The organism is Achromobacter sp. (assembly GCF_049647645.1).
Taxonomy (GTDB): domain Bacteria; phylum Pseudomonadota; class Gammaproteobacteria; order Burkholderiales; family Burkholderiaceae_B; genus Achromobacter.
Window position 1 is genome coordinate 1 of the sequence record NZ_JBARYB010000083.1, and the last position, 57,671, is coordinate 57,671.

The 57,671-nt window shown below is 64.7% G+C and carries 44 protein-coding genes and 1 pseudogene (1 of these 45 running past the window's edge); 20 read left to right on the forward strand and 25 right to left on the reverse strand.

All coding sequences use genetic code 11. From position 1 onward, the window contains the following. The 5 genes and pseudogenes from WBB14_RS09560 to WBB14_RS09580 all read right to left on the reverse strand — a co-directional run. Nucleotides 1-145: pseudogene (locus tag WBB14_RS09560) on the reverse strand (electron transfer flavoprotein subunit beta/FixA family protein); the annotation flags it as partial. A 25-nt stretch (nt 146-170) separates the two neighbouring features. Next, entirely contained in the window at nt 171-620 is a 450-nt protein-coding gene (locus tag WBB14_RS09565) for a MarR family winged helix-turn-helix transcriptional regulator (RefSeq protein ID WP_088143109.1), read from the reverse strand. A 67-nt stretch (nt 621-687) separates the two neighbouring features. Continuing rightward, complete coding sequence (locus WBB14_RS09570; protein ID WP_088143110.1) at nt 688-1,497, reverse strand: enoyl-CoA hydratase/isomerase family protein; 810 nt, start codon at nt 1,495-1,497, stop codon at nt 688-690. 96 nt (nt 1,498-1,593) lie between these two features. After that, the gene (locus WBB14_RS09575) at nt 1,594-3,612 is read right to left on the reverse strand and encodes an FAD-dependent oxidoreductase (protein ID WP_424239611.1); all 2,019 of its coding nucleotides are present in this window, start codon (nt 3,610-3,612) and stop codon (nt 1,594-1,596) included. Between the two features lie 48 nt (nt 3,613-3,660). Beyond that, the gene (locus tag WBB14_RS09580) at nt 3,661-4,431 is read right to left on the reverse strand and encodes an enoyl-CoA hydratase/isomerase family protein (RefSeq protein ID WP_424239612.1); all 771 of its coding nucleotides are present in this window, start codon (nt 4,429-4,431) and stop codon (nt 3,661-3,663) included. A gap of 194 nt (nt 4,432-4,625) precedes the next feature. Here WBB14_RS09580 and WBB14_RS09585 point away from each other — a divergent pair, with 194 nt between their 5' ends. The 6 genes from WBB14_RS09585 (at nt 4,626) to WBB14_RS09610 (ending at nt 10,577) form a co-directional block, all read left to right on the forward strand. Then, nucleotides 4,626-5,600 carry a Bug family tripartite tricarboxylate transporter substrate binding protein gene (locus WBB14_RS09585; RefSeq protein WP_424239613.1) on the forward strand — a complete coding sequence of 325 codons (975 nt, stop codon included), beginning with the start codon at nt 4,626-4,628 and terminating at the stop codon, nt 5,598-5,600. Between the two features lie 201 nt (nt 5,601-5,801). Beyond that, nucleotides 5,802-7,064 (forward strand): CaiB/BaiF CoA transferase family protein, encoded by a 1,263-nt coding sequence (locus tag WBB14_RS09590; RefSeq protein ID WP_424239614.1) that lies wholly within the window; start codon nt 5,802-5,804, stop codon nt 7,062-7,064. Further along, nucleotides 7,040-8,194 carry an acyl-CoA dehydrogenase family protein gene (locus tag WBB14_RS09595; protein WP_424239615.1) on the forward strand — a complete coding sequence of 385 codons (1,155 nt, stop codon included), beginning with the start codon at nt 7,040-7,042 and terminating at the stop codon, nt 8,192-8,194. The genes WBB14_RS09590 and WBB14_RS09595 overlap by 25 nt, the downstream gene beginning before the upstream one ends. 24 nt (nt 8,195-8,218) lie before the next feature. Beyond that, entirely contained in the window at nt 8,219-8,698 is a 480-nt protein-coding gene (locus WBB14_RS09600) for a MaoC family dehydratase (protein ID WP_424239616.1), read from the forward strand. 14 nt (nt 8,699-8,712) lie between these two features. Next, the gene (locus tag WBB14_RS09605; RefSeq protein ID WP_424239617.1) at nt 8,713-9,480 is read left to right on the forward strand and encodes a glucose 1-dehydrogenase; all 768 of its coding nucleotides are present in this window, start codon (nt 8,713-8,715) and stop codon (nt 9,478-9,480) included. A gap of 62 nt (nt 9,481-9,542) precedes the next feature. Continuing rightward, nucleotides 9,543-10,577 carry a Bug family tripartite tricarboxylate transporter substrate binding protein gene (locus WBB14_RS09610; protein WP_424239618.1) on the forward strand — a complete coding sequence of 345 codons (1,035 nt, stop codon included), beginning with the start codon at nt 9,543-9,545 and terminating at the stop codon, nt 10,575-10,577. 64 nt (nt 10,578-10,641) lie between these two features. On the opposite strand, the gene WBB14_RS09615 is transcribed toward WBB14_RS09610, so the two are convergent. Further along, a complete protein-coding gene (locus WBB14_RS09615) occupies nt 10,642-11,658 on the reverse strand; it encodes an acryloyl-CoA reductase (RefSeq protein ID WP_424239619.1) in 1,017 nt (338 codons plus the stop codon). Nucleotides 11,659-11,784: 126 nt separating this feature from the next. Between WBB14_RS09615 and WBB14_RS09620 the strand changes: the two genes are divergently transcribed. After that, nucleotides 11,785-12,576, forward strand: a complete 792-nt coding sequence (locus tag WBB14_RS09620) for an IclR family transcriptional regulator (protein ID WP_207467860.1) — start codon at nt 11,785-11,787, stop codon at nt 12,574-12,576. On the opposite strand, the gene WBB14_RS09625 is transcribed toward WBB14_RS09620, so the two are convergent. The 4 genes from WBB14_RS09625 to WBB14_RS09640 form a co-directional block, all read right to left on the reverse strand. Next, on the reverse strand, nt 12,553-13,716 hold the full coding sequence (locus tag WBB14_RS09625; RefSeq protein WP_424239620.1) for a CaiB/BaiF CoA transferase family protein: 1,164 nt from the start codon (nt 13,714-13,716) through the stop codon (nt 12,553-12,555). The genes WBB14_RS09620 and WBB14_RS09625 overlap by 24 nt on opposite strands. Continuing rightward, complete coding sequence (locus WBB14_RS09630) at nt 13,716-14,162, reverse strand: PaaI family thioesterase (protein ID WP_424239621.1); 447 nt, start codon at nt 14,160-14,162, stop codon at nt 13,716-13,718. The genes WBB14_RS09625 and WBB14_RS09630 overlap by 1 nt, the downstream gene beginning before the upstream one ends. Before the next feature lie 184 nt (nt 14,163-14,346). Further along, complete coding sequence (locus WBB14_RS09635) at nt 14,347-17,709, reverse strand: ATP-binding protein (protein WP_424239622.1); 3,363 nt, start codon at nt 17,707-17,709, stop codon at nt 14,347-14,349. Nucleotides 17,710-17,848: 139 nt separating this feature from the next. Continuing rightward, on the reverse strand, nt 17,849-18,526 hold the full coding sequence (locus tag WBB14_RS09640; RefSeq protein WP_424239623.1) for a response regulator: 678 nt from the start codon (nt 18,524-18,526) through the stop codon (nt 17,849-17,851). A 341-nt stretch (nt 18,527-18,867) separates the two neighbouring features. Between WBB14_RS09640 and WBB14_RS09645 the strand changes: the two genes are divergently transcribed. The 4 genes from WBB14_RS09645 (at nt 18,868) to WBB14_RS09660 (ending at nt 30,026) form a co-directional block, all read left to right on the forward strand. Beyond that, a complete protein-coding gene (locus tag WBB14_RS09645) occupies nt 18,868-21,981 on the forward strand; it encodes a filamentous hemagglutinin N-terminal domain-containing protein (protein ID WP_424239624.1) in 3,114 nt (1,037 codons plus the stop codon). Nucleotides 21,982-22,412: 431 nt separating this feature from the next. Then, nucleotides 22,413-23,972 (forward strand): ShlB/FhaC/HecB family hemolysin secretion/activation protein, encoded by a 1,560-nt coding sequence (locus WBB14_RS09650; RefSeq protein ID WP_424239625.1) that lies wholly within the window; start codon nt 22,413-22,415, stop codon nt 23,970-23,972. An 81-nt stretch (nt 23,973-24,053) separates the two neighbouring features. After that, a complete protein-coding gene (locus tag WBB14_RS09655; RefSeq protein WP_424239626.1) occupies nt 24,054-27,230 on the forward strand; it encodes a filamentous hemagglutinin N-terminal domain-containing protein in 3,177 nt (1,058 codons plus the stop codon). Nucleotides 27,231-27,353: 123 nt separating this feature from the next. Continuing rightward, entirely contained in the window at nt 27,354-30,026 is a 2,673-nt protein-coding gene (locus tag WBB14_RS09660; RefSeq protein WP_424239627.1) for a filamentous hemagglutinin N-terminal domain-containing protein, read from the forward strand. A gap of 416 nt (nt 30,027-30,442) precedes the next feature. Here the strand turns inward: WBB14_RS09660 and WBB14_RS09665 are convergent, their stop codons facing one another. The 10 genes from WBB14_RS09665 to WBB14_RS09710 all read right to left on the reverse strand — a co-directional run bounded on the left by WBB14_RS09665 (nt 30,443) and on the right by WBB14_RS09710 (nt 42,464). Next, the gene (locus tag WBB14_RS09665) at nt 30,443-31,222 is read right to left on the reverse strand and encodes a fimbrial biogenesis chaperone (RefSeq protein WP_424239628.1); all 780 of its coding nucleotides are present in this window, start codon (nt 31,220-31,222) and stop codon (nt 30,443-30,445) included. Further along, nucleotides 31,219-33,714 carry a fimbria/pilus outer membrane usher protein gene (locus tag WBB14_RS09670; RefSeq protein WP_424239629.1) on the reverse strand — a complete coding sequence of 832 codons (2,496 nt, stop codon included), beginning with the start codon at nt 33,712-33,714 and terminating at the stop codon, nt 31,219-31,221. Before WBB14_RS09670 ends, WBB14_RS09665 begins: the two co-directional genes overlap by 4 nt. Before the next feature lie 216 nt (nt 33,715-33,930). Further along, nucleotides 33,931-34,659, reverse strand: a complete 729-nt coding sequence (locus WBB14_RS09675; RefSeq protein ID WP_424239630.1) for a fimbrial biogenesis chaperone — start codon at nt 34,657-34,659, stop codon at nt 33,931-33,933. A 13-nt stretch (nt 34,660-34,672) separates the two neighbouring features. Then, entirely contained in the window at nt 34,673-35,230 is a 558-nt protein-coding gene (locus WBB14_RS09680; RefSeq protein WP_424239631.1) for a fimbrial protein, read from the reverse strand. A 338-nt stretch (nt 35,231-35,568) separates the two neighbouring features. Beyond that, complete coding sequence (locus WBB14_RS09685) at nt 35,569-36,588, reverse strand: fimbrial protein (RefSeq protein WP_424239632.1); 1,020 nt, start codon at nt 36,586-36,588, stop codon at nt 35,569-35,571. Between the two features lie 35 nt (nt 36,589-36,623). Further along, nucleotides 36,624-37,424: a winged helix-turn-helix domain-containing protein gene (locus tag WBB14_RS09690; RefSeq protein WP_424239633.1), complete on the reverse strand. Its 801-nt coding sequence runs from the start codon at nt 37,422-37,424 to the stop codon at nt 36,624-36,626. Between the two features lie 35 nt (nt 37,425-37,459). After that, nucleotides 37,460-38,473, reverse strand: coding sequence for a fimbrial protein (locus tag WBB14_RS09695; RefSeq protein ID WP_424239634.1), 1,014 nt, complete (start codon nt 38,471-38,473; stop codon nt 37,460-37,462). 41 nt (nt 38,474-38,514) lie between these two features. Then, nucleotides 38,515-40,995, reverse strand: a complete 2,481-nt coding sequence (locus WBB14_RS09700) for a fimbria/pilus outer membrane usher protein (RefSeq protein WP_424239635.1) — start codon at nt 40,993-40,995, stop codon at nt 38,515-38,517. A 41-nt stretch (nt 40,996-41,036) separates the two neighbouring features. Beyond that, a complete protein-coding gene (locus WBB14_RS09705) occupies nt 41,037-41,819 on the reverse strand; it encodes a fimbrial biogenesis chaperone (protein WP_424239636.1) in 783 nt (260 codons plus the stop codon). Nucleotides 41,820-41,933: 114 nt separating this feature from the next. Continuing rightward, the gene (locus WBB14_RS09710) at nt 41,934-42,464 is read right to left on the reverse strand and encodes a fimbrial protein (RefSeq protein ID WP_424239637.1); all 531 of its coding nucleotides are present in this window, start codon (nt 42,462-42,464) and stop codon (nt 41,934-41,936) included. Between the two features lie 512 nt (nt 42,465-42,976). Between WBB14_RS09710 and WBB14_RS09715 the strand changes: the two genes are divergently transcribed. From WBB14_RS09715 to WBB14_RS09745, 7 genes are all read left to right on the forward strand, one after another. Continuing rightward, nucleotides 42,977-44,833: a hybrid sensor histidine kinase/response regulator gene (locus WBB14_RS09715; protein ID WP_424239638.1), complete on the forward strand. Its 1,857-nt coding sequence runs from the start codon at nt 42,977-42,979 to the stop codon at nt 44,831-44,833. Between the two features lie 38 nt (nt 44,834-44,871). Then, complete coding sequence (locus WBB14_RS09720) at nt 44,872-46,530, forward strand: ATP-binding response regulator (RefSeq protein WP_424239639.1); 1,659 nt, start codon at nt 44,872-44,874, stop codon at nt 46,528-46,530. 11 nt (nt 46,531-46,541) lie between these two features. Further along, nucleotides 46,542-47,171 (forward strand): response regulator, encoded by a 630-nt coding sequence (locus WBB14_RS09725; protein WP_424239640.1) that lies wholly within the window; start codon nt 46,542-46,544, stop codon nt 47,169-47,171. 25 nt (nt 47,172-47,196) lie between these two features. After that, nucleotides 47,197-47,595 (forward strand): Hpt domain-containing protein, encoded by a 399-nt coding sequence (locus tag WBB14_RS09730; protein WP_424239641.1) that lies wholly within the window; start codon nt 47,197-47,199, stop codon nt 47,593-47,595. A 135-nt stretch (nt 47,596-47,730) separates the two neighbouring features. Beyond that, entirely contained in the window at nt 47,731-48,462 is a 732-nt protein-coding gene (locus tag WBB14_RS09735; RefSeq protein ID WP_424239685.1) for an EAL domain-containing protein, read from the forward strand. A 105-nt stretch (nt 48,463-48,567) separates the two neighbouring features. Continuing rightward, nucleotides 48,568-49,278 (forward strand): LuxR C-terminal-related transcriptional regulator, encoded by a 711-nt coding sequence (locus tag WBB14_RS09740; protein WP_424239642.1) that lies wholly within the window; start codon nt 48,568-48,570, stop codon nt 49,276-49,278. Continuing rightward, nucleotides 49,275-51,143, forward strand: a complete 1,869-nt coding sequence (locus WBB14_RS09745; protein ID WP_424239643.1) for a sensor histidine kinase — start codon at nt 49,275-49,277, stop codon at nt 51,141-51,143. Before WBB14_RS09740 ends, WBB14_RS09745 begins: the two co-directional genes overlap by 4 nt. Before the next feature lie 8 nt (nt 51,144-51,151). Here the strand turns inward: WBB14_RS09745 and WBB14_RS09750 are convergent, their stop codons facing one another. Continuing rightward, the gene (locus WBB14_RS09750; protein WP_424239644.1) at nt 51,152-51,541 is read right to left on the reverse strand and encodes a SecDF P1 head subdomain-containing protein; all 390 of its coding nucleotides are present in this window, start codon (nt 51,539-51,541) and stop codon (nt 51,152-51,154) included. 117 nt (nt 51,542-51,658) lie between these two features. On the opposite strand from WBB14_RS09750, the gene WBB14_RS09755 reads away from it, so the two are divergent. Then, nucleotides 51,659-52,105 (forward strand): hypothetical protein, encoded by a 447-nt coding sequence (locus tag WBB14_RS09755; RefSeq protein ID WP_424239645.1) that lies wholly within the window; start codon nt 51,659-51,661, stop codon nt 52,103-52,105. Between the two features lie 312 nt (nt 52,106-52,417). Then, complete coding sequence (locus WBB14_RS09760; RefSeq protein WP_424239646.1) at nt 52,418-54,673, forward strand: TonB-dependent receptor; 2,256 nt, start codon at nt 52,418-52,420, stop codon at nt 54,671-54,673. 52 nt (nt 54,674-54,725) lie between these two features. Here the strand turns inward: WBB14_RS09760 and WBB14_RS09765 are convergent, their stop codons facing one another. The 4 genes in view from WBB14_RS09765 to WBB14_RS09780 are tightly spaced (at most 59 nt apart) and all read right to left on the reverse strand, a layout consistent with a single transcriptional unit that may run on beyond the window. Then, nucleotides 54,726-55,745, reverse strand: coding sequence for a Bug family tripartite tricarboxylate transporter substrate binding protein (locus WBB14_RS09765; protein ID WP_424239647.1), 1,020 nt, complete (start codon nt 55,743-55,745; stop codon nt 54,726-54,728). 59 nt (nt 55,746-55,804) lie between these two features. Next, complete coding sequence (locus tag WBB14_RS09770; protein WP_424239648.1) at nt 55,805-56,578, reverse strand: SDR family NAD(P)-dependent oxidoreductase; 774 nt, start codon at nt 56,576-56,578, stop codon at nt 55,805-55,807. Next, nucleotides 56,575-57,294, reverse strand: coding sequence for an SDR family NAD(P)-dependent oxidoreductase (locus WBB14_RS09775; RefSeq protein ID WP_424239649.1), 720 nt, complete (start codon nt 57,292-57,294; stop codon nt 56,575-56,577). Before WBB14_RS09775 ends, WBB14_RS09770 begins: the two co-directional genes overlap by 4 nt. Before the next feature lie 10 nt (nt 57,295-57,304). Then, nucleotides 57,305-57,671, reverse strand: partial view of an isocitrate lyase/PEP mutase family protein gene (locus WBB14_RS09780; protein ID WP_424239650.1) — the end only. The gene runs 530 nt beyond the window's last position; 367 of the gene's 897 nt are visible here — the last part of the coding sequence; the start codon falls outside the window, past its right edge; its stop codon occupies nt 57,305-57,307.

Genomic DNA, 57,671 nt, shown 5'->3' on the forward strand with positions numbered 1-57,671 from the left:
GGCGGGTCGCTTCCTCGACGGCAATCTCGTCGAAGGGGTTCATGGACATCTTCACATTGGCGATATCCACGCCGGTTTGATCAGACTTGACGCGCACCTTGACGTTGTAGTCAACGACGCGCTTGACGGGTACCAGTATTTTCATGGGTTTCCTATGCGATAGGCAGGCGTCAGAGTTCCACCTCGGCGATGTCGTGCTGCAGCCGATTTAGGAAATGCAGGAAGGTCACGCTATCGTCGAATTGAAAGCTCTTCATTGCTTGCCGGTAAAACTCGTAGATGTTGGGCTGGATCTCGTCCCAGAAGCGCTGGCCGGCTGGCAGCAGAATGACGACGCGCGCGCGCCGGTCATTCTTGTCGGGAACCCGGCGCACATGGCCTTCGCGTTCCAGGCGTTTGAGCACGCCGTCCAGGCTTTGCCGGCTGACCACGAGATAGTCGGCCAGTTCGCCGAAGGTCATGCCGTCTGCCGCCTGGGGCCGAGTCAGCGCGCCCAGCACGGCCCACTGCACGGTGCTGATGCCGAGTTCGTTGCTCGCTTGGCGTTGCAGGGAGTTGCCCAGTTGGAACAGACGGAAGAACAACCGATTGTGGATCTCGGCGCCTGATTTGTTTGCCACGATGTTGTCGCCCTTGCAACAGATGAATGGATGCGAGATTACCTCATGGCCTTGCGGAGCACGCTTGCTAGAAGGGGGTTTCGACCGGGAATCGGGCCGGCCGCTTTTGCAGGAAGGCATCCATGCCCTCCTTGCCTTCCGGGCTGGCCATGCCGATGAACTCCATCGCCAGCGACGCATCGAAGATCGGACCGGCTTGCCGCAGCCAGTTGTTCAGCGCGTGCTTGGTCCAGCGGATGGCGCCAGGCGCGCCATCGGCCAGCCGGGACGCGAGCTCGACGGCTTTGGCTTCGACCTCCGAGTCGTCCAGTGCAAGAGAGATGAGATTCATGCGCTCGGCTTCCTCGCCCGTGAAGCTGTCCGCGGTGAGCAGATAATATTTTGCCTTGGCCATGCCGCACAGCAGCGGCCAGATGATGGTGGCGTGGTCGCCGGCGGCCACGCCGATTTTCATGTGTCCATCGGAGAAGCGGGCGTCCTTGGATGCGATGGAAATGTCGGCGAGGACCACGCATGCGAGGCCTGCGCCGACAGCCCAGCCGCGCGCTGCACTGACGATGGGCTTGGAGCAGTTGATCATGCCGTAGACGATGTCTCGAGCTTCCTTCATCGTTTGCATGCGGGTGTCGTAGTCGTCGGCGCCATGGCGTTCGTGATTGAGGTCGCCGCCGGCCGAGAAGGTCCGGCCTTCCCCGGTCAGCAGAATGGCCGAGACCGTGGGGTCGGCATCCACGTCCCGCCAGATCTGGGAAACCTCGCGATGCATGGCTGCGTCCATTGCGCCCATCTTGAGCGGCGAGGCCAGGGTGATGCGCAGTACGCGGGGGTGCGGCCGGTCGAACTTGAGCCGGGTGTAGGAGGCATAGCGGTCGTTCATGGTCAGCGATTCCTGTGATGAGGAGATAAGAAGCCGCGGCGATATCCGGCGGCGGAGTCGTGGCGGGAGTGGTTCCCGCGAACAGCGAGATCTCGGTCAGAAGGCATGGGCCAGCCGCAGCGCCTCTTCGATGGCGCGCGCGGCATCGAGTTCAGTCGCGAGTCGCGCACCTCCTATGGTTTCCACGCGCATGCCGGAGCCGGCCAGGGCCCGGCTCAGTTCGTCCTGTGCAATCTGGCCCGCGCATACGATGACATCGTCCACCGGAAGCGTTTCCATGGCGCCATGGCAGGAGTAGGTCAGGCCCGTGTCGTCGATGCGGTGATAGGTGGCGCCGGAAATCATTTGAACGCCGGCGCGTTTCAGGCGGGTCTTGAGGATCCAGCCGGTGCTTTTGCCCAGGCGCGCGCCCGGCTTTTCCGGGCTGCGCTGCAGCATGTGGATGACGCGCCGCGGAGCGCGGGGCAAGATGTCTTTCACGCCGCCGGGGTTTTGCAGGGACGCGTCGATACCCCAGTGCTGCCCGAACTGTTCGGGCGACACCGATTCCTCGGTGTCGCCTACGAGGAATTCGGCGGTATCGAAGGCAATCCCTCCGGCGCCGATGAGGGCCACGCGAGCGCCGACGCGGCGGCGTCCCGACAGGACTTCATCGTAGAGCACGACCTTCGGATGGTCGATGCCGTCTATGTCGGGTAGGCGCGGCGTCACGCCCGTGGCTACGACGACGGCGTCGTAGCCTCCCGCCTGCAATTGCGTCGCGGTGACCCGGCGGCCCAGCGCGACGGTGACGCCGAGTTCTGCGAGCCTCACCTGGAAGTACCGCAGCGTTTCGTTGAATTCGCTTTTTCCAGGTACCCGGCGGGCCAAGTTCAGCAAGCCGCCCAGGTCCGGTCCCGCCTCGTACAGCGCAACCTTGTGGCCACGTTCGGCGGCGTAGACGGCGAAGGCCATGCCGGCGGCGCCGCCGCCTGCCACGGCGATGTGGCGCGGCGTCGCGGCTCGGCCCGTCGGGTAGTCCAGTTCGCGCCCGGCGCGGGGATTGACCAGACACGATGCCGCGCGCTCGGTGAAGATATGGTCCAAGCAAGCCTGGTTGCAGGCGATACAGCTATTGATGAGATCGGCGCGGCCCTTGCGCGTCTTGGCGGCGAATTCGGGGTCGGCAAGCAGAGGCCTTGCCATTGACACGAAGTCGGCGGCGCCGCCAGCCAGCAGGCGCTCGCCGACTTCGGGCGTGCTGATGCGGTTGGAGGCGATGACGGGAATGGAAACAGCGCGCTTGATGTTGTGGACGGCGAATTCCCAGGCGGCTCGCGGGACGGACGCCGCAATTGTGGGAATGGCCGATTCGTGCCAACCGACGCCAGTATTTAGCATGTCGACGCCGGCTTGCTGCAGGCGCTGCGCAAGTTGCGCGGTCTCGGCGCCTGTAAGCCCGTCTTGCACCAGATCTATGGCCGAGATCCGGTAGACGAGCAGGAAGCGTGCGCCGACGGCGGCGCGCACGGCCGCTACGGTCTCCATGGGAAAGCGGATGCGGTTCTCGAAGCCGCCGCCATAGGCGTCGCTGCGGAGATTGGTGCATGGGCTCGTGAACTCGTTGAGCAGATAGCCCTCGGAGCCCATGATTTCCACGCCGTCGTAGCCCGCCTCCTGGGCGAGTCGGGCGGTATGGGCTATCGCCTGCACCGTCTGAGCAATGCCTTCCGGCGTCAACGCGCGAGGCGCATGGCGATTGATGGGGGCGCGCAGCTCCGTGGGGCCGACGCACAAAGGGTGCTTGGCATAGCGTCCTGCATGCAGGATCTGCAATACGATTCTGCCGCCTTCCTCGTGCACGGCGCGCGTGACGGCCAGATGTGGCGCCAGCTGTTCCGGGCGCTCCAGAACAGGCGCGTCTTCCTCCATTCGGCCCGCCAGGTTCGGCGCGTATCCCCCGGTGAGGATCAGGCCGACTTCGCCGCGCGCGCGTTCGCGGAAGAACTGCACCTGTCGCGCCAATGGCTGATCCAGGGTCTCGATGCGGGTGTGCATGGCGCCCATGACCATACGGTTGCGCAAGGTGAGAAAGCCGAAGTCATAGGGTTCGAGCAGATTGGGGTAGGTGTGCATGATTTACCCGGATTTGCGTAAGGCTGCGGTGGGGGGAATGGACCTGTTTCAGTTATCAGTGAACGCGGCAGGCCGCTTGGCCAGGAAGGCGGCCATGCCTTCGGCCGCGTCGTGCGACTGCACGCAAAGCGCGAACATGTCGGCTTCCATGGCCAGCCCAGGCGCCAGCGCGCCGTCCAGGCCGCGGCGCATGGCTTCGCGTGCCATGGAGGTCGCGACCTTGCTGTGTCTGATCATGGGCTCCAGGAAGGCGCGTCCCAGGTCCGCCGGGTCGCCGCCGTCCACGATGCGGTTGACCAGGCCGATGAGCAGGGCCTCCTCGGCGTCGATGGCCCGGCCGGAGAGAACCAATTCCGCCGCACGGGCCTCGCCTATCAGACGCGGCAGGCGTTGGGTGCCGCCGTAGCCGGGAATGAGGCCCAGCTTGACCTCGGGCAATGCCATCCTGGCCTTGGCCGTGGCGATGCGGAAGGTGCAGGCGAGCGCCAGTTCCAGGCCGCCGCCGAACGCGAATCCATGTATGACTGCCACGCTGGGCAGGGCTGATTGCTGGATGCGATTGAAGAGGGCCTGAGCCTGGCCGATGTTCGCGCGATGCGTAGCGGGTGCGCGGGCCTGGAGTTGCGCAATGTCCGCGCCAGCGCACAGCGCCTTGTCGCCCGCGCCGGTAAACACCATGGCGCGGCAGCCGGAAGCCTCCGCGTCGTCCATCGCTGTGCGCAGGTCGGCGAGCATCTGCTCGTTCAGCGCATTGAGGGCCTGCGGGCGGTTCAGCTCGATCACGGCCACCTGATCGCGAAATTCCGTCACAACGGTCATGCTCGTCTCCGGTTCTGAATTTATATCAACATCATGATTCAAGTGCGGAACGCTTGTAAAGGAAAAATTTGCCTTTGGCGCAATCGCAAACATATAATTATGAACATCGTTCATATAAATGAACGAAAGAAAAGCCGCATGGCAGCGGACGGGGATACGCCCCGTCCGGGAGCCGGCATGCAGAGGAGACATCCATGAAACTGTTGCGCACACTGGCGGCCGCACTCGCCAGCAGTCTGGTCCTTGGTGCCGGTGCGGCCGGCGCCCAGCCGGCCTTTCCCGCCAAGCCCATCCGGGTAATCGTGCCGTTCGCGCCGGGTGGCGCCACCGACCAGGTTGCACGCCTGCTGGCCGCCCAGGTGTCCAGCGAGCTGGGCGTGCCCGTGGTGGTGGAGAATCGTCCGGGCGCCAATGGCAATATCGGCGCCGAAGCCGTGGCCCAGGCCGCGCCCGACGGCTACACGCTCCTGCACAGCACATCCGCGCTGGGCTTCACGGCGGCATTCGGCCAAAAAGTCTCATACAAGCTGGACAAGAATCTGGCCCCGGTTTCCCTGCTGATCGACCAGCCTTTGCTGATCATGGCAAGCAATCCCCTGGGCGTGGCGAACGTGCAGGAACTGAAGGCCTATGCGCAGAAGCACCCTGGCAAGCTGAACTACGGCTCGTCAGGCACCGGCAACCTGACGCATCTGGCCATGTTCGTGCTGCTGCAGGCGGCCGGAATCGAGGCTACGCACATTCCGTACAAGGGCGGTGCGGGGGCATTCCCCGATTTCATTGCGGGGCGTCTCGACTTGTTTGCGGACCCCATCAATTCGGCCTATCCCTATGTCCGGGACGGACGGGTCAAGGCGCTGGTTGTGACCGGCAAGGACAGGTCGCACCTGCTGCCCGATGTGCCCACGGCCTCGGAGGCGATCCTGCCCGGTTTCCAGATGGGCGCATGGCAAGCCTTGATGGCGCCTGCGGGAACGCCGCCGGAAGTCATAGCCCGCTTGAACCAGGCCTACGTGAGAGCGTTGAGCGACCCGAAGGTGACCGCCCAATTGGCGGCGCAGGGGGCTGTGCCCAAGGCGACCTCGCCGCAGGAGTTCCAGAGCTTCCTGCAAACCGAAATCGAGCGTTGGAAAAACGTGGTGCAAACCTCGGGCATCAAGCTGGACTAATGCTACGCGCCCGTCGGCTGGGCTGAAGGAAATCATTCACAGTTCTTGCCGTTTCAACGCTGCAATACGCCCATATGTATCATGATATTGATGTATATGGGCAAAAAAGAACCAAAATTTCATTGTCCATCAGCATGGTGGAATATAAAATAATAAACGCTATTCATAAATATGAACGATTTCATACCTGAGGCTAGGCATATGGCTGGATCTCTTTCTCACTTGCGCGTGCTGGACTTGACCCGTGTGCTGGCCGGGCCTTGGTGCACGCAGATGCTGGCCGACCTGGGGGCTGACGTCATCAAGGTGGAGCGGCCGGTGCTGGGCGACGACACCCGGCATTGGGGGCCGCCCTGGATCGAGAATGATGACGGCGAGCGCGTGGGCGATTCGGCCTACTTCACGTCCGCCAACCGCAACAAGCGCTCCGTCGCGATCGACATCTCGACCCCGCAGGGGCAGGAACTGGTGCGTGAACTCGCGCGCCAGTGCGACGTGCTGGTGGAAAACTACAAGGTCGGGGACCTGGCCCGGTACGGTCTGTCGTACGCCCACTTGCGCGAAGTGAATCCGCGCTTGGTCTATTGCTCCATTACAGGCTATGGGCAGGACGGGCCGTGCGCGCACCTACCAGGCTACGACTTCATTTTTCAGGGCGAAGGCGGGCTGATGAGTATCACCGGCGAGCGCGACGACAAGCCCGGTGGCGGTCCGATGAAATCGGCCATTGCCGTCGCCGACGTGCTGACCGGTTTGAACGCCACCATAGGCATACTTTCGGCCATCGAGAGCCGGCACGCGACCGACGCAGGTCAACATATCGACGTGGCGTTGCTGGATACGGTCGTCAATTTCGGGGCCAACCAGATCGCCAGCTATTTCGCCAGCGGGGCGATTCCGCGCCGCTGGGGCAACGAGCATCCCAACCTCGCGCCTTACCAAACCTTTCCCACGGCAGACGGGCACATCATCATCGGCTGCGGCAATGACGGCCAGTTTCGCAGATTGTGCGAACTGATCGGCATGCCTGAAATGCTCAGCGATCCGCGCTTCGGGGACATGCCCGGCCGCAACGTCAACCGCGCCGCCTTGGTGGGCGCCTTGGAAGAAGTGTTCAGGACGCGGCCGTCCAGGCATTGGCTGGGCCTGCTCGCCAACTCTGAAGTCCCGAACGGTTCCATCAACAACTATGCACAGGTATTCGAGCATCCGCAGGTAATACATCGCGGCCTGCGCGTGGACATGCCTCACCCGGGGGGCACGACGGTGGGCATGGTCGCCAATCCGATCCGTTTGTCCGGCACGCCAGTGGAGTACCGCTATCCCCCTCCATTGCGCGGACAACACACCGCCGAGGTGCTGGCCTCGCTGCTCAACAAGTCCGACGCCGACATCGAGGCGCTGCAAACAACACGAATCATAGAGATCAGGAACACCCCATGCACAACAGCCAATACGCTTTGAACGACGACCAGCTGCAGATACAGGATCTCATCAGGCGCGTGGCGCGAGAAAAGGTTGCGCCGCGAGCCAACGAGATCGACAGCACGGCCGAGTATCCCCATGACATGTACGCCTTGCTCAAGGAACTGGGCCTTTTTACTCTGCCTTTCCCTGAGCAGTATGGCGGGGCGGGCAGCATGTTGTCGGCATGTCTGGCAATCGAAGAGTTTGGCCGCGTTTGCTACAACACGGCGTACCTGTTGCTGGTCCAATGGGTACCGTTCGGCGCGATCCTGCACGGCGGCACCGAGGAGCAGAAGACGCGGCTGTTGCCCGGCCTGGCCAGCGGCGACTTGCGCGGCGCCTTCTCCACTACCGAGGCCCAGAGCGGCTCGGACGTCAGCGGCATCAAGACCCGCGCCGAGAAAGTCGACGGCGGCTTCCTGCTGAATGGCGCCAAGATCTGGTGCACCAATTCGGATATCGCGGACTTCATCCTGGTGGCGGCAAAGTACCGCGAAGATGGCAAAGACGGAATCAGCCTGTTCATCGTCGAGAAAGATATGCCTGGCCTGCAAGTCGGGCGCAAGGAAGAAAAGATGGGCGCGCGCGGCGTGCCGTCCTGCCCCCTGTTTCTCGACAACGTGTTTGTGCCTGACACGAACATGCTGGGCGGTGGATTCAGGGCGGTAATGGAGGCGTTCAACGCCAGCCGTCCGCTGATCGGGGCGCGCGGCGTCGGCCTGGCCCAGGGCGCACTGGACCATGCAATCGAATTCGTTACCAACCGGACGGCGTTCGGCCAACAAGTCAGTGAATTCCAAGGCGTGCGCTGGATGCTGGCCGATATGGCGATGCAGACCGAAGCCGCGCGCCAATTGGTTTACCGCGCTGCCTCGCTGGTGGATGGCGGCGCGCCGGCGGCGGCCCTGGCCCCGGTGGCGGCGATGGCGAAGTGCTTTGCCAGCGACACGGCCATGAAGGTCGCGACCGATGCCGTGCAGCTGTTCGGTGCGGCGGGAATCTCGTCCGAGTATCCGATCAACCGCTATTTCAGGGATGCCAAGGTGCTGCAGATCATCGAGGGAACCAACCAGATCCAACGCAACATCATTTCGAACAGTCTTTTGGGCCGTCCGGCCCGCAAGTAAAAACACACACACAAGGAGACCGCGATGAACCACGAAGAAATCGAAACCGTAGGCCTGGGCATGTACTTCGAAGACCTGCCGATCGGACGCAAGTTCAAGACGCTGGGGCGCACTATCCAGGACGCGGACGTATGCGCCTTCATCAACTGCATACATATGACCGAGGTGCTGTTCACCGACATGGAATTCGTCAAGAACGAATCCGACATCAAGGGCCGCTTCGCGCCTGGATCGTTCGTGTATGGCATCTCGGAAGGGTTGTTGACTCAATCGACCATGCAGAAGACGGGCTACGCCTTTCTGAACATGGAACTGGATATCAAAGGTCCGGCTTTCGTCGGCGACACCATCCACGTCGAGTGCGAGGTGATAGAAGCGCGTCTGTCAAATAGCCGCCCTGGGCGAGGCCTAGTGCGTACCTTCAACAGAGTGGTCAAGCAGGACGGCACGGTCGTGATGACGTACACCCCTCTGCGCATGATCAAGTGCCGTAACCAAAACTAGCCAGGAGACAAGCCATGAAAGGCCTGAAAGAAAAGGTTGTAATCGTCACGGGCGGTAGCGGCGGCATCGGCGCCGCGCTGTGCGAACGTTTTGCCGAGGAAGGCGCCAAGGTCGTCATATTCGACCTGAACGCCGAAGGGGCGGGGCAGGTCGCCGCGCGCATCCGGGAGCAGGGCGGCCAGGCATCCGCGTATCGCGTGGACATCACCGACTACGCTGGGATCGTCGCCGCAGTCGCTCGAGTCGAGGGCGAGCAGGGCCCGGTCGATGTGCTGGTCAACAATGCGGGCTGGGACCATGCCGCGCGGTTCCTCGATACGGATCCGGAACTGTGGGACAAGATCATCAACATCAATCTGAAAGGTCCCATCAACCTGCATCACGCGGTGCTCAAGGGCATGGTCGCCCGCGGCAAGGGACGCGTCGTCAACATCGCGTCCGATGCAGGCCGCGTCGGTTCTTCCGGAGAATCGGTGTATTCGGCCTGCAAAGGCGGGATCATTGCGTTCACCAAGACCATGGCGCGCGAGGTCGCTCGCAAGCAGATCAACGTCAATGTGGTCTGCCCCGGTCCGACCGACACTCCGCTCTTCCGCGATTTCGCCGGTGAAGGCGAAAGCGGCATCAAGCTGCGCACCGCGCTGGAGAAAGCCATCCCGTTCGGCCGGCTGGGCCAGCCCGGCGATGTGGTTGGCATGGTGTGTTTCATGGCGTCGGACGACGCAGCATTCATCACCGGCCAGGTTGTCTCGGTGTCGGGTGGATTGACCATGGCGGGCTAGATTCCGCCAGCAAAACAGGGCGCGCAGCGCCCGTGGCCGAAAGGCAGGAACAGGAGACAAGCATGATTCACTGCAAGCAATACCGCAGGGCGGCCGCCGGCGGCCGTCGCGGATACGCATGGCTGGCCGGCGTCACGGGCTCGGTCGTTCTGGCGATCGTGGCGGGCGTGGCGGCGCCCGACGCCATTGCCCAGGAAAATTATCCTTCCAAACCCATCAAGGTCGTCCTGGGTTTCTCCGCCGGCGGGGGCACCGACGCGATCGCGCGTGCGTTGGCGAAACACATGGCCGGCACGCTGGGTGCGAACGTGTTGATCGACAATAAGCCCGGCGCCAACGGCAACATTGCGGCCGAGGAAGTCAGCCGGGCGGCGGGCGACGGCTATACCCTGCTGTACAACACCTCATCCATCGCGTCGAGTCCCGCGCTTTACAGTAAACGGCTGTCCTACGACGTGAGCAAGGACCTCGTGCCAGTCGCGCTCACGGCCAGCCTGCCGATCGTGCTGGTGGTGCCGGCAAAGTCGCCATTCAAGACCGTGGAGGAACTGGTGGCCTACGCCAAGGCGAATCCCGGCAAGCTCAACTACGCGTCGGCGGGCAACGGCAACGTGACTCATCTGGCCGCGCTGTCGTTCGAGGATGCCGTTGGCATCAAGGGCATGCATATCCCTTACAAGGGCGAGGCGCCCGCGCTGGTCGACCTGATGGCCGGCATGGTTGATTATTACTTCGCGACGTCGGCGGGCGCCATTCCGGCAGTCAAGTCGGGACGCCTGAAGGCGCTGGCGGTTGCGACGAAGGCGCCGCTGGATACCCTGCCGGGTGTGCCCACGCTGGATGCAACGGTGGCCAAAGGCCTGGAGATGTCGGCATGGTCCGGGGTGATGGCGCCAGCGGCAACGCCGCCGGCTATCGTCGTCAAACTCAATGGCGCAATTGAAAAGGCCTTGGCGGACAAGGAAGTGCAGGCGTATTTCGCCAACCAGAGCGCACAGGCCTCGTCGTCCACGCCTCAGGAGTATGGCGCGTTCCTGAACAAGGAGATTGACGCCTTGGCCAAGGTCATCAAGAAGGCGGGCGTAACGCTGGATTGACGCCAGGCCAATTGCAGCGGGCCGCAACGCATAGTTCGTTGCGGCCCCCGATGTTTACCGGATGTCAGGCCGGAAATTCCACGATGGTCCGACCCCAGGATCGACCATCCAGCATGCGCTGAAGTTGTTGGGCAAGCTCATCGAGCGTTATGGTTTTCACTTGTTCCAGCGTGTGCTGCGGTCGGAGGTCGCCAGCGAGGCGGTCCCAAAGCTCGGCTTCCAGATCCAGGTAGTAGGTCAGGTTGACGCCGATGAGGCGTACGCCGCGCAGGATGAAGGGCAGTACGCTGGTGGACAGTTCATTGCCGGCCACATTGCCGAAACTGGCCACGCATCCCCGCGGCATGGTGGACCTGAGCATCAGGTCCAGCGGCTTGCCTCCCAGCGCATCCAGCCCCGCAGCCCAGCGGGCCGGTTCCAGCGGCCTGCCTTGGTCGGCCAGATCGGTGGTGCCAAGAACGACCTGAGCCCCCAGGGCTTGCAGATAGGCGGCGTGGTCAGGCTTGGAGCTGACCGCCGCGACCCGATACTGCAATCGCGACAGCATTTCGATGGCCATGCCTGAGACTGCGCCGGTCGCTCCGTTGACGAGGATTTCGCCCCTTTCGGGCCGGCAGCGGGCCTCCTGTAGCAGATGGACGGCGAGGGCGGCCGTATAGCCGGCGATCCCGAGCGTGGCGGCGTCGCGCAAAGCGAGCCCGCGGGGCAGCTTGATGACCCAGTCTGCTGGTACGCGCAAGTACTCCGAGAATCCACCGTCGTGGTCCACGCCGAAGCCCCGTCCAAGCACGGCAACTTCATCGCCTTCCCGGAACCTGCGGTCGCCGGATGCCGCGATCCATCCCGAGGCGTCACTGCCTGCGACGCGGGGGAACTTCCGGACGACATTGCCATGCTCTGTCGTCGCCAGCGCATCCTTGTAATTGACACCGGCGTACGCCGTGCGTATGACCACATCCCCCGGCGATAGATCGGCCAGGGTCAGGCGCGCGAGGCCAGAGGTTATTGGGCCGTCGCGCCGGATCTGATACGCGTGGAATGCGTCGTAGCCTGGCGTGCCGTCCTTGGGTGCTGGTTGCATTGAGATCTCCTTGTTCTTGCTGCTTTTCCATCGTTGCGCCGCTTCAAGCGGCGCCTTGTTTACAGGTATCATTCGAGAATATGAACGCAGTGCACATACAGTGCTCCAGGCAGATCCGACCCATTCATGAAAACCCGATCCGAAACGAGTCCCGCTACTTCCGAGCCACGCTCCCTGCTGCGGATTCTCGGCATCTTCGAGGTGCTGGCGCGCGGCGCAGGTGGCGCCACGCTCGCGGAACTGAGCAGCGAACTCGAGGCGCCCAAGAGCAGCCTGCTGTTGCTGTTGCGGCCTTTGGTCGCCCATAAGTACCTGATGCATGCGGCCGGGCGCTACGAGTTGGGGCCATCCATTTTCCAGTTGTCGGCCGAGGTACTGGCCAGCGCGGGTGTCACCAAGATCCTGCGGCCCTATGTTGAGGAACTGGCGGCGCGTTGCGAGGAAAGCGTGTTCTTGGCGCTGATCGACAAGGAAGCGAAGACGGTTACCTATATCGATGGCATCGACAGCAAGCAACCGGTCCGGTACTCGGTGCCGATCGGCACGAAACGGCCGTTGCACGTGTCGGCCGCGGGCAAGCTGCTGTTCGCGTTTCAGGACCAGGCTTGGCAAAAGAAATACCTCAAGACCGCAAAACTCAAGTCCATGACTGGCAAGCCTTTGCCGGACAAGGAGGCTTTCGAGTCGCAGCTGCAGGAAATACGTGCTTCGGGGATTGCGGTGAGCATGGGTGAAGCGGTTGCAGGAGCGTCCGGCATCGCGGCGCCGATCGTCAAGGCTGACGGCACGGCCAGCTACGCCCTGATGATTGCGGCGCCCAGCGACCGTTTCGTGCAGTCGCTGCCCGCGTTGCGGCAGTTGCTGCAGGAAGTGGCCGCGGATGCTTCGGCAACCTTACGGCATATGCCCGGCAACTGAGGCCCCCGCCAGCTGACTGTGCCATTGTGTCTGTTCGGCGGGCGATAACCATCCCGCCAGCGCCGCTTCCATCGTGGTGGCGCTGGCGGCCGCGGGTGGCGTCGGCTTTCCGGGGGGCGTGCGCGAGAAGCGCGGGGCAGGCGCCGGCTGCATGACGCCGTCGACTTCGATCAAGACTTCCCGCTCCCGCATATGAGGGTGCTCGGCGGCTTGCTCCAGCGATAGCACCGGCGCGACGCATACGTCCGTCGTGCCGAGCAGTTCACACCACTGCGCCTGCGTCTTCTTCCTGAAGGCGTCGGCAAAGATGGACCTGGCCAGCGGCCATCCGTCGCGGTCGGCCTGGCGGCCGAGTGATTCACGGTCCAGGCCCATGAGTTCAAGCAGCTTGTCGTGGAACTTGCGTTCCAGCGGCGCAACGGAAATCCACTTGCCATCGGCGCACTCGTACACGTCATAGAAATAAGCGCCAGAATCCAGCATGTTATGGCCACGCTTGTCGTTCCAAAGCCCGGCCGCATGCAGGCCGAACAGGGAGGTCGCGAGCGATGCGGTGCCGTCCACGATGGCGGCATCGACGACCTGGCCCTGTCCTGACCGGACCGCTTCGATGATGGCGGCGAGCACGCCCACGGCAAGGTACAGCGCGCCGCCGCCGAAGTCTCCCACCAGATTCAGGGGCGGGGTCGGCGGCTGGCCTTCGCGGCCCATGGCGTGCAACACGCCGGTCAGACCGATGTAATTGAGGTCATGGCCGGCCACCTGGGCCAGCGGACCGGTCTGGCCCCAACCCGTCATCCGGCCGTAGACCAGACGCGGATTGCGTGTCAGGCAGGAGTCGGGTCCCAGTCCCAGGCGTTCCATCACACCGGGCCGGAAGCCCTCGAGCAAGGCGTCGGCGCTTTCGACGAGACGCAGCACCAGGTCCCGTGCCGAGGCGCTCTTGAGGTCCAGGGCGATGGCTTTGCGGTTGCGCAACAGCAAGTTGAACCTGAGCGGACGCTCGATACCCAGCGATGGGGGTTCCGGCCGGTCTATGCGTAGCACGGTAGCGCCCAGGTCCGCGAGCAGCATTGCGGTCATCGGGCAGGGGCCTATGCCCGCGAACTCGATGATCTTGACTCCCTTGAGCGGACCCATCACGCCTCTCCCTGGCTAGCCGAGGCTGTCTCGCCGCCGGGCGCCGGCACGAGGTAGAGCGCGCGGCCGCTGGCGATGAGATTGCCCTCCGTGTCCAGCACGCGGGCATGCGCGGTCGCGAAACGTCTGCCCAGGTGTATTACCTGGCCTTCGGCGCGCAAGTCGCCGGGCTTGGCCATGCGGTGGAAGTCCACATGCATGTCGATCGTGGGGACGGGAGCGCCCACTTTGAGGGCGACTGCATAGTCGCCGGCGGCATCGATCAGCGTCGCAAGTATGCCGCCATGTGTGGAGCGGATGTCCGGGTTCGAAATGAGTTCCTCGCGCCAGCGGATGCCGAGCGTAATGCCGTCGTCATCGGCTCGCAGTACGGACATGCCCAACCATCGGTTCAAGGGACTGCGATTGACGATGCGGCTTGCCTCGGTGAATGCGGTGGGACTCATAAGGCCTCATGTGGCTGGTCTGCCCAGCGGTCTTCGGCCGCTTGGGTCAGAGTTCGGGTTGTTCATTATTATGAACGTCATTCATAAATATACTGGTGGAGAAAAAGGAGTGTCAAGGCCGGAAATCCCGAGCCTTGCTTGTCGGCGTCCGGCATTGCCTGAGCGCGCCGCGCGCGCGGGGCGGTTACGCCTGTTCTGCGGTCAGCGGGTCGTCGGACTTGCCGACGGCGCTTCTCACGGCCGCGAGCACGTCGTCGCAGATGCCCGATACCGCCTCCGCCGATCCGAGGACCCCCAACTGGTTCAAGTGCGCATCGAGCTGGGCGCATTGCGCGGCCAGCGCAGGCAGGCGGAAGATGGCCAGCATGCCGCGCAAGGCGTGCAGTTCGCCGCGCAGGCTGTCGCTATCCTCGTCCATGGCGGCTCGCTTGATGATGTCCAGGGACTGCACGCAGGATTGCTCGAAAGTGCGCAGCAGCGCGGGCGGAAAGGCGCGCCCGCCCGTCAAGGCTTGAGGGCCGCTGGGGTCCGCCGCGGGCTGCCGCAAGCTGGGCGCGGCTTGTCCGCATACGTCCCGCAAGGCGAGTTCGAGTTCGGCCAGCGGCAAGGGCTTGGTCAGCACCCGTGCGATGCCCGCTTCGGCGCAGCGCTGCCGCTCACGTTCAGTCACGCAGGCGGTGGCGGCAATGACGGGCATGTCCGGCCAAGCGGCGGCGGCGCGGCGCGCCAGCGCATAGCCGTCCATGCCGGGCATTGCCAGATCGCTCACCAGCACGTCATAGCGCTGCGATTCCAGCAGCGCGCAAGCCTGGGCGCCGCTCTCCGCCAGATCGACCTCGCAACCCAGCAGCTTGAACTGCTCCGCGAACAGGCCCCGGTTGGCAGCGTTGTCCTCGGCCACCAGCACGCGCAGCGTGCGCTCCGGGTGTTCCAGCAGCGGCGTCGGAGCCGGGGCAGGCGCCGCCAGAGGCATGTCCTGCAATGCATGCCGCAACGCCGAGGCCAGGCCTTGCATCCCGTACATGGACACGCTGAGCTTGCGTCCTGTGTCCTGCGGCGTCACGGGCCCCAGCATGCTGCAATCGATCACCCATGAGGACTGGTCCAGCAAGCGACCCTCGTCGTGCGGTCGCCAGGCCTGCCTGTCGCCCCAGATGATGAGAGCCGTTGCTTCTTCCAGGATGTCTTCGCTCAGCTCGGACGGACGGCTGTAGGCGCCTACTCGCAGGCCCCAGGCGCGCAACTCTGTTTCGAGGCGGTGGCGGCAGCTGTCGCGCGCCGCCAGCAGCAATACCTGTTCGCCAGAGAACCAGGGCCTGTCGGTTGGGCCCGTGCGTGCGCCCAGCGGCAGGGAGAATGCGAACAGGCTGCCGCGTCCGGGCTCGCTGCGCACCGACAGGGCGCCGCCCATCGCGTCCACCAGCCGGCAGCACAAGGTCAACCCCAGGCCGGTGCCGCCGTAGCGCCGGCCTATGGTGGCGTCGGCCTGGCTGAAGGCGCGGAAAATGCTCTGCGTCTGTTCCTCGGTCATGCCGATGCCGCTGTCCTCGACCTCGATGGTGATGCGGGCCGTGGCGGTGTCGGGCCGCAAGCGCAGCACCACCTTGCCTTGGTCCGTGAACTTGATCGCATTGGACAGCAGGTTGTGGATCACCTGGCCCAGCCGGGTGGGGTCTCCCTGGATGGGCTGCGTCAGCTCCGTACCGAGTTCACCCAGCAGGGCCAGTCCCTTGGCCTGGGCCTGGGGCGCGAACATGGACAAGGCGCGCGCCGCGATTTCAGTCAGATCGAACTCGGTCTGTTCCAGGCTGAGTTCGCCGGCCTCGATCTTGGAGAAGTCCAGCACGTCGCTGATGGTGGCCAGCAGCAGGCCCGACGAGGCCCGTATGGTCTCCAGCCGATTGCGCTGGGCCAGTGTCAGGCGCGATCGCGAAAAGAGCTCCAGATGCCCCAGGATGGCGTGCAGCGGCGTGCGGATCTCGTGGCTCATCGCGGCCAGGAAGGCCGATTTGGCGGCATTGCCGCGGTCGGCGGCGGCCTTGGCCTCGCGCAGACGCTGCGACAGCAGGTATTTTTCAGTCACGTCGATGAAGGCGGCCACGACCACGTTCGATCCGCGGTAGCGGGCGCCGGTCATACTGACCGACAAGGTGACCGGGTTGCCGTCGCGGGCCACGAAAGAGAGGTCTTCCTCGATCACGTCGGCGTCGCTTTTGCCGCCAGCGCGTCGCCTGTAGCGGTCGGCCAGCTCCACCGACAGGTTGAACTTCCCCGCGCCCACGCGCGCAGTCATTTTTTCCATGGCCGGGCTGTGCAGCAGGGGGCTGCCGCTGGCGGCATCGATCAGGCCCAGGCCGACGGGCGCGGTTTCGATGAGCGTGCGGTTGAGGTGCTCGCTTTCCAGCGCCAGCCTGGACCGGTCCATCAATGGCCGCACCACGCGCAGCTCGAAATAGAGGAACAGGGCCCAGATAAGCGCCAGCGTCGCCGCCGTCATGGTTGCGGCCGTGGTCAGCTGCGAGGCGATGGCGGTGACGATGGTGCTCCAGTCCAGCGTGAAGGCGAGTACCCAGCCTGTTTGGCCCAGACCTTCCGAAATCGAGAACTGTCCCGCGTGCGTTCGTTCCTGGCGTCTGCCGGCAGGGGGCGCAGCGGGCTCCGGGAGGCGCGCCGTGCCTGGCGCGGCGCTCGACTCCGGGGCAGGGGGGGCGGCGATGACTTGGCCGCTGGCGGACATGATCGCGAAATCGCCGGCCTGGCGGTTTGCGGCGTGCAGCGCGCCGGGCTGCAGCGGCGCGTACTCCGTCACCAGCACGGCGACGGGCACGCCTTTATCCAGGATGGTGCCGCCGATGCGGATCACCTGCCTGCCGGTGATCGGACTGGAGGAGGGAGGAATCCAGCGCAGCGGGCGCCAGATTTCCGTGCCTGCGTCGGTCGCAATCAGCATGCGCTGGCTGGCCTCGCCCGTCAGCAGTACCAGGTATCGGTCGCGGTCCGCCAGGATCCTGCGGCGGACCGCCTCCTCGGGGGCGGGAGCGAGGCCAACGATGCTGCCATTGATACCGAAGAAGAATGAAGCCGGCGAGCTGTCGTGGATGGCGGGGCTGCGCGAGGGAATGCGGCGGATCTGCTCCGCCAGGTTGAAGAACTTGCCTATCGCTTCATTCGGGATCCGGCTGCTGCCAGAGCCCAGTATCCACAGCGACCGCGCGTTCTGATCGGATTCCAGCAGCAGCTCTTCTCCCTGGCTGTGGTACTTCTGGATCTGCGCGGCGTCGACGGGCGCTGCTTCCCGCCACATCAGTTCCGCGCTGACCAGGGCGATGCGGAAGGCCCCTTCGCGCGCTTGGATTTCCTTCATGAGCGCGGCATGCTCGGCCACAAAGGATTGGCGCACATGTTCCAGGGTTTTTTCGGCGGTGCTCTTCGCTTCCAGCGCGAAGGTCAGCAGCACCGCAGCCGTCATCAACACGCCGCCGCCCAGGCTCTGCCAGCGCTGATAGCGTCGGAAGCGCGTCACGGTGTCGAGCCGCGAGGGACTCATGCGGTAGCGTAAGCGGATCAAGGTGCGGGAACGGGAGAGTGAATCGGCGCTAGCGTGCCGTCGTGGGGCCGCGCGTGCCGCCAGAAACGTTAGGCGATTTGATTGGAATCAAACGGACTCAAGTCTGCGTCGCGATGTTCTAGCGTGTCGACACTAGACAAGGAGCGGGGGCGGCGTGCGCTTCCGGGATGGCGGTGCTGCCATGCCGGATCAGGTCGGCGTCGCGTTCAATACCCAGTTTCCGCATTGCGCTGCGCTTCTGCGAACTGATGGTCTGTACGCTGCGGCTCGATATCCTGGATATCTCTGTGATGGTGGCGCCGGCGCAGAACAGGCGGACGATTTCCGCTTCGCGGCGCGTGAGCCGCGGCTGTTCCGCGGAGAGCGATTCGTGGACGATCATGTCCTTGATGGTCGGCGAATAGTAGGTCCGGCCCCAGCTCATGGCGTGTATCGCGTTGGCGATGTGTTGCGTGGAGTCGGCTTTGCTGAGGATGCAGAGGCCCTTCTCGGCCAGCAGCGCCCGCAGCAACGTGGGATGTTCGACCATCGTGAGCACGGCGACCCGTAGCGCCGGGAAGCGCCGCCGGAGCAGGCCGATGAGTCCCAGGCCGTCGCCATGCTTGCCGCCAGGCATGGCGTAGTCCGAAACCACCACATCGCAAGCCTGCGCTTCCAGTTGCGCGATCAGGTCGGTGGAGTCGCGGACGCAGCCGATCACTTCGATGGCGGGATCCCGGGAGAGTTCATGGCTCACGCCCAGCGACACGATGGGATGATCGTCGGCGATGATGACGCGGATGCGGCCGTTTGACATGTTCTTCTCCCCGTTCAAGCAGAGTCCGGGAACCGCCTGCGCGATTGCCGTGCATACCCATACTACCGCCGCTGGCCGCGCCGAGGAATAGGATAAATACGAAACTGCCGGGCTGCGCATTCCGACCTACAGCTAAATCATATGAATATGAGCAGAATTTCGCATTTTTCCCAAAGCCGTCTGCCAGTCCGCTACCTATGCTACCGGCAGCTTTTAGCGGCGCCTTGACCGCAACGGTACGCGGGCGCGGCAGGCGCTTCATGGGGACGGGTCCCGAGCGCAAATTTCCCAACCGGCGTGGTCAGCCACTCCGGCGGCCTCGCCATTCTTGCGAGGCAGTCATGAACAAGACCTATGCATTGGTGTGGAACGAGGCCAGGCAATGCTGGAACGTAGCGCGCGAATCGGCGCGCCGCCGTGGCAAGCAGGGAGGCGGCCGACGCGGCGGTGTCGCCGCGCTGGCGTTGATCGGCCTGGCCGGCTGGTCCGCCGCGCAGGCCGCCCCAATGGGTGGGTCGATCGCAGCCGGCAACGGCATCGGCGATATCCACGCTACGCAGGACCGCAAGCAGATGTCGATCAACCAGCACTCGCAGAAGCTGGTCATCGACTGGAACAGCTTCAACATCGGCGTCGATGAGCGCGTGACCTTCAATCAGCCCGGCGCCAGCGCCATCGCGCTGAACAGGGTGAACGGCCTTTCGCCCAGCGCGATCCTGGGACGGATGGACGCCAACGGCCAGGTGTTCCTGGTCAATCCCAACGGCGTCGTCTTCGGCCGGGGCGCCGAGGTCAATGTGGGCGGCCTGGTGGCCTCGACCAAGCAGATCTCCGACGCCGATTTCAATGCGGGTAAACATCGTTTCGTCGGATCTTCCCATGCCTCCGTATTGAACCAGGGCGTCATTACCGCGCGCGACCGCGGCTACGTCGCGCTGTTGGGCGCCAAGGTCAGCAACCAGGGCGTGATCCAGGCGCGGCTGGGAAGAGCGGCGCTGGCGGCGGGCGATGATTTCACCGTGAACTTCGACGGCAATGGTTTGCTGGACCTGCGGGTGAACGGCGCCGCGCTTGCCGCGTTGACGGAGAACAGCGGAATGCTGAGGGCCGACGGCGGCCAGGTGCTGATGACCGCGAAGGCGGCCGGCGCGACCTTGCAGACAGTGGTCAACAGCCAGGGCGTCATCGAAGCCCAGGCCTTGCAGGGACAGGCAGGCAAGATCACGCTGGACGGCGGCGACGCCGGGGTCGTGCTGGCCGCGGGCAAGCTGAATGTCAGCGCGCCGACCGCGCAGGGCGACGGCGGCACGGTGGAGATGCGCGGGCGGCTGGTCAAGGTACGGTTGGGGACCGAGGTTGACGCCCGGTCCGAGAATGGCGCAACCGGCGCCTGGCGCATTGCCTCTGACGACATCACAGTGGGTGGCTCCGCCGCCGTGGCGGACGCCACGGTGCACGCGGACACCGTTTCCCGCAACCTGCACGCGACGAACATCGCCTTGGAAAGCACGATTGGGGATATCGCGCTTGACGGTCCGATCGCATGGAGCAGCGGCCATGCGCTCAGCCTCGCGGCGGCAGGCGATCTCGTGGCCAACGGCAGCTTGAGCGCTTCCGGCCAGAACGGCGGGATCGCCATGTCGGCCGGCCGTCAGGTCGTGCTCAACGGCAACACCGTCATCAGCGGCGGCAATGGCGGCCTGTCCCTGCAGGCGTCGCAGGACTATGTGCTGGGCGACGGCGCGGCGGTCACGCTGTCCGGCGCGGGCGCCTCCTTTCGCTCCAATGGGCAGCGCTATACCGTGATCCAGAACGTGGCCCAGCTACAGGACATCAACCGCAATCTGCATGGACTGTACGTGCTGGGCGACAGCCTGAGCGGACGAAACGCGATCCAGCCCATCGGCGGCGCCCATGGCACGTTCTCGGGCGCCTTCGAGGGCCTGGGCAACACGTTGAGCGGCTTCCGGGTCAGCGGCGCCGGTCCCAATGTGGGCCTGTTTGCCGCCTCGTCCGGCAGCATCCGCGATCTCAAGCTGGTGTCAATGCAGGTTGCCGCGCTGTCGGGCAGTGCGGCGCCCCTGTCGATAGGCGCGCTGGTGGGCCGGAACTCGGGCAGGATCACTAACGTATCGACGGACCGGACCAATGTGAAGGGTAGTTCGTTCTATCTCAATGCGGTGGGCGGCCTGGTGGGCACCAATGCGGGCGGCCGCATTGATCGCGCCACCGTCGGAGGCTCCGTGGATGCAGGTTCCCGCACCGTGGCGATCGGCGGGCTGGTGGGCGAGAACCTGAACTCCGCATCGGGCCATGGCCGCATCACCCGCAGCATCGCGCGCAATACCGTATCGGGATCGATGCAGCGCGATGACCAGGGCGGCATGGGCGGCCTGGTGGGCGTGAACCGTGGCTTGATCGCGGATTCGTCCAGCGATGGGACCGCGTTGGCCAGGGGCGTCGGCCACAACGTGGGCGGCCTGGTGGGCAACAATCTGGCCGGCGACATCCAGCGCTCGGTTGCGGCGGGTCGCGTGCAGAACGGTGGCAACGGCAACACCGGCGGCTTGGCGGGTCTCAACAGCGGGAGCATCTCCGAGTCGGTCGCCCATGGCAACGTCAGCGCTTCGAGCGGCGCGGCGACCGGCGGCCTGGCGGGGCGGAACCGCCGCGGCGGCCTGCTGCGGGAAGTCAAGGCGGCAGGCAGCGTGTCGGACTTGTCCGGTATCGATGTGGGCGGGCTGGTCGGCGTCAACAATGGACGCATCGATACGGGCGAGGCGGGCGGCGACGTGCTGGCCAGCTCCAACCGGCGGGGCGGCAGAGTGGGCGGCCTGGCCGGCTACAACGGCGGCACGATCGAAGCGTCGGTCGCGCGCGGCAAGGTCTCGGGAGGCAGCAATGGACACGCCGGAGGACTGGTCGGCTACAACACGGGCATGCTGGCGATGGTTGGCGCCAGCGGCGCGGTGAATGCGGGAGCGAGCAGCGCGGTGGGCGGGCTGGTTGGCACCAATCACGGGCTGATCATTTCCGCGCTGGCCAGCGGCAGCGCTCAGGGGGGCGCTTACAGCCGCGTTGGCGGCGTGGCGGGCGAGAACGGCGAACCGGGTGAAGTCCAGCAGTCGTCCTCAACAGGCGTGGTGAGCGGAGGACGCCAGGCTTTCCTGGGCGGCATCGCAGGCCTCAACCAGGGTGAAATCTCCTATTCCAGCGCCAGCGGCGAGGTGAAGTTCGGCAACAACCTCAATCAACGCTATGGCGGCCTGGCAGGAGTGAACTATGGGCTGCTGCGCGCCAACGGCACGTCAGGGCTGGCATCCTTGGCGCCACCCGTGGGCTTGAACTACGGAATCATCGAGCCTGACGGGTGGCGCATGAGAAGGGTCATGGATGCGCGCGCGGCCATGGCCTTTTATCTGGGCCTGCTCGATCTCAGGGAAATTCACAGGTAAACGCCGCGCTGCCATCGGCGGCAGGCGCGTCGCGGAACAGGAGCAAAAAACGAAACTGCCGCGCCCTGATTTCCAGGCATCAGCGAAATCGTAGAAATGCGAGCTCGACTTCAGACCCGTCCTAAAGCCGCCCGCCTGTCCGCTACGTATTCTGGGTTCAACATCAGACGTGTTCTACCGGCAACGTAAGCGGCGACTGGCGGGAAGGAAAAGGCCTTCCCAGCTGGTTGTCGGCAAGGGGATGGGGAATGCAGGGCGGACGATCGGGAAATCTGGCGCAGGTGTACGTTCGTGGCGGGCGAAAGCGCTGGTTCACGTATTGGGTCGCTCTACGCGGCAGCTTGGCCGTAACCCTGTACGCCGGCGCGGCAGGCGCCTCTTGGGCACAGATCCCGGATGCGGGACGCGCCATACGCGATCTTGAGTCGGTCTTGCCGCCGACGCCCGCCACGACGACCGCTCCCGAGGTAGAGCTGCCCACGCAGCAGAAGCCTGCTCCGGTCTCTACCGAGGGCGAGAGCGGGCCGTCCGTCGTCGTCAGGCAATTCCGTGTGGCAGGCAATCGCGTCGTCGACGAGGCTGCGTTGCTGGCGCTGCTGGCCGACCTCCTGGATACGGCGTTGACCCTCGCCGACCTGCGCGCCGCCGCCGACCGTATCACCGCGTACTACCACGAGCAAGGCTACGTGCTGGCCCGGGCCTACCTGCCGCCGCAGGAGATCGACGCGGGCATCGTCCGCATCGCAGTGCTTGAGGGGAGCTATGGCGAGATCTCCCTGCAAAACCGCTCGCGGGTGCGCGATGCGGTGCTGGAGCAGCCGCTCGCCGCCTTGCGTCCAGGCGAGGCCGTCGAGGCAGGCGAATTGGAGCGCACGCTGCTGTCGCTGAGCGACCTGCCGGGCGTCGTGGTCAAAGGCACGCTGCGGCCTGGCGCCGAGACCGGCACCACCAGCCTGCTCGTGGACGCAGAACCAGGACCGCTCGTCTTCGGCAGCATCGACGCCGACAATTTCGGCGGCTACTACACCGGCGAGTACCGGCTGAGCGGCAGCATCGGCGTCAACAGTCCCCTGGGCCTGGGCGACCAATTCAATCTGCGGCTGTTGAGCAGCGATCGGGACCTGCGCTATTACAGCGCCGCGTACCAGTTGCCGTTGGGTCGTTGGGGCACGCGCGTGGGCGTGGGCTCGTCCCGCATGAACTACGAACTTGGAAAACGTTTCGAGGTACTGGAGGCGAATGGCCGGGCCGATACCCAAACGGCGTTCGTCACGCAGCCCTTGGTGCGCGGCCGTTATGCCAGTCTGCGCCTGCAATTGCAGTACGAACACAAGCGTCTGGTCGACAGGATGGACCTATTCGGCGAGAGCAGCCGCAAGCGCGTTGGATTGTGGACTGCGGCGCTGAGCGGCAACCGGGAGGACGGCTGGCTGGGGGGCGGACGCAGCGCGTTCGAACTGTCGCACAGCCGCGGCCGTTTGCGATTTGGCGAGGCGCAGGCCGAGTTCGACGACCGCCAGACCGTGCGTGCTGGAGGCCTGTTCGCCAGGACCAATCTATCGGCCAGTCGGCTGCAGAACTTGGGCGGCCGCTTCCAACTGTACGCGCGGCTGGAGGCGCAACTGGCTTCGAAGAATCTCGATAGCTCGGAGAAGTTCAGCCTGGGCGGACCTTATGGCGTGCGTGCCTATCCCCAAGGCGCCGCCAGCGGCGACGAGGGCTGGCAGGCCAGCGCCGAACTGCGCTATCTGCTGGCGCCCGGCTTGCAATTGAGCGCCTTCGTCGACCGGGGCGGCGTGCGCATCAACAAGCGCCGCTGGACGCCGGGGGGCAACGGCATCGATTTGGGCGCAGCGGGGTTCGGCATTACGCAGTACGGCTCCAGCCATCAGGTGAACCTGAGTGTCGCCTGGCCCATGGGGCAGCAACTGGCGGCGACCGAGTCGGACCAGGAGCCGCGGTTCTGGCTCCAGGCGTCGCGGTACTTCTGAGGCCGGCGCGGCGCGGACGAAATTTTTCCCAACCGGCGCGTTCTGCCATTCCGGCGGTTCCGCCATTCTTGCGAGGCAGTGATGAACAGGACCTATGCATTGGTGTGGAATGAGGCCGGACAACGCTGGAACGTGGCGCCCGAAACGGCGCGCCGCGGTGGCAAACGAGGCGGCGGCCGGCGCGGCAGCGCTGCGGCATTCGTGCTGATCGGCCTGGCGGGCCTGTCGGCCGCCCAGGCCGCGCCGTCGGGCGGGACGATCGCGGCCGGCAACGGTACCGGCACGATCCAGATCTCGCCGGATCAAAAGCAGGTGTCGATCAACCAGCAAACCCAGAAACTGGTCATCGACTGGAACCGCTTCGACATTGGCGCCGGTGAAAGCGTCACGTTCAACCAGCCTGGCGCCAGCGCCATTGCGCTGAACAAGGTGAACGGTCTGTCGCCCAGCTCGATCCAAGGGCGGCTGGAGGCCAATGGCCAGGTCTTCCTGGTCAATCCCAACGGCGTCGTCTTCGGCCGTGGCGCCGAGGTCAATGTGGGCGGTCTGGTGGCCTCGACCAAGCAGATCTCCGACGCCGATTTCAATGCAGGCAACTATCGTTTCGTCGGGTCTTCCAATGCCTCCGTGTTGAACCAGGGCGCCATTACCGCGCGCGACCGGGGCTACGTCGCGCTGTTGGGCGCCAAGGTCAGCAACCAGGGCGTGATCCAGGCGCGGCTGGGGCGAGTGGCGCTGGCGGCGGGCGATGATTTCATCGTGAACTTCGACGGCAATGGGCTGCTGGATTTGCAGGTGAACGGCGCCGCGCTTGCCGCGCTGACGGAGAACAGCGGATTGCTGAGGGCCGATGGCGGCCAGGTGCTGATGACCGGGCAGGCGGCCGGCGCGACCTTGCAGACGGTGGTCAACAACCAGGGCGTCATCGAAGCCCAGGCCTTGCAGGGGCAGGCAGGCAAGATCACGTTGGACGGCGGTGACGCCGGGGGCGTGGTGGCCGCGGGCAGGCTGAACGTCAGCGCGGCGGCTGCGCAGGGCGGCGGCGGCACGGTGGATATGCGTGGACGGCAGGTCAAGGTACGGTTGGGGACCGAGGTTGACGCCCGTGCGGAGCATGGCAAGGCCGGCGCCTGGCGCATTACCAGCGCCGAAACCAAAGTGGGCGCTTCCGCCGCCGTACCTGACGTTACGGTGTATGCGGACACGGTCGCCCATAACCTGGGTACGGCGAACATTGATTTGCGCAGCAGCGTCGGAGATCTCACGCTCGACGTTCCGATTGCGTGGAGCAGCGGCCACGGGCTCAGCCTGGCGGCGGCGCGCGATGTCGTGGTCAACAGCAGCTTGACCGCTTCTGGCCAGAACAGCGTGATCGCCATGGAGGCCGGCCGCCAGGTCAGGCTCAACGGCAACTTGACCGCCTCCGGGCTGAACGCCGGGATTGCCCTGTCGGCCGCCGACCAGATTGCGGTCAACGGCAAGATCACCATTAGCGGCGACAACGGGAGGTTATCGCTCGAAGCACCGCAGGGCTATGTGCTGGGTGACACTGCGGCGGTCAAGCTCTCCGGCGCGGACGCCTCGTTCAGCTCCAACGGGCAGCGCTATACCGTGATCCGGTATTTAGACGAGTTGCAGGACATCGATAACAACCTGGGCGGACTGTACGTGTTGGGCGATGACCTGAACGGAACTACGATATTGCAGCCAATCGGGCAGACTGATGGCGCGTTCTCGGGCGTCCTCGATGGCTTGGGCAACAAGCTGGGCGGCGTGCGGATCGGCGGCACGGGTCCCAATCTGGGCCTGTTCGCCGCATCGTCAGGCACCATCCGCAATCTCCGCCTGGGAGAGATAGAGATCACCGAGCCGTACGGTAGTGGCTTGCCCTTGTCGATAGGCGCGTTGGTGGGCTGGAACACGGGCGAGATCCTCAACGTGTCCACGGGCCAGGAGACTTCGATCACGGGCAGTTCGATCCACGGCAACGTGCTGGGCGGACTGGTGGGCACCAATGCCGGCGGCAGAATCGATCGCGCCACCGTCGAAGGCTCCGTGTCCGCAGGTATCCGGACCGTGGCGTTGGGCGGATTGGTGGGCGAGAACCTGAACTCCGCGCAGGGCCGTGGCCGCATTACCCGCAGCGTCGCGCGAAATGCAGTCTCGGGACCGGCGCTGTCCGATGACCAGGGCGGCATGGGCGGCCTGGTCGGCGTGAATCACGGTTTGATCGCGGATTCGTCCAGCCATGGAGCCACGATCTCCAGCGAAGTCGACCAGAATGTCGGCGGCTTGGTGGGCAACAACCTGGGCGGCGACATCGAGCGCTCATTTGCTGCCGGTTACGTGCAGAGCGGTTACAGCGGCAACACCGGCGGCCTGGTGGGCCTGAACAGCGGGAACATCTCCGGGGCGATTGCCTATGGCGACGTCAGCGTTGCTGGTGGCGACGCCACCGGGGGCCTGGTGGGAAGGAACAGCCGCAGCGGCCGGCTGCGGGAGGTCAAGGCGACCGGCGAGGTGTCGGATTTACTCGGTGTCAACGTGGGCGGGCTGGTCGGACTCAACAATGGATTCATCGATACCGGCGAAGCGGGCGGCGGCGTGTTCGGCAGCTCCGACCGTAGCGGCGGCAGGGTCGGCGGCCTGGCGGGCTACAACGGCGGCACGATTGAAGCGTCGGTCGCGCGCGGCAGCGTGTCGGGGGGCGGCGATGGCTATGTCGGCGGGCTGGTTGGCTACAACTTGGGCACGGTGGCGAGGGTAAACGCCAGCGGTGCCGTGGTTGGCGGCGCGAACAGCGCGGTGGGAGGGTTGGCCGGCCTCAACCAGGGGCTGATCACTTCCGCCATGGTGAACGGCAACGCTCAGGGGGGCAGCTACAGCCGCGTCGGCGGCGTGGCGGGCGAAAACGGCGTAACGGGTGAAATCCTGCAATCGTCCTCCGGGGGCGCGGTGAGCGGTTCCGACCAGGCTACGCTGGGCGGCATCGTCGGCCTCAATCAGGGGGCAATCTCCTACTCCAGGGCCAGCGGTGAAGTGAAGTTCGACGATTCCCTCGATCAGCTCTACGGCGGCCTGGTTGGCGTGAATTATGGAGTACTGCGTGCCAACAACACATCCGGACTGGCATCTTTGGTGCCGCCGGTGGGTTTGAACAACGGCGTCATCGAGCCTGACAGCGAGAGAGTCAGAGAGCCCATTGAAGTTCGCGCGGCCTATCCGGGCCTTGGCGGTCTCACAAAAGCTCAACGGTGAATTCCACGCTGCCGGTGGCGATGCTGGCCTTGACGGCGGCGTTGGCCGGCGCGTTGCAGGCGCTAACTTTCCAACGGGCGCGGCCTGCCGTTGCCGCGGCCCGCCATTCTTTGCGAGGTAATCATGAACAGGACCTATGCATTGGTGTGGAATGAGGACAGACAACGCTGGAACGTGGCGCCCGAAACGGCGCGCCGCCGCGGGAAACGAGGAGGTGGGCGGCTCGGCAGTGTCGCGGCGCTGGCGCTGATCGGCCTGGCCAGCTGGTCGGCCGCGCAGGCGGCGCCCGTGGGCGGGACGATCGCGGCCGGCAACGGCGCGGGCTTCATCGTGACGTCGCCGGACCAGAAGCAGGTGTCGATCAACCAGCAAACCCAGAAGTTGATCGTCGACTGGAGAGGCTTCAACATTGGGGTCGGTGAGCGCGTCACCTTCAACCAGCCCGGCGCCAGCGCCATAGCGCTGAATAAGGTAAACAGCCTGTCGCCCAGCTCGATCCAGGGGAAGTTGGACGCCAATGGCCAGGTCTTCCTGGTCAACCCCAACGGGATCGTCTTCGGGCGGGGCGCCGAAGTCAATGCAGGCGGCCTGGTGGCGTCGACCAAGCAGATCTCCAATGCCGATTTCAATGCGGGCAACTACCGCTTTCACGAAGTGTCCAATGCCTCCGTGTTGAACAACGGCGTTATCAGGGCACGCGACCGGGGCTACGTCGCGCTGCTGGGGGCCCAGGTCAACAACCAGGGCGAGATCCACGCGCGGCTGGGGCGGGTGGCGCTGGCGGCGGGCGATGACTTCACCATGAACTTCGACGGCAATGGGCTGCTGGATTTACGGGTGAACGGCGCCGCGCTTGCCGCACTGGCGGAAAATAGCGGACTCTTGAAGGCCGACGGCGGGCAGGTGCTGATGACCGCGCGGGGGGCTGGCTCCACCTTGCAGACAGTGGTCAACAATCAGGGGATCATCGAAGCCAAGAATTTGCTGGGGCAGGATGGCCGGATCATGCTGGACGGCGGCATCTTCGGAGGCAGCGTCGGGGGCGTGGTGGTTGCGGGCAAGCTGGATGCCAGCGGGTCGACTTCGGGGGGCGGCGTCACTTCGGTGACCACGCAAGGGCAACAGGTCAATGTGTCGTTGGGGACCGAGGTTGACACCCGGGACACCAACGGCGGAGCCGGCACGTGGTTGATACGTTCCAGTAATATCAAAGTAGGCGCCAACGGCGTTGATGCGGACGCCACGGTGTACGCGGAAACGCTGTCGCAGAATCTGAACACCACGAACATCGATGTGCAAAGCTCCCAGGGGGACATTGTGGTCGATGCTCCGATTGCCTGGAGCAGCAGTCGTAAGCTCGTTCTACTTGCGGACCGCAATCTCGTGGTCAACGGCAGCTTGACTGCTTCCGGTCAGGGCGCTCAGCTAACGCTGCAAGCCGCGCAAGAAATCATGGTTAACAACAACATCGCGATGACCGGCGGCGGAGCGGTGTTGAATCTGGCTTCGGAGGGGGGCCTTGCTCTGGGCGACAGCGGGGTGATCACGCTGTCCGGCGCGAATCCCACGTACCGCTACAACGGACAGCTCTCCACCGTGATTCAGAACGTGGGCCAGTTGCAGGAGATCGACCGCAGGCCGTCCGCACAGTATGTGTTGGGCAACGACCTGACCGGAGGCAGCCTGCCGCCCATCGGCGAAGGCGGCAATCGTTTCTCGGGCAGGCTCGATGGCCTGGGCAATAAGCTGAGCGGCCTCCAGGTCAGGGCCTCCGGCCCCAATGCGGGCCTGTTCGCCGAATTACTCGGCTCAATCGTCAACCTCAAACTGGAGGCGATAGAGGTCACCCCCCCGTCCGGCAGCCTGCAGCCCGTCTCGATAGGCGCGCTCGTTGGGCGGAACTTCGGTAGGATCGAGAATGTATCGGCTGACCAGATCTTCGTCTTGGGCAGCGGGTTCTACCGCAATGTGGTGGGCGGACTGGTGGGCACCAATGCGGGTGGCCAGATTATTCAAGGCACCGTTCGGGGCTTCGTCGTAGCAGGGGCCGGGACGGTTGCTATTGGCGGCTTGGCGGGCGAGAACCAGAATTTCGCGTCGAACTCCGGCACCATCAGAAGTAGCGTCTCGCACGCCGCGGTATTGGGACCGATACCGCGCGACGAGCTGGGCGGCATGGGCGGCCTGGTTGGCGTTAACAGTGGCTTGATCAGGGACTCTTCCAGCCATGGGAATACGCAGGCCAACGGCTTCGACCACGCCGTAGGCGGGCTGGTGGGGGCCAACCTGGTGGGCGCCGAGATCCTGCGTTCCTCCGCGGACGGCCTCGTCCAGGGAGGCGACTACAGCCTCTCCCAGCGACACCGGTATCGTCCGGTAGGCGCCGACCTCGCATTTGTTGGGTACGACCACGCCAGTGCCTCCACCCAAGCCGATGACGCCGGTACCCTGGAAGTCGAAGGGCTGGTTGCCGCAAACGCCGGGGATTGCTGGCGACCACGCGGGAAAGTCCATGATGTAGTCCCCGTAGTTCACCATTCCCTGCTGGTAATCGACGGTGTAGAGCGTCAATGTAATGTTCGGGGCCACGCCAGTCACCAGGAGTTCCCCGCTGGGCAGATTGGCGGGGGAGTCGGTCAGCACCAGGCGCTGTATGTACTCGGTGACGGTGGTGTTCTCCTGCGCTTCCGGCCCGGACGTATCGAAGTACACCGGACGCTTGTCCATGACCACGGGGAACGGGCTGGGCCGCAGCTGTCTTTCGACGCCGTCCGCGCCTATGGCCGAGACCTGTAGCCCGATGCCGGACACATTGGTCTGCGCGGTTCCGTCGGCGGCTACGCCCTGGTTGGCGCTCCACTGCGCCGCTGCCGCCAGCTCGTGCTGAATGCCGGCGGACCCGGTGGCGCCGAGCTGGAAGGTGTTGAACAGTCCGGCGCCGCGTTCGAACAGGACGTCGCCGATCCGCGAGGCGCTCGTCAGCGGCATGACTTCGCGCCAGGGGCCGCCGCCCAGGTTGGACAGGCTGCAGTGGATGGCGGGGCGGGATGTGACCAATTCGCCGCGGGCGGTCCCGCCAGGAAGCGTCATGGCCACGGCCAGCAAGGCCAGGATAGGCTTTGCCGCGTATTTTGGTGTGCGCCGCGGGCGAGCGTCTGTGAGTTTGCGCTTGTGCATCTGTTTCTCTCCTGGATGTCCGGGGCGAGCCGGAGTCAGTCTGCGGCCGCGAGTGTCGCCTCGCCGCGGATCAGGTCGCCGGCGTCGCCGGCTGCTTCATAGTGCAGCTTGGCCGCGCCGCCCAGGGGCTGGTGCGCGGCGGGCAGCGCGTAGCGGGAGGTCGCGTAGGGCGCCAGCGTCAGGCCGTCCATGTGCAGCGGGCCGTTGGCGGCGGGGACGCTTATCCGCGCCAGCGAGACATGAAAGGGGGTGGGGTTGCGCGCTTCAAGCCGCCACGGCGCGGCGGCGTCGTCCGTCCGCTGGTATCTCCAGGCGACTTGTGCCGCTGCGTTCCCCGGACTGCCTGGCAGCCCGGCGGGGCGGAACAGCACTTTCATCCTCAACCGGAACGACAGTTGGAGCTGGTTGGGCCGGGCCGGCGGCTGAGAGGGGATCTCGAGGAAATTGATCCAGAACACCGACTCGCGGTCGCTCGGCAGGGGTTCGCCCGTGTAGCGCAGTTCCAGCGTCTTGCGTTCGCCTGCGTCCAGCCGGTAGACGGGCGGCGTCAGCACGAAGGGGGCGGCAAGCTCGCTCGGGTCGGTGCGCGCCTGCGCCGTTTCCTGGTCCAGCCAGGTCTGCACCAGGATGGGCGCCTCTCCTGAATTGCCGGTACGTATCGTCAACGACTTGGCGTGCGCCGGGTAAATGAAGCGCGTGCCGGTAACGGTCAGGCCGGCCTGCGCCGACGCCGCCATGCTGCTGAGCAGGAGGACGGCGGCGAGGCGCGGCGCGAGATTGCGCAGTGCGGTTGCGCAAGAGTGCCGGCGTTTCATCGCTGCGCCTGCGGGCCGGGCGTCGCGGGCCGAGCCTCATCGGAAGGCAGCGGCGCGCAGACGGCGGAGAGCGAGTCATAGCCCTGCTTGCGCTGCCCTGCGCGTTCAGGCAGGACGTAGTCGATGCCGCAGCGCTGCTGCGATCCGGGTCCCCATCGCACGGTGATGCGGCCCTGGTCGGTCTCCACCCGCATCACGATGCGGCTGCCCTGGCCCACCGCGCCCACGGACTTGCCGCTGCCGGCGTCGATCACTTCGGCGCCAAACGGTAGGGTGGCGCCGTCGGTCTGGCGGGAGTTGATCAGTACCGGCCGCGCCACGCGGGTGGGATAGGACAGCAGCACGACCGCGCCGGCGCTGGGCGCCACGTTGCGGGAGCTGGCCTGCAACTCCACGTCGTCGGGAATGCCGCGGGGATCGATGTCGATGGTATTCAACTGGTAGGGGCTCAGGCTGGCAACGACGCCATAGCCGCGGCCGTCCAGGATGTCGCCGCCGTATCCGATCTGCGCGCCCTCGGCATGATCGGCGCGCACCAGCGCTACCGTCTCACCCAGCGTCTGCGAGAGAGTTACGCCGCCCGCGTGGACCAGCACGCCGCCGGAAGCGTTCAGCGATGCCTGGCGGAAGCCGGATCCCTGCGAGAGGCCTGCGCCTACCCAGGCTTGAGGCAGCCGGTAGCCGAGGTTGGCGCTGGTGGAATTGGCGTTTTCGCGGCTGGCGTGGGACGTCGACAACGAGTAGGAGCCGCGGCTGGATTCGCCCAGCGTGCCCGCGACCGAGGTGGTGAAGTTGGCCCCGGCGCGGGAATCGGCGCTGTAGTAACTGTTGAGCGTGGGCGCGCCGCGCTCGAACCGGCCCAGTGGAATGGAGAGATTGACGGTGACCAGTGTGGAGCTGTCGCGCCCGCCGCCGCGGTAGGAGTCCCGGGTAGAGAGGTTCTGCGTGCGCTGCACACCGAAGGAATAGAATATGTCGCGCCAGCGGTTGCTGTAGCCCAAGGCGAAGTTGATGGTGTTGCCGTGGCCCTGCCAGTACTGGATGGCCGAGCCCGACAGATAGACGTTGCCGCCGTTGGCGCCCAGCTGTTGGTTGATGTTGGCATCGAGCCGGCCGCGCGTGCGGCCCACGTCGCCGAACCAGCGGTAGCGCTGCGGCGCGCCTTGCAGCGCGATGCTCTCGCGCAGGCCGACGAAGCCGCTGGTGGAATAGCGATAGGCCAATAGCGAAAAACTGGTGCCGCTATCGGGCAGGTTCTTGCTATACGACAAGCGGTAGCTGGTGCCTGTCCGCGTGCCTTCGTCCGGCAGCTTGGCGCGCGACAGCGTGATGTCGGCAGCGAACGCGCCTATCGCGGTGTTCACCGCGGCGCCCGCCAGCGCAGAGCCATAGTTCCGGGTGAACGCAAGGCCGCCATAACCCGTGTACATGTCACCTAGTCCGCGCTTGAACGTCCCTTGAAGCAGGTACTGCGAGCTGCTGCCCATGCCCAGGTCGATCGCGCGTCCAGCGGTCAAGCTGTAGCGGCTGGTGCCGGGCCGCAGCAACTGGACCGTCGTGGCAAAGGGTACGACGAAGCTGCGTGAGCTGCCGTCCGCCTCGACGATGTGCACGTCCAGGTCGCCGCCATAGCCCGCCGCCTGCAAGTCCTCGATGGCGAAGGGGCCTGGCGCCACCGTGGTTTCGTACACGAGATAGCCGCGCTGGTACACCGATACCTGCGCATTGCTGTTGGCGGTGCCGCGCACGGTAGGGGTATAGGAGCGTAGCGCGCTGGGCAGCATGCGCTCGTCGCTGGCAAGTTGCACGCCGCGGAACGACACGGAGTCGAACAGGTCGCCCTCGGTGGAGCTTTCGCCCAGCAGCAGCTGCGACTGCCATGCCGGCATGTCGGTCTTCAGGTAGGTATAGCCGCGCTGATAGCTGGCGCCTTGTCCCGGCGACCAGGTGGCGCTGCCGTAATGGCGCAGGCGGAACGCACCCATGTTGATGCCGGCGTTCAGGCCGGCGTAGCCGCGCGTGGTCCGCGTGCCCCGGCTTTCCGAGGTGAAGAGGTTGCTGTTGTAGTTCAGCCGCGCCGCCGTCACGCCGCTGTCCCAGTTCGACGGATCGACATAGGCGCCCGGCGCGGACAGGCGCAGATAGTATTTGGGCACGGTGAGGTAAAGCTTCTGCTCGGCCACCTCCAGCTTGACCTGCGCGCCGGGTACGTAGCGCGCCAGGTCGGCGCAGCTTGCTTCCTCCGATAGCGCGAGCATGCCGTCGCCGCGCGCGGCCTTCTCCATGTCCAGGCCTAGCCGCCGCAGCAAATCGGCGTCGTAGCAAGGAGTGGCGACTTCGCTGCCCGCCTGCTGACGGAACTGCAGTGCTTCCACGCCGCGCCATCGCCCGTTGACGTACACGTCCAACCGGTGCAAGCCGGGCTCCATGAGGTTGCCGCGCTCGAAACGGCTCGTGTCGATGGCGGCGCCGCCGATCCCATGGAACATCATCTGAGGATCGAAAAACGCTTGCTTGGCCTGGACGGGCGCGGCACAGGCCGCCGCGGCCAACAGGGCGCTAGAGAGACCGGGCGCGAGCCGGGATGCCGCTGCACGCCTTTTCGAGGGACGAACGGGGGCTGGCAAGCGGGGATAAGCCCTTGCGGTGAAGTATTCCATCGGGACGCGTCAGTTCTTTGATGCACAGGCGCGAGCCGCGCCGGGCCATTATTCGGTAAGGACTTTTTCGATCTTGCTCGAGCCGCCGTAATCGGTGATGACTTCGTAGTGGATAGAGGTATTGCCCGCGGGCCTGACCGTGGGCGGAATGACGAAGCGCGTCTTTTCAAACGGCGCGACCATGCCGCTGGAAAGCGCGGTGCGCTTGCCGTCAATGACCAGGTCAACGTTGGCGAAAGACACGTAATAGGGAGTCGGGTTGCTGACCTCCAACGCCCGTCCCCGCAATTTCCAGGTCAGGAGGTCAGGCGCCGCTTGCACGTGCGGGCGTAGCGAGGCAGGCCTGAAGAACACCTTGATGCGCGACCGGAACTGGAAGGTGAGCACATTGGTGTCGTTCGGATTGCGCGGCGGCGTCTCCAGCACGTTCAGATAGAACAGGCTTTCACGGTCGCCGGGTAGCGGCTCTAGCGTGTACGAAAGCCGCAGGACCGCGCCGCTGTTCGGGTCCACGCGCACAACGGCAGGCGCCAGGACGAACGGCACACGCATGTCCGTGGGCGAGGCGTCGAGGTTGCCGTCGTCCAGCCAGCTCTGCGCCAGCACGGGACCGCTGCCCGTGTTGCGCACGGTTAGCGTCACTTCTCGCGCGTCTGGAGAAATGACCAACCGGGTACTCTGCAGCACGAGTCCGGCGCGGGCCGGCGTGCCCCAAGTGCACAGGGTCATGGCGCAAGCGGCCGCCAGGGATGGGAGGATGCGGGCTACCGACGCCATGGGCGGCCCGCGCTTAGTTGTAGGACAGCAGGTACTTGATGCTCGAAGCGCCCGAACCAGCGCCCGCCTTGCCGCCGACCGGGACGTACTTGGCGGCGTACTTGAGTTCCGCAGTGCCCGTGGCGCTGATCGTCGCGACTTGCGGCGCGGTTTCCGAGCCACCGATGGGGATCGTCTCGCTGTTGCCAGCCGAATTATTGCGGATCTGGATTTCCACATTGGGCGCGCGGTCTCCGTCCAGCAGCGCCAGGTTGCCCGAAGGCGTAGCGTTGGTCGGGTCGAACATGATGCGGACCTTTCTGCCGTCGGAACAGCCTGCGCCGCCTGCCAGATTCAGCTGGAACTCGGCATCGACGGCGCCGCCGCTGTCGACTTCCGTGGGCGTGGGCGTGCCCAGCTGAACCGTCTGCGTGTTACCCAATCCGGGCGTATTGCCGTTGATGTCGCAACCAGGCGCGACGATTACGCCCATGAAGTTGATGACGCCATCGAAAGCGTGGGCGGGAATCGGGGCCAGCGCGGAGATCAGGGTTCCGGATGCCAGGAGAGAGGCGACGATGCTGCGTTTCATGATTTTCAATTCCTCGGAAGCTAGATATTTCCCGGGGCGATCGAAGTCCGTCCTGGGCGCGGGCATGACCCCTGGCCATGCCCGCGCCCAGGACGGAGCGATCTGTCGGGATTTCTTGTAGGACCGGGTGACGCATTGCGTCGGCACCCCGGTCTGTGACGCCCGTAAACCGCATGCACGCGTTAGTACATGCCAACGAGTACGGATATCTTATGGAGTAGCGCCGAGAAATTTAGTAGGACAAAAACGATTTTCGCGTCGGACAAGTATTAAATGTCTGACAGCAAAACTGGACGCCATCGTCGCTCAGGGCCCGTGACTCGTCGACCCCAAGGGGCTCACTTGTACTCAAGCGTGAAGGTGGCCGTGCCGTTCGCCACGCCCGCGGTCACCTGGCTTGCTGTCTGGTAATAGCGGGCGTGGAACGGCACGGTATAGACGCCATCCTTGGATGCGCCCACCAAGGCGCTTTGGCCGTAGGCGACCGGCTGGCGGTCCTTGTCCAGGATCTGGATGCCGACGCCGGTCGCGGCATTGGCGTCAGGGCTCAAGGCGAGTACGCCGGGCATGCCGGAAGCGTCGGGCTTCGCGTCCATGCGCAGATATACGGCGTTCGGTTCAGGCTTGGCTTCGCGGCAGTTCAGCTTGATGTCGAAGCGTTGCTCGGCGGCGGTGCTGCCTACCGCGCTGAACAGGTTTTTCCAGACCTTGCCCAGTTGAACGGGGGGCGTGGGGGCGGCGATGCAGGAAGGGGTGATGATGGAGATGGAGCGCCCGCTGATTGAGACTTTCAGGGCTTTCTGCGGCGCGTGGGAAGAGTACATCGTCGCGTATAGCCCTTCTGCGAGGGATCCGTTGCCGGTGGTCGCCGCGATCTTGAAGAGCTGGGCGTGTATTACCCAGTGGGCGCTGGTACTTGTCATCCAGCTACCCTTGTCGACGTGATGCCTGATTGGGAAGTAGTGGGTTCCGGTCGAGTCCCAGATCCGGAAGCCGATTCGAAGGCCGATGCCCGGGATGTTCGTCCGGAAGATCTGGCCTGAGTCCAGCTGCGTTCCCATGTGGACAGAGCCGTTCCATGTGCCTTCGGCCTGGTCCTTCCTGCAGTCGATGATCACTATTCCCTTGTGGCTGATGGGGAATTTCTTTTCCGCGATCGGGGTTGTGCGGCTGACCGGCGTATTCGGCGGTACGACTACCGGACCGAAGTTGAGAAGGATCACGTTCTTGTCTAGCCCTTCTCCCAGCACGCATTCCGCGCGGCTTTGCGGCGCATACCCGCACAGCGTCAGAAGCAGGCATGCCAATGCCGGCACGCTGCGTGAGCGCTTTGCGCTGATGGCTTGGCGCTTTTTCATCTCATGTCCGTTCAAAGTTTACGGGCGGCCACGGGCTAGTTGGCGTTGTTGAGTGGATGCACGAAGGTATAGCCCTGCCCATAGCTCGTGCGCAGCGGCAGTTCTATGCCCGCCATCCGTGCCCGGCGACGCAGGCGGCCGACCACGCTGGAGACGATGGCGCGCTGCAGATGCACGGGGCGGCCCGCGGCATCCGGCCAGACCTCGCGGTGCAGGTCTGCAATGCTGCAATATTGGAAGTCATGGCCCCTCAGGCATGACAGCAACGCGTATTCCTTGTTGCTCAACGCAATCAGGCCGGCGCTGTCTGGTGCGCGCAGCTTCTTCTCCCCCTCGATCAGCGCCCATTCGCGGACCGGCGTGACACGGACGGTCGCGACCGTTCCCGCCAGGGCGCGCCGCTGCCGTGCCATGGATTCCGATGCGAGGGGGGTTTCGCGCTGCAGGCGAGTACGCAACGCTGATGACAGGCGTTCCAGGCTGCTAAGCGCCGCCAGCAATTCGTCGATGCCCGCGTCCGAGGACAGGCAGGCGTCGGCGCCGGCGCATATCAGTTCGGCCCTGGTATTGGAGGAGTCATTGGCCGTGATCATCAACACCAGCCCGGCCACGTAGGGACCGCGCCGCGCGTACATGATCGAGGCCAGCCAGTCCGCGCTGCCGTGCATCACGACATAGTGCAGGCCGGGTTCGGCAAGTTGCTCCTGCAATCTGGCGATCGACTGAGTCAGGCACACCATCTGGGCGCGGTCGCCCAGCCCCTGCACCAGCACGGCGGCCGGCTCTATGGCTTCGACGCAGACGTGGACGGTGTGATTGAACGCGGTCTTTCTCATGATCGTTGGCCTTTGGTTCGTGGAAGCTGAGGAGATCATTTGTATTCCAGCGTGAAGGTGGCCGTGCCGTTCGCCACGCCCGCGGTCACCTGGTTCGAGGTCTGGTAGTAGCGGGCGTGGAACGGCACGTTGTAGACGCCGTCCTTGGATGTGCCGACCAAGGCGCTTTGGCCGTACGTGACTGGCTGGCGGTCCTTGTCCAGGATCTGGATGCCGACGCCGGTTGCGGCATTGGCCTCGGGGCTCAAGGCGATCACGCCCGGCGCGCCCGAGGCGTCAGGCTTGGCGTCCATGCGCAGGTAAACGGCGTTCAGCTCCGGCTTGGCTTCGCGGCAGTTCAGCTTGATGCTGAAACTCTGCTCGGCCGCCGTGCTGCCGACCGAGCTGAACAGGTTTTTCCAGACCTTGCCGAGTTGCACGGCAGGCGTGGGGGCGGCGGTGCAGGAAGGGGTGATGATGGCCGTGGTCCTGCCGGAGATCATCACTTTCAAGGCGTCTCCTGGCGCGTCCTGCGAGTATAGGGAGGCGTACAGTCCTGCTTCGAGGGCGCCATTGCCGGTATCGGGACCGATCTTGAAGAGTTGGACGTGAATCCAGCCCTTGTTGCCGATCGAGGTCTCCACGCCTGGACCGTTGAGGCTCCATTCTTCCGGAAAATAGAAAGTTCCGACGTGATCGCCTGGTCGCAGCCCGATACGGATACCGATGCCGGGAATGTTGGTGCGGTAGATGCTGGTACTGTCCACCACCGTGCCTTTGTGCATGACCGCCAGCGCTCTTCCCCCGCCCTCCTTGCACACGAGCAGCCCGTTGCCTTTGTGGCTGATGGGGTATCTCTTGTCGGCAATAGGCGATATCTTGCTCTGTCCCTTGTCCGGCGGCACGACGATATTGCCCAGAGAAATGTTGATTACGTTCGCGGCGATGCCTTCTCCCAGAGTGCACGCGGCCTGGCTCTGCGATGTATACGCGCCCAGAATCAACGCCAGGCAGACCAACGCCAGCATGCCGCCTGCTCGATTGTCTCTGGTGATCTGCTGTTCTTTCATTTCATGTCCATTCATCTGTCTTGTGATCATCAATGTGCGCGTCACTGGCACACGTAGCTGACTTCACGTATGGGCGCGGGGCGTTCCTCTTCCGGCAGGCGGTAGGACACTGCGCAGCTGTCCTTGGCGCCGCGGCCCCAGGTGACGCGTATGGTTCCGGACTGCTGTGCCCCCGTCACGAAGGCCTGGCCGTCCGGCCCCACGATGCCGATCTCCTCGCCCGCCTCGTTGTCGATGCGCGCGCCGAACGGCACCACGCTGTTGTCCTTGCGGGTCAGCGTCATCATCAAGCGATAGCCCACCACGGTCTCAAACCCTGCCTGTATCACCGCGCCGCGGGTAGGCACCAGATTTACCGCCGCGTTCTTGACTTCTACGGTGTCGCCCAGGTCCGCGGTGAGCATGGCCAGACGGGTCGAACGGTACGCGCTCAGGTTCGGCACGATGGCGTAGCCGCTGGCATCGGTGCTGACGCCGGGATGCGATTCGAAGCGCACATTTTCAGCTGACGGCGCGCGCACCAGCGCCACGGTTTCGCCCAGCGGTTGGCCGAGAGTTACGCCGCCGGCATGTACGACGATGCCGCCTGACAGGCCCGCGTTGATCTGGTTGTAGTTCCGTCCCTGCGACGCGCCCACATCGAAGCGGCCGACCCTGGAAAGGTAGCTGGCGTTGCCGCTGCTGTTGGCGCCGTTCTGGTTGGAAGTGGCGGCCGTCAGGTTATAGGTGAGCTGGTTGTCTTCGAGCGCGGCGCCGGAAACCATGGCGGCGTGACTGGTCCCGCCATTGTTGCCGGTGGTCAGGGAATAGCTGGCGCTGCTGCGCCAGGAACCCAGCGGAATCGATAGCGACAGCATGACCCGGTGGTTTTTCGAACTGCTGAGGCCGGTGTTCGAGTCGACCATGACGTTGTAGCTGACCTGTCTGTAGGAACCGGCGTATGTGACCTGGATCAGCCGCTCCTTTTGATTCGTCTGCCAGTACGACCGTTGGCTCGCCGTCGCGTAGATCGAACCCCACGAGCCCAGCGACTGGTTCACTTCGAACCGCAGTTCGTTACGGCGGCTGGGCATCTTGCTGCCCCGCTCGAAGTCGTCGATGCGGGTCGATTCCTGGAAGGTCCGGTAGCCGCTGGTGGAATAGCGGTAGCCGGCGAGGCTGAAGTTGGTTCCGGAGTCTTGGAGGGATTTTGCATACAGGAAGCGTATGGATTGGCCCTGGGTTTTCAAGCGCTCGGTGGCGGTGCGCGCATGCGCCAGGTCCAGCGAGATCGCACCGAAACTGCGCAGGTTTTTGCCCACGCCCACCACGCCGGATTGATAGATGCTGGCCGCGGTGACGCCGCCATACAGGGAGAACTCATGGCCCAGGCCGCGCGCCGCCGTTCCCTGAAGGAAGGTGGGCGCGCGTTCGTTGGAACCGTAGGCGTTGCGATAGCGTCCGGCGGTGGCGCTGTAGCGCCAGGTGCCTTCGCGCAACAACGTGGGTACGGAGGCATAGGCCTGCACGTAGCGGTTTTGGCGGCCATCCGATTCCGTGATGGTGACTTCCAGATCGCCACCGGAGGAGGAGGGGTACAGGTCGTCCAGCACAAAGGCGCCGGGCGCGACATACGCGTTGTACACGATGTAGCCGTTCTGCCTGACGGTGACGAGGGCGTTGGTCTGGGCGATGCCGCGTATGGTCGGCGCGTAGCCGTGCATGCTGTCCGGCAGCATGGATTCGTCCGAATAGACTTGCACGCCGCGGAACTGCACGCTGTCGAAAAGATTGCCGGGCGTATAGCCGTCGCCGAGCAGCAGCTGGCCGTTGATCGAGCGCAAGTCGCGCTGCAGATTGGTTTCCAGCGACTGCCATTCTCCGCGTCCGTTGGCGCCGCGGTTGTAGTTGGAGGTGTGGCGCAGGCGCCAGTCGCCGAAGTTCAAGCCGCCGCGCAATCCGGCATAGGCCGTGTAGGGCGATTCGGCGCCGCGGCTGGAAGCGTTTCCTCCGCCCTGGCGCGACAGGTTGAACTGATAATCCAGCAGACCCGAGGTGATGCCCCTGTCCCAGCGTGACGGATCGACCGAATCCCGCGCCGAGCGCTTGAGCGCGGCTTGCGGAATGCTTAGATGCAGCCGTTGCTTGCCGCCATCGAAGCTCACGGCTGCGTCTTGCACCAGGGCGGGCAGGTCCACGCAGGCGTCATCCGCGCCAGCGGATTCGGGCAGCGCGGCCATGTTGACGCCCCAGGTCTCCAATTGGCTACGGGTCAGGCAGACCGAGGGCTGCTTCTGGCCTTCCTGGGCCTCGATGAGGATTCTGCTCCTGCCCATGGACTGATCGTTGACGAACACATCGGCCAGGTACTCGCCCGGCAGCACGCTATTGCCGAAACTGAAGATGGACAGGTCTGCCTGCGGCTGATCTCCACCCGTGCCCAGGAATTCCTGATTGAAGACGGTACCCGCCGGCTCGGCGGCCTGGCCTGAAAATGAGGCCAGACCCAGCAACAGCGATGCCAATGCCGCGGTGGGGGGCATGCGACCCTGCGATACGCCAATCATTGCATGAGCTCCGGGCATTAACGGCTTGCGGCAGGCGCGACGGGCTCGGCCTTGACGTGGACCGGGACTTGCGCGCTGGGCACGCGGACTTTTTCCTCGGGGGTCTCGGCGCCGTAGTCGTTGATGGTCGTGAACACGACGTCCACGTCCCGGGGCGAGGACAGCCCGGACAAGGGGTACTCGAGCACACCGCCAGGCGACACCATTCCGCCGTTGATCTCTTGCTGACCGCCGTTGATGGTCAGCGTGGCGAAGGTGACGTGATAGGCCGACGGATTGGCGATCTTCAGTACTGCACCCCTGCCGCCTGAGGCGACAGCCCATTGCAGTTGCTGACGCTGTTCGCCAGGTTTTCCTGCCAGGCCCGAGGGCCGATAGAACAGTTTGATGCGGGTGCGCACCGCGATCTGCAGCACGTTTTCGTCCTGGCTCTTTTCGGGGATTTCCTTGACGTTGAGCCAGAACACCGATTCGCGGTCGAGGGGCAGATTGCCGGCCAGGCGCAGGATGCGCAGCATGTTTTCCTGGCCCGGATCCAGCCGCGACAGCGGCGGGCTGGCCACGAACGGCGCCTTGGCACTTCCTTCGCCGGCATCGATCCAGGCTTGCACGACGTAAGGGGACAGGCCTGTGTTCTTGACGGGAATGGAGGACTCGCGGTCCTTCTCGTTGAAAATGACGCGAGTGCCGCCAACCAGCACGCCGGCTGCCGCATTGGCGTGGGCCAGCGTGGCTGCCAGGGCGAAAATCATGAAGGGCCGCGCCTTGAGGACGAACCGTTGCGCGATGTCTTTCAGCATGAGGGTCTCGATGTTTTGCTCGCAAGCCATCCAGTTCCCGAGGAACCGCGTGCTGCGATGGATGCTGGCGGCCAGCCCCTTTCTAGAGGGGCCGGCGGTCCGGCAAAAAGTGGCTTACTTGTAGTTCACCGTGAACTGCGCGGTGGCATTGGCGGGGCCGACGGTGACCGCGTTGGCGGTCGAGACATAGACGGCGCCGAACTTCAGATTGTTGGTGCCGGCGCGCAGCGTGTACTCGGGGGACTCCGCTCCCAGCTTGATTTTTTTCTGTGCGGCATCGCGCAGTTCGACGGCCACGCCGGTGGCGTAACCGAGTTCGCCGATGCCGATGGCCAGCGTGTCCGTGTTGATGGTGTCTGCCGTGCCGGTGAACGTCACGCTTGCGCCCTTGGCCGTGGCGCTGCAGTTGGCCAGCTGGAGTTCGAATTGAGCGGGCGTCGAGTATTTGCCGACGGCGCCGTCGAGGGTGGTCCTTGACACTTTTCCAAGCGGGACGGTCAGGTTGGTTGCTTGGGGAGAGACGTCGCAGGGCGAATCGACGATTTCGCCGACGAAATTGATGCGCCCGTCTTCGGCCAAGGCGGTTTGGGAAATAGCGGCTGCCGTGGCGAGCAGGGCAAACTTGACGAGGGTGTTCTTGTTCATGGAAGTAAATATCCTGAGTCGATTAATAATCAAAAACGCCGCCTGGGAATTATTGAAAACAGATGGCGGCCGACTTTTGAAATGCTGTCCAGGGGGTTTCAGGAATTAACTTCCGTGTGATTCGGTTGTTCTCAACATTCAATTCCAATGTTGATAAAAAGGCGCAGCCAGATAATCAATTCTTCTGCTCCTTCGAATCCCGCGTCCTGCATTTCGTCGGCAACCGAAAGTTAAAAGAACCAGGATTTGTGAAATGTAGGAATCCTCCCTTCTTGTTGTATGAAATTTCATATGAAAAAGATGGTTGGCGATTCTTGCCAATAATTGCCAATATTGTCGGAATGAAGCGATTTAATTGGTATTTTTTGGGCTTCATTGGGCCGTGATTTGAAAGCAACGTTTCGTGGATTTTGTTGGGCCGCGACCGCGTGCAATGGGTTTGCAACATGCCTTCTGCGATAAAATCGCCGCTGCGCAGCGCGTACTAAATTCAGCCACCGACACCCTCCAGAATGAAGCCGGAAGTTCTTGCGAGCGCTATGCAGCGCAGCGGCGGTGTCCGCACCCGGATGACGGTTGTGGCGGCCGCGATTCTCCTAATCCTATTTGCGTTTGGCGCGCCGATCATTGCCGGATCCTTGCAGCAACAGTTCGCATCGGCCGCAACCTGGTCCTGGGCATTGAATGGCGCGTTATTGCTTGCGCTTTTGTCGGCCGGACTGGTATTGCGGCGTACAGCGGTCAAAGACCGCGATCCCATGCGGCGCCTGAAGCAAGTCGCCAATTTGATTGCAGCGGCGCCCGTGGACATGGGCGTGCGGGAAAAATCGCTGCGCCTGGTCGGTCCCAGCGCGGGCCTGCAGCGCTTTGCCGACATCGTCATCAGGAATGGATGGGCCAGGCCGGAGTACCTCGACATGGCGTTCCTGTCCGGTGACGAGAAGGATCGGATCCCGATGCCGCCCAACCTTGCCGCCATGGTGAGCGAGTTCCAGGCCGCGGTGGCCAGCGGCGAGCCGAGAGCGTATGACTTCAGCCACAAGGTGGAGGCTGTCGGCATCAAGGCGGTACACCAGGCATGGGTTTTTCCGCTGCGGGGCGCCGACGATCAAGTCATAGGCATGTTGTCCGTGGGCATGTATCTACTGGGTCATGGCCAGTCGCTGGATGATTCGGCAAGCGCGCATCGCAGGGCAGAGCGCATCAACGACATGAAGACCCGTTTCCTCGCGGCGGTCAGCCGCGATGTGCGCAATCCCTTGAATGCCATGGCGGGGTTGCTGGAGATGGCCTCGCTCGATCCCGCGACGCCCCGCCAATCGAGAGAGATGCTGGCGACCGTGCGGTCCTCTGCCCAGTCGCTGCTTCAGTTGCTTCCATCCATCGTCGATACCCGCAGCATGGAGACAGGCGATCTCCTGTGCACGCACGCGCCTATTTCCCTGCGCAGGGTCGCCGCGGACGTGGTTGCGCTGTTCGCGCCCAGCGCCTACGAGAAAGGCATCAGCTTGACGCTGGAGGTGGCTCCGGAGGTTGCCGCCAGCCATTTGACGGATGCGCAAGGGGTGAATCAGTTGCTCAACAATTTTCTGTCGAACGCCATACGCTACACGGCGCGCGGCGGGGTCCGGATACACCTGGACGGCACCCCGGTGGAAAATGGCCAGCAATGGGTCACGCTGTCCGTCATCGATACCGGCAGCGGCATCGAGCCGTACATACAGCAGAAGCTGTCGGAGTCCCGCTATGAGGCGGGACTCAGCGCCTCTCCCGATGGCGCCGGCCTGGGTTTGCACTACTGTCAGCAGATGGTGCACCGCATAGGCGGAACCATCCGCATCTCCAGCGCTGTCGGCGAGGGCACCCATGTCCATGTCCGCGTGCCGTTGGCGCTCGGCTCCGGTGAGTTGGAAGAGGTGGCGCGGGCGGCCGCGCCAGAATTGGCGCAGCGGCCCGCCACCGGACTGCGGACGCTGGTTGTCGAAAGCCTGGCCGGCAATCGCCTGCTGCTGAAAAGCCAATTGGAATTCCTCGGCCATGAGGTCCAGGTGGCCGAGCACGGCGCGCAGGGACTGGCGTTGGCCGGGGAGAGCCGGTTCGACCTGGTTGTTTGCGATGGCGCGCTTCCGGACATGGATGGCGCCCGGTTTATCCAGATGTTGCGTGCGGGTGCAGGGGAAAGCGCCGCTGTTCCCGTGCTGGGCTACGCGGCCGACGCGCGCACCGAGGATTGCGAGGCGGGCTTGCGGGCCGGTATGGACGAGGTATTGGTGAAGCCTGCCGGCCTGCGGGAGTTGCAACAGGCGCTGGCCGCCTGCCTGCCGGCGGCAGGCGTCCCCAGTGGGCTTGCGCGGGATGGAGGGGCATAGTGGTCCATCGCGAGCCTGGCGCCATACTCACATTTTCCGTGTTCCTGAACATGGCGTTGGCGGCGGCGCTGGTCGCCGCACTGGTCTGGATCGCCCTGCGCATCCGCGCTTCCAGTTCGCCGCGCGGCGAGCTGGCCGGACTGGCACGCTTGGCGGATACGCTGCCCGTCGCGCTTTTCATCCGGGATCTCGATCTCAACCTGGTGACAAGCACTGATTCGCTCGAAGAGTACGTCGCCACTTGCCGCCGCGAGGGCTGGAGTCATCCCCTGCATGCCTCGCTGACGTCCTTGTCCGCGTCGGCTCCTGGAAGCGAGCCGCCTTCCAATCTGGACGAGATCATCCGCGACTATCGCCAGGTGCTGGCCAGCGGCGAAGCGCTGGTCCGCGAGCATTCCTTCACGCATGATCCCGCGTCCGGGGTTGCCGCGTGGGCCGCGCCCTTGCGCGGGTCGGATGGGGCCGTCATCGGCTTGATCGGGGGCAGCGCGCGTTTTCGCGGATTCCCCGACATGCTGCGGGAAGTGTCCGAAACCCGGCTGGGCATGGAGAGGGCCAATTTGATGAAATCGACGTATCTTGCGTTCATTAGCCATGAAATTCGCACTCCCTTGAATGCGATCATCGGCATGCTCGAACTGATGCTGGAGCGTGGCGGCCTGTCCGGCGATACGCGCGAGAAGCTTGCGGTGTCGCGCCAGTCGGCTCAATCGCTGTTGTCCCTGATCAGCGGCCTGATCGACATATCCAAGCTGGAGACCGGCCATTTCCAGCTGCGGCGCAAGAATGTCGACCTGCGCGCGCTGGCGGCCGACACCTTGGCGCCGTTCCGGGCTGCCGCCGAGGCGAAGGGCCTGCAGCTGTCGCTGGACATAAGGGGTGAGCTCGCGGAGCGCCATTTTTCAGATCCAATCCGTCTCAAGCAACTGCTGGACAAGCTGTTGTCCAATGCGGTTCGCTTTACGGAGCATGGCCGCATCGACGTTGCGTTGAGCGCCGGGCGGGCTACGGAGGAGATCCAGTGGATCACGTTTTGCGTGACGGACACCGGCCCCGGGATCGCCGCGGATGTCCAAGCCAGGTTGGCTGCGCCGCACTTTGAGCCGGCACTCAGGGAGCAGGGCGCCGGTATCGGCTTGGGGCTGGCCATATGTAGTGAACTCGCGCGATTGATGGGCGGGTCCCTGGAGATTTCCAGCGCGGCTGGGCAGGGCGCCAGGATATCGGTGCAGTTGCCGCTGGCGCTGCCGCCTTCGGAACATGCGACCGTAACGACGGCGCCAACGGCAGCGGATGCAGGCGGCCTGCGCATACTCGTTATCGACGACCATGAAGCCAACCGGCTGTTGCTCAAGCATCAGTTGCGGATGTTGAAGCACTCGGCGCACTTCGCTCAGAACGGCGCGGCCGGCCTGGCGTTGGCGGAGCGGCTAGAGTTCGATCTGGTCATCTGCGACTGCGTCATGCCCGTCATGGACGGCGCTGCGTTCACGGCCGCCCTGAGGGCTGGCGGCGGGGTGAATGCGGCGACGCCGGTGCTGGGCTATACCGCGAGCGAACTTGAGCTCGACCTGGCTTCGGGGGCGCAGGCGAGCATGAACGCCGTGTTGATCAAGCCCGTGGATCTGCAGACGCTGCAATCCTTCATCCTCGCGCACGGCAGACGCCCGCCGGCCGCCGAGCCCACGATCCATTGAAGGGGGACGACATGTCGACTGTCTTGATTGTTGATGATCATCCGGCGTTTCGTCTGGTCCTGAGGACGCAGATCGCACTATTACCCAGCGCCAGCCGGATACTTGAAGCGGACAACGGGGTCGACACGCTGGCGTTGGCCAAGAGCGAGCGCCCGGATTTGATCGTGCTTGATCTGGATATGCCCAAAATGGGCGGCCTGGAAGCCATTTCCAGAATTCTTGCCGTCAATCCGGACTTGCGGATACTGGTGGTATCGGCGCATGATCCTTCGGTTTTCGCGTCGCGCGTGGCGGAGTTGGGCGCCTGTGGCTACGCCAGCAAGCGTCTGGAAATCAAGGAGCTGGTCCGCTGCATTGAATCCGTGCTGGCGGGCTATAGCGTATTTCCGAATTCGGCCAAGGCCGCGAGCAACGCGGACGTGGTGGACTCTTATCAGAAAAGACTGGACCTGCTCTCCAACAAGGAAATGGTCGTCACCCAGATGCTGGCGCAGGGATTGAGCAACAAGGAAATCGGCGACGCGCTATTCATCAGCAATAAAACGGTGAGCACGCACAAGACCAGGATAATGAACAAATTGCAGATCGGCTCTCTGGTCGAATTGGTCGATTTCGCAAGAAAGTCGAAAATTTCGATGTAAAAAACTTGATACGGCGTATCTCCGCGTGAAGAATCCAACGGCTCCGGTCATTCAGCCCGCGCAGGAAACTCCACAGTTGCACACTGTGGCGGTGCTGCGCAGCGAGCTGCTTTCCAAGGTCGGCAACGACCCGGAGATCGCCGCCGAGCTTGCTCATAGCCTGGATCACAACCACAGGGAGGATGTCGATGCCTTATTGCTGGCGGTCGGGCAGGAACAGTGGGCGGAGGTCAAGCGATACGCGCACAGAATCCTGAATACTGCGCAATTGCTGGGCTGCGACGAGCTGGTTGGACTTTGCATGCGTGTTGAAGATGTGCTCGCAAGGGAGGCGGACCAGGCGCGAGCGGACCTGTTGGCCGAGTATGTCCCGGTGGTCAAAAATTTGAGCGTGGTCCTGGAGCGCGTGAGCCGCACATTCTGAATCGTCCTACATTTTTCGTTCCCAAAGCGCCGTAGAGTGGCGGATTGTGAATTTCGTCTCCAAGCTCACCAGGAATGAAATATGAAACGCGCCACAGCGCAAAGCCAGCAGCTTGGCGACGAGGAAGTCATGTCGATGGCACGGTGCGGCGACGGCTTGAGTGTCGTGCTGCAGCCGCAGTTCAATCTGCTGAACGGCGAAATGGTCGCCGCGGAATGCCTGGCCCGTTGGAAGCACCCGGTAAAGGGTGAGATCGGGCCGGCCGAATTCGTTCCCGCCGTCCATCGCCTCGGCGTGGATCTGCTTTTTTTTGAACAGATCTGCCGCTTGGCGGTCGCGGCTTCCGGCGCGCTGCGCGAGCAGGGAATCGACGTACCCCTGGCAATCAACGCGTCGGCCTCGACTTTGGCCAGCCATGGCGCGATCGAGGCCCTGGCTCGCCATGCCGGCGCCGCGAATATCCCGTTGACGCGGTTCCGGATCGAGTTGACCGAGGACCAGCCTGTCACCCGCCTTGAACCGTTGCGCAAGTCGCTGAAGAAATTCGCGAAGGCCGGCTGCCAGGTCAGCATGGACGATTTTGGAACCGGCTATGCGTCCTTGCAGCTCTTGAACGCGCTGCCCATCGCCGAACTGAAGATCGACGGCCGTTTCGTGCGCCGCATCCGCCGAGACAAGAAAGCGCGCGAAATCACGCGCCTGTCGGTGTTGCTGGGGGAGCGGCTCGGCCTGCGCGTGATCGCCGAGGGTATCGAAAGCGCGCCGGACATCGCCCTGCTCCAGTCCATGGGGTGCAGCCATGGGCAGGGCTATGTGCTGTCTCCGCCCATTCTGCTTTCCGAGTTTCTCGAAAGCCGCAAGCGGTAGGCGCGCCAGGGCCGGATTCCTGTGAAAATACCCATTTCCAGGGATATGCGGTTTCACCCGGCTGAGACATAGTTCAGGCTGGGCAATTCCGCCCGCTCTCATCCGATGATCGCCCACATGCTTGCTTCCGAGTCGACCCTGCCTGCCCCGGTGCTGCTGGTGGAGGACGAACCCCTGATCTGCCGCCGGCTGGAAGGCCTGTTGCTGCAGCTCGGCTATGCCCCCGAGGCGCTGGTGTACGCCGCCACGCTGGCGCAGGCGCGCGAGCGGCTTGCCAGCCAGCCGTTCGCGCTGGCGCTGGTCGATCTGGGTCTGCCCGATGGCAACGGCACGGATCTGATTGCCGAGATGCATGCGGAGGATCCCAGCCTGGCGATCCTGGTGATTTCGGCATGGAGCACGGAAGACGCAATCCTTGCTGCGTTGCGCGCGGGCGCCACGGGCTACGTGCTCAAGGAGCGCGACGACCTGGAGGTGTCCCTGTCCATACGCAGCGTGCTGCGCGGCGGGGCGCCGATCGATCCCTTCGTGGCCCGCCGCATCATTGAAGAGTTGCGCCCCAGGCGGGCGGAGCCGCCCGACGCCGCGGCAGGCGATCCGGGCGAGCCTGCTGAATCGGGCGAAACCCTGAGCCCGCGCGAGAGCCAGATCCTGCGCCTGGTCTCCGAGGGGCTGGGCAACCGCGAGATCGCCGAGGAACTGCATCTGTCGCGCTACACCGTCGAATGCCACGTCAAGCACATCTACCGCAAGCTCGCCGTTTCTTCGCGGACGCGGGCCATACACGCGGCGCGCACGCGCGGCTTGCTCGATTGAAGTGGCTGGCCGTCCTGTGGCTGGCGCTGTGGCTGGCGCCGGCGTGGGCCCAGGAGCCCGCTGGCGCCTGCATGGCGCAGGTGCTGTCGATACAGGTCGCCAAGGGCGCTGACGACGGCCGCAGGCCCGAGTCGGCGCAGTGGCAGGCGGTCGAGCTGCCCGACGACTGGAGCGCTCGCTGGCCGGGGTACAGCGGCACGGCCTGGTACCGGATCGGCTGGCGGCGCGATTGCGCTGGCGCTGGCGCGGCGGCCGGGCAGGTGGCGCTGGCGCTGGAGTCGGTCGTCATGGCGGGCGAGGTCTACATCAACGACGAACGGATCTGGAGCGACCCGCAGCTGACCGAGCCGCTGTCGCGCAGCTGGAACATGCCGCGCTACTGGCTGATTCCCGACGTCTTGCTGCATCCGGGCGAGAACACCTTGTGGATCCGGGTGGTCGGCGTGGCAGGGCAAACACCAGGCTTGGGGCCGGTCTATCTTGGCGGTCAAGGCCCTGTGTTGCAGCGCTACGAAGACCTGTGGTGGCGCCACCGCACGCTGTTCACGCTCAACCTGATCGTCTCGGCGGTTCTGGGGGGGCTGTGCTTCTGCATCTGGCTCATGCGCCGCGAGCAGCGCGCCTTTGGCTGGTATGCGCTGATGGCCTTGTTCTGGGTGTTGTTCGTCGCCAATGTACTGATGACCAGTCCCTGGCCGTTCCCGGACAGCCTGATGGCGGCCCGGGCCAACATTATGGTGCTGGTGCTGTACGTGGCGTGCTTCTGCGTGTTTACGTGGCGCTTCGGCGGGCAGTCCTTGCCGCGCATCGAAAAGGCGCTGTGGCTGCTTGCGGCAGTGCTGCTGGCGGTGCTGGCCTTGGTGCCGCGGGTTCATTTGGCGGATGCGCAACTGGGCATCGTGCTGACCGTGTCCGCGATCTTCTTCGCCAATTGCCTCCAGTTTTCGCTGCATGCGTTGCGCACGCGGCGGCCCGAGCACGGCATGATGGCAGTTTGCCTGCTGGCTTTTCTGGCCGCCAGCGTCCATGATTTGTTGCTGGTGTTGAAGCTGATCGACAGCGAAAATACCTACACGCCGTTCACCAGCGTGGTAGTCACGCTGTGCATGTCCGCCGTGTTGGGGCTGCGCCATGCGCGCAATGTGCGCCGCATCGAGCGTTTCAACCAGGAACTCGCCGACGGCATCGGGCAGGCGCGCACCGAACTCGCCACCACGCTGGAGCGCGAGCACGCGCTGGCGCTGACCAACGCCAGGCTGCAGGACCGGCTTCAGATCGCGCACGATCTGCACGACGGACTGGGCGGTTCGCTGGTGCGCATGATGGCCATGGTGGAGCAGGCCAGCGTGCCGCTGCACAGTCAGCAGTTTCTTTCCATGCTCAAGCTGCTGCGCGACGACCTGCGTCAGACCATAGACAGCGGCTCGAGCGCGGGCGTCACGGTGCCAGCCACGCCGCGGGAATGGATAGCGCCGTTGCGCCACCGCTTCATGCAGCTGTTCGACGAACTGGACATCAGCGCCAGCTGGCGGGTGCCCGAGCAGTGGCGCACGCCGCCCAGCGCCTTGCAGTGCATGGCGCTGACGCGACTGGTGGAGGAATCGCTGGTGAACGTGCTCAAGCACAGTCGCGCCCGGCGCGTGGAGCTGGAACTGCGCCAATCCGAGCCGGACCGCCTGGAACTGCGCATCGGGGACGACGGCGCTGGTTTCGATGTGGCCGCAGTGCTGCGGGCGGGCATCAGCGTGGGCATGCGCAGCATGCATACCCGCATCGCCAGGGTAGGGGGCTCGCTGGACGTGGCGTCGCGGCCAGGCCAGACCGAGCTGATCGCCACGCTGGAGCTGCGCGCGCCCCAGGCCTGAGGCCCCGGCTACTTGGCCGTGTTTTCGTCGTCCACCGTCAGCCCGCCGCTTTGCATGATGCTTTGGGCGATCTCTTCGGCGGATTTGCCGCCAAAACCGTGTTCGCCGGCAGTGATGCGGAAGCTGTCGCCTTCCAGCGGGCTTCGCAGCGTGACGGAGGACAGCAGCACGCCGCCCGAACGCAGCTGGATGCGCTTGCCCACGCGGTCTCGCGTGAAGTCGGCCAGGGCCTGGCGGCTTTCTGGCTTGAGTTCGACGTCAACCATCCTGGCGGAGGTTTGCGGGTCGGCTCCGGCGGTAGCCCGCGCCACCTGCAGCACGACGGTTTCGGCGTATGCCGCGCAGGGCAGCAGCAGGGCAAGCACGGCCGCGCGGGCCAGTTGTCTCATTGATGGCATGGCAAGCTCCTTCTGATGGACAGCCCCTCCATCCTAGCCCATGTCGCGCCAGCGCCTGGCCGCGCGGACTAATATGGCGCCTCGGCTCCGGACAGAGCCGCCACCAAGGAGAGCTTCATGGCAGTGCGCGGGATCTGGTTGTTGTCTGGCTTGTTGCTGGCGGGCGTCGCCCATGCGGGATCGGCGCCGGCGGAGCTGCGCTGCGTCTCGGACAGCGGCAAGGTCGCGCTGGAAGGCTCGATTCCTTCGCCGTCTTCGGAGGAGCTGGATTTGAAGCTGCGTTACGCCGACGGCGGCCTGTCGTTCAATTCGAGCAAGAACGACAGCTACCTGGCGGAAGACTTTCCGCAGTCGGTGTTCACCCTGGTGGTGACGGGCAAGGACGTGCCGTTGACGCTGTACGCCCTGCCGTCCAGCGTCGCGGTAAAGAAGCGCGAGAACGGCGACGTCGCCGGCAAGTTCCTGGCCAAGCTGACGTCCGCGCGGCCGCCCACGGCGTCGGGTGTGCAGGCCGCTACCCCGCTGAAGGCCACCCTGAACTGCGAATACCGCTACTCGCTGTAGCCGAACCTTCCATCCGGCCGCCCGGCCCCTTGTTCCGATGGCTAGCCGTCGAAACAAGGGGCTTTTTGCCGTCTGAAGCCAGCGGATGCGCGGCGATGGCTGCGCGCTGAAAGCAGTTTCCGTGGGCGGAGTGTTGTTATTACGCCGCTTTGGCGGCTGCCTTGGCCGGCAATTTCAATGAAATTGACGTTATTCTGAATAAAAACTGACTCTTAGTTGAATGTAAAAATAGGAATGAATATCATTGGCACTCTTATAAAACCAAGAGCGCGCATAGCGCACCCGCCGCGGGGCGGTTCCTGAAAGAGTCCAATGAGCAAAGCAGATAGATCGACGGTCCATCCCAAGGCCGGTGGCAACCCTTCGGCCTCCATTTATGTGGCGGTATGCGGCGCCCTGGTGTCGCCGGGCCTGGCCCTGGCGCAAGGCAGCCTGGCGCCAGGCGCGGTGCACCAGCTGTCGCCCGTCCACGTGCAGGGGCAGGCGGTCAGCGACGGCTACGAAGCCAACATCGCCTCCTCTCCCAAGATGACGGCGCCCCTGCTGGATACGCCGCGGTCGGTGACGGTGATCACCGAACAGTTGATGCGCGACCGGGCGGCCACCTCGCTGATGGACGTGCTGCGCACCGCGCCGGGCATTACCTTTGGCGCCGGCGAAGGCGGCACGCCCACGGGCGACCGGCCCTTCGTGCGCGGCTACGAGGCCAGCACCGACATGATGGTCGACGGCATGCGCGACCTGGGACGTTTCTCGCACGAGACCTTCAACCTGGAGTCGGTGGAGATACTGAAGGGGCCGAGTTCCGCGTATTCCGGCCGCGGGTCGACCGGCGGCAGCATCAACCTGGTCAGCAAGAGCCCCAAGCTGGAGAACTTCGCCGAAGGCACCGTCGGCGTCGGCACCGATGACAACTGGCGCCTGACGGGCGACGGCAATTGGGCGCTGGGCGAAAGCTCGGCGTTCCGCCTGAATTTCATGAAGCAGGGCGGCGACATCCCGGGCCGCGACCACGTCGAGACCGATCGTTGGGGCGTAGCGCCGTCGTTCTCCTGGGGCCTGGGCACGCCCACGCAGGTGACGCTCAGCTACTACCACCTGCAGAACGACGACACGCCCGACCTGGGCATTCCGTTCAAGAACGAATCGCGCCCTGATCGTGTTACTCCACCCAAGGTCGACCGCAACAACTACTACGGTCTGATTGGACGCGACTACCGCAAGAACCAGGCCGACATGACCACGCTGATGGTCGAGCACAAGTTCAGCGACAAGCTGAAGCTGCGCAATGGCACGCGCTATAGCGAATCCACCAACGAATACGTGATGACGCGCCCGTCCTTCGATAACTGCGCGGCCCGCGTCGGCGGCAGGCCCAATCCCGCCTATGGCGTGGCGCCGTGCTCGAACGAGGCGGACGGCGTGCAGATGAGCAAGGCCCTGCGCAGCCTGAACCAGACCAACCGGTCCTTCGTCAACCAGACCGACATGTTCGGCGAGTTCACCGCCGGCGGCCTGCGCCACAGCTACGTAGCCGGTCTGGAGTTCAGCACGGAAACCATCAGCAAGCGCGACGGCGTGCCCTCCGGCGGCTTCGACAAGACCCTGGTGGACGACCTGTACAACCCGAATCCCCGCCAGCCGTATACCGGCAGCCTGAGCTGGGGTCCGCGCTACGACGCGGCCAAGACCATCACGCGCGCGGCCTACGTGTTCGATACGGTCAAGTTCAGCGAGCAGTGGGAAGCCAACGCCGGCCTGCGCTATGACAACTACCGCGTGACCAGCGGCAACGTCGAGCGCACCGACAATATGTGGAACTACCAGTTGGGCCTGGTCTACAAGCCTGCGCCCAACGGCAGCATCTACGTGTCCTATGGCACCTCGTCCAACCCCTCCGGCGAAACCGCGGGCCAGTCTGGCGGCGCGGATGGCGCGGCGGGCGGCCGCTTGACCGCCGGCACCGCGGCGCTGGCGCCCGAGAAGAGCCGCAGCATCGAGCTGGGCACCAAGTGGGATGTGTTCGACGAGCGCCTGTCGCTGACGGCGGCAGTGTTCGAAACCCGCAAGACCGATGCCCGCAGCTCCGATCCCATCACCGGTGACGTGACCTTGTCCGGCAGCAACCGCGTGCGCGGCATCGAGCTGGGCGTGGCGGGTTCCATCACGCCGAAGTGGCAGGTCTGGGGCGGCTATAGCTACATGGATCCGAAGGTCACCAGCTACCAGAGCGGCGGCAGCGACTTCAGCGGCAATCAGATGAAGTTCATCGCCCGCCAGAGCGTCAGCCTGTGGACGACCTACAAGTTCCTGCCCGAGCTGACGGTGGGCGCTGGCGCAACCTTCACGGGCAAGCGCTACGTGGACGACGCCAACGTCTACCAGCTGCCTTCCTACTGGCGCTACGACGCGATGGCGGCCTATCAGTTCAACAAGAACTTCGGCCTGCAGCTGAACCTGAACAACCTGACCGACGAAACCATCTACGAGGCTTCGCACGTGGGCTTGTTCAGCTACGTCGCGCCTGGCCGTTCGGCGATGCTGACCGCCACGTTCCGGTACAACTGACGCGGATCGCGCCAGCCCCGCGCCTGCAGGGCTGGCGTTGCGGATTCACGCGTCAGTCGATACGCGCGCCGGAGATCTTGACGGCCTCGGCCCACTTCGCGATTTCCTTCTGCACGAACGCCTGGAACTGTTCAGGCGTGGACGGCGTGAACTCGCTGCCGGAGGCCACGATCTTCTCCTTGGTCTTCGGGTCTGCCATGACCTCGCGCATGTCCGCCGAGATTTTCTCCACCAGCGGCTTGGGCGTTCCCTTGGGGGCGAAGAAGCCCGACCAGGGGGGCGCGGCATAGCCGGGGAAGCCCTGTTCGGCCACCGTGGGATAGTCGGGCGCGCTGGCAAAGCGTTCGCCCGTGGTCAGCGCCACGATCTTCAGCTTGCCGCTCTTGGCATACGCCTGCACGGCTGGCAGGCCCGTGATGCCCACCTGGATCTGGCCGCCCAGCAGGTCGGTCACCATCGGCGAGCTGCCACGGTAAGGAATGTGCGCGATCTCGAACTTGCCCTGGTTCTTGATCAGTTCCATGCCCAGGTGCGACGCCGTGCCGTTGCCGTCCGAGCCATACGAGTAGTGCGCATCGGGCTTCTTCAGCAGCGCGATCAGCTCCTGCAGGGTGTTGGCCGGCACGTCGTTGTTGACGATGATGGCGTTGGGATACAGGGTGGCCTGCGTGATGGCCTCGAAATCCTTGACCGGGTCATAGCGCATGTTCTTGTAGAGCGAGGTATTGATGCCGTGCGACCCTGTCACGCCCAGCACCAGGGTATAGCCGTCGGGCGCGGCGCGGGCCACGTATTCCGAACCGACGTTGCCGCCCGCGCCAGGCTTGTTTTCCACCACGACCGGCTGCCCCCACTTCTTGGAGAGTCCTTCGGCCACCAGGCGCGCGGTGATGTCGGTGGCGCCGCCGGCCGGGAAGGGCACGACGATGGTGACCGCGCGCGTGGGGAAGTTGTCCGTGCCCTGCGCGAAGGCAGGAGCAGCCGCCAGTCCGATGGCGCTGGCCAGCAGCGCCAGCAGGGTGCGCCGGGTGCGTGGGCGCGAGTGAGTGGTGGAGGTAGTCGAGTACGTCATGGTTCAAGCCCCTTGTAGTGTGATGCAAGCCTTGCGTGAAGTGGGTGGCGGCGATCGCGCTAGAGCGCGGTGTATCCGCCGTCCGCGCGTATGTCCGCGCCCGTGATGAACGAGGCGGCATCGCTGATCAGGAAAACTGCTGTTTGCGCGATTTCGTCGGTAGTGCCGAGGCGTCCGGCGGGATACTTGGCCGACAGCGCGGCGTCGGCGGCCTGCGCGCTGCCGTAGCGCGCGACCAGCCGGCTGGTGAGCACCGCGCCCGGAGAAAGGCTCAGGCCGCGGATGCCGTCGGCCGCATGGTCCACCGCGATGGCGCGCGCCAGCGCGATCAGGCCGGCCTTGCTGGCGCCGTAGGCGCCGCGGCCCGGCGCGGCCACGCTGCCCAGCTGCGACGCGATGTTCAGCACCACGCCGCCGCCGGCCCGCGCCATGTGAGGGATGGCGTACTTGCTCATCAGCCATGCGCCGGTCAGGTTCACGTCCAGCGCCTGTCGCCATTGTTCCAGCGTCAGATCCGCGACCTTGTTGCCCGGCGTGACAGTGGCGGCGTTGTTCACCAGGGCGTGGATGGCGCCCCAGTGCGCCGCGGTATGTTCGACCGCTACGCGGGTAGCGTCCGCGTCGGTCACGTCGCAGGTGCGCGTGAGTATCAGTGCATCCGGCGCGTCCAGTGTCTGGCGGCATTGCGCGAGCAGTTCCGGATCCCGGTCCAGCAGGGCCACGCGAGCGCCGGCAAGCAGGCAGTGCGCGGCAATCGCCTGGCCCAGTCCGCCGGCCGCGCCGGTAAGGATCACAGTCTTGCCGTTCAGTGCGGATGTGGCTGTCGTCGTCATAGCGGCAGCGCTCCCAGCGAGGCGCCGCCGCAGACATAGAGCGTCTGTCCGGTGATGGCGCCGGCCTGCTCGCCCAGGAAGAAGGCGATGGCCGCGGCGACTTCGCGCGCTTCGATCAGGCGTCCCAGCGGCAGATCGACCCGGGGCGGCGCCCCGCGCTGCGGGTCATGCAGCATCGGGGTATCGACCGCCCCGGGCGCGATCACGTTGACGGTAATGCCGCGGACGATGAGTTCGGCCGCCAGGCTGCGCGCCAGTCCTATCTGCGCGGATTTGGTCGCGGCGTAGGCCAGGCGGTGGGCGCGGCCCAGCACGGCGCGGCTGGATACCAGTACGATGCGGCCGCGGCCGTGCGGCAGTTGCGGCGCCAATGCGCGGACCAGCGCCATCGGCGCGGCCCCATGCAGTTGCCACAGCAATTCCGTGTCTTCCGGCCGCGTATCCAGTGCGCCGCCGGTGCGCACCACGCCGGCGCAATGCGCCAGCGCGGTCGGGGCGCAGTCGTCCAGCAGGGCGCACAGGCCGCGCAAGGCGGTGGCGTCGGCCAGATCGCAACGCAGATGGCGATACTGCCCATGGCCCAGGATGGCGGCGGGCGCGATGTCTACGCCCGTCACCCGCCAACCCGACGCCAGCAGCAGCTCGGCCAACGCCAGGCCGATGCCGGACGATGAACCCGTCAGGACGCAATGCGCCTGCGCATTCCGCTCAGTCATGGCGAGGTGCTCAGTCGGCCAGCGTGGTCAGGCGCTTTTCCATGGCGCGCATCTGCTCGTAGCCCATCAACTGCATGATGTCTTCGATGCCCACCAGCAGGTCGGGGCGGTCGGCCGGCTCGCCGCTGGCGATCACGCCCTGCATCACTTGCAGTGCCTGGCGCATGCCTTGGATGGCGGCGGCGGGCAGCATGCGCGGCAGGCTGATGCGCTTGACGCCGATTTCCTTCAGGCGCGGCAGCGGGATCAGCGGCGTGGTGGGACGGTTGCGGATGCCGAATCCCATGTTGATGCTGACCGGGATGCCAGCGGCGTCCACCAGGCGCTTGATGTCGTCTTCGGTGCGCACGGCGTCGGGGAACAGCATGTCGGCGCCG

Bases quoted from the DNA above. Each gene is read 5' to 3' on its own strand.
- WBB14_RS09765 (WP_424239647.1), bottom strand. From the start codon at position 55,745: ATGACGTACTCGACTACCTCCACCACTCACTCGCGCCCACGCACCCGG.
- WBB14_RS09610 (WP_424239618.1), top strand. From the start codon at position 9,543: ATGATTCACTGCAAGCAATACCGCAGGGCGGCCGCCGGCGGCCGTCGC.
- WBB14_RS09615 (WP_424239619.1), bottom strand. From the start codon at position 11,658: ATGCAACCAGCACCCAAGGACGGCACGCCAGGCTACGACGCATTCCAC.
- WBB14_RS09700 (WP_424239635.1), bottom strand. From the start codon at position 40,995: ATGCCCCCCACCGCGGCATTGGCATCGCTGTTGCTGGGTCTGGCCTCA.
- WBB14_RS09660 (WP_424239627.1), top strand. From the start codon at position 27,354: ATGAACAGGACCTATGCATTGGTGTGGAATGAGGACAGACAACGCTGG.
- WBB14_RS09645 (WP_424239624.1), top strand. From the start codon at position 18,868: ATGAACAAGACCTATGCATTGGTGTGGAACGAGGCCAGGCAATGCTGG.
- WBB14_RS09595 (WP_424239615.1), top strand. From the start codon at position 7,040: ATGCACAACAGCCAATACGCTTTGAACGACGACCAGCTGCAGATACAG.
- WBB14_RS09630 (WP_424239621.1), bottom strand. From the start codon at position 14,162: ATGAGTCCCACCGCATTCACCGAGGCAAGCCGCATCGTCAATCGCAGT.
- WBB14_RS09575 (WP_424239611.1), bottom strand. From the start codon at position 3,612: ATGCACACCTACCCCAATCTGCTCGAACCCTATGACTTCGGCTTTCTC.
- WBB14_RS09725 (WP_424239640.1), top strand. From the start codon at position 46,542: ATGTCGACTGTCTTGATTGTTGATGATCATCCGGCGTTTCGTCTGGTC.
- WBB14_RS09715 (WP_424239638.1), top strand. From the start codon at position 42,977: ATGAAGCCGGAAGTTCTTGCGAGCGCTATGCAGCGCAGCGGCGGTGTC.
- WBB14_RS09760 (WP_424239646.1), top strand. From the start codon at position 52,418: ATGAGCAAAGCAGATAGATCGACGGTCCATCCCAAGGCCGGTGGCAAC.
- WBB14_RS09685 (WP_424239632.1), bottom strand. From the start codon at position 36,588: ATGAAAAAGCGCCAAGCCATCAGCGCAAAGCGCTCACGCAGCGTGCCG.
- WBB14_RS09695 (WP_424239634.1), bottom strand. From the start codon at position 38,473: ATGAAAGAACAGCAGATCACCAGAGACAATCGAGCAGGCGGCATGCTG.
- WBB14_RS09655 (WP_424239626.1), top strand. From the start codon at position 24,054: ATGAACAGGACCTATGCATTGGTGTGGAATGAGGCCGGACAACGCTGG.
- WBB14_RS09590 (WP_424239614.1), top strand. From the start codon at position 5,802: ATGGCTGGATCTCTTTCTCACTTGCGCGTGCTGGACTTGACCCGTGTG.
- WBB14_RS09775 (WP_424239649.1), bottom strand. From the start codon at position 57,294: ATGACTGAGCGGAATGCGCAGGCGCATTGCGTCCTGACGGGTTCATCG.
- WBB14_RS09680 (WP_424239631.1), bottom strand. From the start codon at position 35,230: ATGAAACGCAGCATCGTCGCCTCTCTCCTGGCATCCGGAACCCTGATC.
- WBB14_RS09585 (WP_424239613.1), top strand. From the start codon at position 4,626: ATGAAACTGTTGCGCACACTGGCGGCCGCACTCGCCAGCAGTCTGGTC.
- WBB14_RS09580 (WP_424239612.1), bottom strand. From the start codon at position 4,431: ATGACCGTTGTGACGGAATTTCGCGATCAGGTGGCCGTGATCGAGCTG.
- WBB14_RS09625 (WP_424239620.1), bottom strand. From the start codon at position 13,716: ATGGGTCCGCTCAAGGGAGTCAAGATCATCGAGTTCGCGGGCATAGGC.
- WBB14_RS09750 (WP_424239644.1), bottom strand. From the start codon at position 51,541: ATGCCATCAATGAGACAACTGGCCCGCGCGGCCGTGCTTGCCCTGCTG.
- WBB14_RS09740 (WP_424239642.1), top strand. From the start codon at position 48,568: ATGATCGCCCACATGCTTGCTTCCGAGTCGACCCTGCCTGCCCCGGTG.
- WBB14_RS09640 (WP_424239623.1), bottom strand. From the start codon at position 18,526: ATGTCAAACGGCCGCATCCGCGTCATCATCGCCGACGATCATCCCATC.
- WBB14_RS09690 (WP_424239633.1), bottom strand. From the start codon at position 37,424: ATGAGAAAGACCGCGTTCAATCACACCGTCCACGTCTGCGTCGAAGCC.
- WBB14_RS09605 (WP_424239617.1), top strand. From the start codon at position 8,713: ATGAAAGGCCTGAAAGAAAAGGTTGTAATCGTCACGGGCGGTAGCGGC.
- WBB14_RS09635 (WP_424239622.1), bottom strand. From the start codon at position 17,709: ATGAGTCCCTCGCGGCTCGACACCGTGACGCGCTTCCGACGCTATCAG.
- WBB14_RS09705 (WP_424239636.1), bottom strand. From the start codon at position 41,819: ATGCTGAAAGACATCGCGCAACGGTTCGTCCTCAAGGCGCGGCCCTTC.
- WBB14_RS09600 (WP_424239616.1), top strand. From the start codon at position 8,219: ATGAACCACGAAGAAATCGAAACCGTAGGCCTGGGCATGTACTTCGAA.
- WBB14_RS09620 (WP_207467860.1), top strand. From the start codon at position 11,785: ATGAAAACCCGATCCGAAACGAGTCCCGCTACTTCCGAGCCACGCTCC.
- WBB14_RS09675 (WP_424239630.1), bottom strand. From the start codon at position 34,659: ATGGCGTCGGTAGCCCGCATCCTCCCATCCCTGGCGGCCGCTTGCGCC.
- WBB14_RS09735 (WP_424239685.1), top strand. From the start codon at position 47,731: ATGGCACGGTGCGGCGACGGCTTGAGTGTCGTGCTGCAGCCGCAGTTC.
- WBB14_RS09665 (WP_424239628.1), bottom strand. From the start codon at position 31,222: ATGAAACGCCGGCACTCTTGCGCAACCGCACTGCGCAATCTCGCGCCG.
- WBB14_RS09570 (WP_088143110.1), bottom strand. From the start codon at position 1,497: ATGAACGACCGCTATGCCTCCTACACCCGGCTCAAGTTCGACCGGCCG.
- WBB14_RS09710 (WP_424239637.1), bottom strand. From the start codon at position 42,464: ATGAACAAGAACACCCTCGTCAAGTTTGCCCTGCTCGCCACGGCAGCC.
- WBB14_RS09755 (WP_424239645.1), top strand. From the start codon at position 51,659: ATGGCAGTGCGCGGGATCTGGTTGTTGTCTGGCTTGTTGCTGGCGGGC.
- WBB14_RS09770 (WP_424239648.1), bottom strand. From the start codon at position 56,578: ATGACGACGACAGCCACATCCGCACTGAACGGCAAGACTGTGATCCTT.
- WBB14_RS09670 (WP_424239629.1), bottom strand. From the start codon at position 33,714: ATGATGTTCCATGGGATCGGCGGCGCCGCCATCGACACGAGCCGTTTC.